A 57,671-nucleotide genomic window follows, 5' to 3' on the forward strand; every position below is an offset into this window, starting at 1 on the left:
GGGGCCGGATTTGAACCGACGACCTTCGGGTTATGAGCCCGACGAGCTACCGAGCTGCTCCACCCCGCGTCCGAATTTTTCTCGAAGTGGCCGAGCAGTAGCCAGTTCGATTTATCCTTTTCCACCAACCGGTGACACCGGCTTGACTGGTCAGGATCTCAGATGGTTGCGGGGGCCAGATTTGAACTGACGACCTTCGGGTTATGAGCCCGACGAGCTACCGGGCTGCTCCACCCCGCGTCTGAGGTCGCCAATAATAGGCGCCAGCGCACAGATTGCAAGTAAATATCTCAAAAAAAGTTTATTCGTAGATTAATCGGACAAATAGTGCGGTCATTAGCAGCATCATGCTGTTTTTTCAGGCAATCGAGTCCTTGCCAGGCATCCGGCACTACACTCAATGAGGTGAACACTCCTCATTTTGGGTAGGTAGAATATGCGCATCTCCGCCGGTCACTGCCGTCAGTTGGGGGCCACACCCGACAGTAACGGCGTCAACTTTGCGATCTGGGCACGCCTCGCCAGCCGGGTCGAACTGCTGCTCTTCGCAAGCGCAGACGATGCGACCCCCGAGGTGATCCCCCTCTCCCCGCGCCTTAACCGCACCGCCTACTACTGGCATATCCATGTGGAGGGGATCTCGGTCGGGCAACGTTACGCCTATCGCATTCAGGGCCCGTGGCGCCCATATGGCGGCACCCGCTTCGATGCCGAGAAGGTGTTGCTCGACCCTTACGGCCGCAGCATCGAGCTTGGCGCCAATTACGATCGATGGGCGGCGGCCCGTCCAGGCAGCAATCTGGCTTGTTGCGCCAAGAACAAGGTGGTCGATACTCGCCACTACGACTGGGAAGGAGACAAACTGCCCGCTCACTCCCTCTCCCGCTCGGTGATCTACGAGCTGCATCTGGGGGGCTTTACCAAGTCCCCGAGCTCCGGGGTCGATCCGGCGCTGCGTGGCACCTATCTCGGGCTGATTGAGAAGATCCCCTATCTGCAATCTCTCGGCGTCACCGCCGTCGAGCTGCTGCCAGTGTTCCAGTTCGATCCTCAGGATGCGCCCAAAGGACTCTCCAACTACTGGGGTTACAGCCCCATGTCCTTTTTCGCCCCCCACGCCCAATACGCCCGCGGCGATGATCCATTGACCGAATTTCGCGACATGGTCAAGGCGCTGCACAAGGCCAATATCGAGGTGATCCTGGACGTGGTTTACAACCACACCGCCGAAGGGGGAGATGATGGCCCCACCTTCTCGTTTCGCGGCATCGACAACGAGGCCTACTACATCCTCGACAACAACCAGAAGGACACCAACTATTCGGGCTGCGGCAATACCTTCAACGGCGCCCATCCGGTGGTGCTGCGGATGATCATGGACAGCCTCCACTTCTGGCGTCAGGAGATGCACGTCGATGGCTTCAGGTTTGATCTTGCAGCCATCCTGTCGCGGGACGAATCGGGTCAGCCCCAAGCCAATGCCCCGACCCTGCGTACCATAGATACCGACCCCAAGATTGCCGATATCAAGTTGATCGCCGAAGCCTGGGATGCGGGGGGACTCTATCAGGTGGGGTCACTGGCCGGCGCCCGCTGGCGTGAGTGGAACGGCCAGTTCAGGGACGACGTACGCCGGTTTCTGCGCGGGGATGACAACAGCGTCACCGCCTTTGTCGAGCGGCTCTGCGGCAGTCCCGACATCTACCACTATCACCACGCAGATCCCGAGAAGAGTATCAATTTCGTCACCTGCCACGACGGCTTTACCCTGTGGGACTGGGCCAGCTACAACAACAAGCATAACGAGGCCAACGGTGAGCAGAACCGCGATGGCTGTGATCACAACTTCAGCTGGAACCACGGCCATGAAGGGGTAACGGAAGATCCCCAGATCAACGCCCTGCGCACGCGCCAGGCCAAAAACATGATGGTGGCAACCCTGTTATCGGTGGGATCCCCGATGCTGTTGATGGGGGATGAACTGCTGCGCACCCAGCACGGCAACAACAACGGTTACTGTCAGGACAACCCGACCTGCTGGATGGATTGGCAACCAACTCCCCGCAGCCAGGAGATGTTCCGCTTTATGAAGGAGCTGATCCAATATCGCAAACACCTGTTCCAACGCCCGGAGCAGGAGAGCATGCCGCTGTCGCTCACCGAGATCCTGCGGCACAGCGAGATCTGTTGGCACGGCGTCAATGCCATGCAGCCAGACCTCAGTCCCCACTCCCATGCTATCGCCATGTCGGCCCTGTCGAGCGAAACCAAGCTGGCACTCTATGTACTGTTCAACGCATACTGGGAGCCCCTCACCTTCAACCTGCCCAGCCCCCCCAAGGGAGTCGGCGGCTACTGGCGGCGGATCCTCGATACCGCCCTCCCCTCGCCGCAAGATATCTGCACCTTCGGCATGCCGCTGGAAGGGTTGACCAGAGAGTATCTCGCCCAGCCACGCAGCAGTTGCCTGTTTATCTGCGGGGCCGATGACTTCTATTGATTCTCGGAGTCAGATATGAAAAAGCCCCGGACCTTGGCTCGGGGCTTTCTCTTTTCAGCGCCAGTGTCAGATCAGCTGGTGCAACACGCTGGTAGCGGCGATCTGGGCGATCAGCAGGCCACACAGGGAGGTGGAGACCACCACTGGCGCGGTATCACGCTGCAAGTAGAGCGGGCTGAACCAGAGCAGCAGAGAGGCCACCAGCAACGCAGCCTGTGTCACCACCGCCGGGATCAAAGCATCGAGATTGGCTTCAGCCCCTTGCCAGCCCACCAGCACGGCCAGCCAGACAAGGCTGGCCATGGCGCCCGCCAGCGCAGCCAGCGGCAGCAAGGTATTGAACGCAGTGAGGCGATGACGGGCTCGCAGCAACATCAGGTGGGCAAACGCCGCCCCCAGCATCGCCATCTGCAGCAGACCGCTCACCCAGCCCTGCAGTTGCAGCAGCCCGACGCCATACACAGCGAGGGGCAACGCCGGTAACCAGAGCAGCGTCGAGGGGACTGAACGTTTGCCTTCCAGCCGGGATTGGGCGAGCGAGAGGCCGATCCCCGACACCAGCGCAATACCACCACTCCAGATGAGCCAGCTGGCCGCCTTGGCCTCCACCGCCAGCATCAAAGAGAGAGCGGTAATAACCCAGATGGAGAAGAGCTGCTGACTGATCCGCGAACGCTGGCCGGGGCAGAGATCACCGCGCCACAGCACGATGCCAAGGGCGATCAGCGCGCCGAGCGCCATCAGTCCGGTGAGGGGAAAGAGCCAAAAAGGGAGTTGGACGAACATGATGCCTCCAGCAGCAAGGATTCGAAGTGCGCCAGCGGGGCGCCAGAGAAGAGTGGGCGAGTATACCCAAACCTGCGGCTATCCCCAATCGTGACAAACGATCAGGGGCAAACAATCCGGGGCAATTTCCGCCAGCACAGCCCACCTTGAAGGGCGCCCTGCTGGCAGCCATGCCCATAGTGACGGGATGCGGCGCCGGATTCAGCCCTGACCGCGGGCCAGCGCCACCACCCGGGCAAACATCTGGCGGATCACCGGCGGAATATGGTCGGCACCTAGCCGCTCAGCCTCTTCCACCACCGCCAGCGCCATCCCCGGCTTGCTGCGGTGATGGATCGCCTTGTTGATGATGTGGCTGGCGCTCCACATGGCGCGCCCACCCACCCCGGCCTCGCGCCGGAACACCGCCTCAAAGCCGTTGTGATAGAGGTAGTGCTCGATGTCGGCGGCAGGGAGCTGGGTCAAGCGATCCCGCTCCCGCTCGCCCTTGAGCTGACCGCGGGCCGAGGCGGCATACTTGAGCCCCGCCTCGTCGCCATCGGTGAGCAGGTGCCACTCGATGCCAAAATCCCGCGCCACCTTGATGAGCGGCGACTGGCCGCACTGGGCAAACTCGATGATCCGCACCCCTTCGGCCCGCAAGCTGTAGCCGCAGATCTGGGCCAGCTCGGAGAGCAACCAGATTTCGGTCTCCCCCTCCACCAGCAGCCAGCAACGGGCAAATAGCGACATCGGGCGGTTGATCCGCACATGGAAGGCGATCTTGCGCAGATCGTCGCTGCTGTAGCGCTCGCCCCCCAGCTGGTGACAGAGGATATCCTGCTGCCGACGCACCAGTCGTCGTACCTGATTGAGCGGCAGTGAAGAAAGCAAGTCCCCCGAGTTGGTGGTGAGCAGCTTCTGGCCCGGCAGTTGTTCCAGCAGCCCCCACGCCAGCGCCAGCATGGTGGGGTGCAGGCGGCTCTCGGGATCTTCGAGGATCATGATGGGGCGAGCCCCCTCCTCCAGCTCGCGATTGCCTCGCGCCTGCAGCAGGGTCGCCGCCATCCCGGCCATCGCCAGTTGCAGGGTGCGGTTATCGGCATGGCGCAGCAGGGTGTGCAGGTTGCCAGGATTGCGCAGCGTCATGGGACGATTGATGATGTCACGCTGGCTGCGCGGTTTGTTCTTGATGGGGGCCAGAGCGTTGAAATAGTGATCCATCAGCTGGCGCACTGCCTGCAATGCTTCTTTGAGCTCCGGCTCGCCGATACGCTGGGGCTCATCGATCAGCTTGTCGGCCAGTTCACTGAGTCTGTGCTCCGAGAGGTCTCCCCACTGCAAGGTTTCCACCCCGTTGCGAGCACTGCGAGCATCCCGCAGCCGGAACACCGGGTTCATGGTGATCAGCAGGCTGACCAGCTCGTGAGAATTGGCAATAGGCAGACTCTTTCCAACCCCATCGAGAAAGTCGTGAATGGTGAGTACCGAGCCATCCGCTTGCAGCTCGGCGCTGGCACGATAGTGGATACGATGAAACTTGTCCTTGTGCAGCACCCAGGAAGCGCCCAGGCGAGCCAGGCGACGGGAGTGCTGGCACATTTGTGGCCTGTGTTCACTGAAGGTGAGCACCAGTTGCAGATGACGCGAAGGAGCCAGTTCGGGATCTTCCGGTTGGTGAAAATCATCGGTGGTGAACTGATAGGGCTCGGCATTCTGCCCCAGCAGACACCAGAGGGCGCGCAACAGGCTCGACTTGCCCCAGGTATTCTCGCCGATCAGTACTGTGGTGTGATCCAGCCCGAGCGAAAGACGATTTATACCGCGAAAACCTTTTACTTCAATACGTTCCAGAAACATCCAGCAATGTCCACGTCACTCAGATTGAACAATAGTGGCAAAGTTACCGGAAAAATCCTATCGGCAGCCGGGCTTTTTCAACGTGAACTGTGAGGCACTGCAGGTTCGGGAGGGGTAACAACAGCGGTGCGATCTTGCGGGGCATTCCAGTGGCTAAACCAAAGATGACGGGTACGAATTTGACGTTTGCGATAATTCAATGGGCATTCCTTTCAATGGATGAGTGGTAGAGAGTACACCTCTTTTGCCCAAAGTCTCAGGCTTATCTGTGACGGGAAGATGACAATTGTGCCCGCCACTGCCCCGGCGTCAAACCAAACGCCTCGCGAAAACGATTGCCGAAATGGGCCTGGGAAGAGAAGCCACACTGACTGGCGATGCTGGCCAGCGGCTCGGGGCCAGCCAACAGCTGCTTGGCCCGTTTGAGCCGTAGCCCCAGCAAATAACGGTGGGGCGGGCAGCCGAGACTCTGGCCGAACATGCGGGCGAAGTGGTACTCGCTCAACCCAGCCTGCTGAGCCAGCTCTGCCAGCGTGACCGAGTCGGCCAGATGGGCCTGCAGATACTCCTGCACCCGTTTGATAACCACGGGCGCCAGCCCGCCGCGTAGAGGCGGCAAACCGGGAGCCTCCTTGGTGTGGTGGCGGTAGGCGTGGAGGATCAACATCCAGGCGCCGTGGGAGAGTGCCAGCCGATCGACCCCGTGCTGCCACTGAAGCTGCATCAACTGGCGCTGCACCAGTCTGGCCGCCTGCGGATCGTCGATAAAGGTCTTGTCCACCAGTTGCAGGTGGCGCCCCTCCTTGTCACACGCCTCCTCGGCAATACGGGTGAGGTGAGCCGGGGTGAAGTAGAGATGAAAGAAGCGAAACTCTTCGCGCACCAGCCACTCGGATCTGTGGTGATCCGGCATGATGCACACCTTGCCGGTGCCGCCGTGGCCACCCGGCCCATCGAGTCGCTCGGTCTGCTCGCCTCCTTGCAGATACACGCTCAGGGTGTGGTGGCCCGGCTTGTGATAGCGGGTCTGGTCATAGCAGTTGCGCCAACTGGCGACGCCAAGCCCGGGTTCAAGCCAGCAGGCGTCCTCCAGCCGGGCGCCGGTGCTGACCAGTGCGTCAAATACCCCTGCTGTTTTCATTCGCCCCTGCCAACTGTTCTGGAAATGTGTACGGGTTATCCCGCAGCCATCCATCTTACCGACCACGCCCGCAGATGACAGCGTGTGACGATGAAAAACCGCAAGATGGTGCAATCCAGCCATCAGGACCCGCCCCATAGTGGGTCATACCTCTCACTGACTCACCGGAACTGTGATGAACCTGATGCTCTATCTCGCCACCGTGCTTATCTGGGGCAGCACCTGGATTGCCATCGCCTGGCAACTTGGCCCCATCCCCATCGAGGTGTCGGTGCTCTACCGCTTCCTGCTGGCAGCGGTGGCACTGTTTGCCCTGCTCACCGCCAGCGGCCGCTTTCCACGCCTCCCCTTGCACGGCCAGCGTTACGCCGCGTTGCTCGGAGCCCTGCTCTTTTCCACCAACTTTCTCTGCTTCTACCACGCCACCCGTTACATCCCGAGCGGCATGTCGGCGGTGATCTTCGCCAGTGCCAGCATCTTCAACGGTCTCAACCTCTGGCTGTTCGAGCGCAAGCGCCCCACCCTGCGCTGGCTGCAAGGCTCCTTGCTGGGGCTCTTTGGCACCCTGTTACTGTTCTGGCCGGTGCTGGCAAATGCGCAACTGGGTACAAACGGCTGGAAGGGGCTGCTGCTCGCCTGTTGCGGCACCCTCTGCTTTTCGCTGGGCAATCTGGTCTCGGCCCGGGGCCAGCGCCACGGCTACCACGTACTGCAACTGGTGCCCTGGGGCATGGTTTACGGCGTGGTGCTGTTGCTGGGCTGGGTCACATTGCTCGGGCAGCAACTGATGGTGCCAACCGATGGCCACTATCTGGCGGCCATGGTCTACCTCGCCCTGTTTGGCTCGGTGATCGCCTTTACCGCCTATCTGACGCTGGTGGGGCGCATCGGTGCCAGCAAGGCCTCCTACGCCACCGTGCTCTTTCCGCTGGTGGCGCTTACCCTCTCCACCTTCTATGAAGGCTTTGTCTGGCAGCCGGTCTCGGTGGCTGGAGTAGTGATCAGCCTCATCGGCAATCTGGTGATCTTCGCGCCGCCCTTGAGCGAGTGGCGCATTCGACCGGCCAAGGCAGCAAACGACCCTTGCTCCTGAGCCAGTCAGCCCCTAAGGTAGCGCTGATCAATCTGTGACGATCCTGATGGCGATAAACAAGGGGGCGAGATGTTACTGGAAGGGCTGGAGACGCTGAGCCTGCTGGCGAGTGAAGGGACCATGGCCAAGGTGGCCAGTCGCCTCTATATCAGCCAGTCGGCGGTGAGCAAGCGGATTGCCCAGCTGGAGCTGCGCCTTGGCAAGAAGCTGATCGAGCCGGAGGGGCGCCAGATCCGCCTCACCCCGCAGGCAAAGGAGCTGCTGGAACGAGTGGCCCCGAGTCTGGCCGAGATGAAAGGAGTGCTGGCCGATAGCCAGGATCTGGCGGATCAGAGCCCCCTCCCCATCGCCTGCTCCGAAACCCTGCTGGCAGGCTACCTCGCCCACTTTATGCGCGACTATCTGGAGCGCGATCCCCACCTTGCCCTCTCCACCCACCATACGCCGGTCATTCTGGCGCGGGTGCGCAGCGGTGATGCCCTGCTCGGCATCTGCGCCGGTCGGCTCCCTCCCGGCCATGGCCTCGGCGCCGATCTGCTGCTTGAGGAGCCCTTCTATCTGGTTGGCGAGGAGCAGCAGAGCCTGCCGCCAGCCAGCGCAGAAAGCAGGTGCAAGATCCTCACTATGGATCTGGAGAACCCCTCCAACCGCTACCTGCGCGAACCGCTGGCTGATTTGGGGCTGGAACCCGCCATGGAGCTCGACTCCTATCTGGCGCTCATCGAACTCGCCAAGGCAGGTATTGGCCCTGTGCTGCTCCCCGCTGGCCTGCTGGGACTGGTGGGAAAACAGGGGGAGATGGCACGCCAACTGCTCGGGCTGGGCCGTCCCCTGCATCTGGTCTACCGGCCAAACAGCCTAAAGCGCGAGCGGATCGCCAGGCTGGTTAGCGCCCTGCACCAACACTTTCGCCACCGCAGCGACTTACCACGTTAGCTCTGTAAAACACCAGATATGACAACGGGGCCCGAGGGCCCCGTAAACATCTGATTTGTCACACAGTCGCCACAACTCAGATCCAGGCAAACAGCTCGGGATACTGGCTCCACACCAGCTTGGCGGACATCAGCAGGGAGACGGTCACCAGCAGCGGCTTGATCAGCTTCACACCTTTTTTCAGCACCATTTTGGAGCCGAAGCGGGCGCCGATAAACTGCCCCAGCGCCATGCAGAAGCCGACACTCCACACCACCTTGCCACCGAGCGCAAAGAACAGCAGGGAGGCGATATTCGAGGTGAAGTTGAGCAGCTTGGTATGGGCGGTGGCGCGCGCCATGCCAAAGCCCGCCAGCGCCACGAAACCAATGGCAAAAAACGAACCTGTGCCGGGCCCGAAGAAGCCGTCATAAAAGCCGACACCGCCCCCTACCAGCAGCGCAAACAGCATGGGGGTGAGACGACGGGAGCTCTCGGCATCGCTTACCCGCGGCGAGAAGTAGAAGTAGCAGGCAAAGGCCATCAGCAGGAAAGGGAGCAGACGCTCGAGAATGGCAGCGTCTATGGTCTGCACCGCCAGCGTGCCGATAGCCGCACCGATAAAGGTGCAGATCACCGCAGGCCAGATCATGGCCCACTCCAGCAACCCCTTGCGGGCATAGAACCAGGTGGCGGAGAAGGAGCCAAAACTGCTCTGCAGCTTGTTGGTGCCGAGCACCAGCGCGGGGGGCATGCCGGTGGCCAGCAGAGCAGGCACCGTCAGCAGACCACCGCCACCGGCGATGGCATCGATAAAGCCGGCAACAAGCGCCACACCGAACAGGGCAAACAGGGTAACCAGTTCCAATTCCATCCATAGACCTCTCGAGAGTGGGTTGCCCGAAGGATCGAGCAACCGGAGCTAACCAAAGCGACGTTGTGCGGGGGGCTGCACAGGCTGTTCGCTATCCTAGCGGGCCACTGACCATGAATCTAACGAAACAGTGGCAGACAATTGATTCCTGATTTTCATTAATTAGAACGGGCACGCCCCTGGCCCAACCCTCAAAGTGTCCGTTAGCAAGCCGGTGAAGCGACGTTCGCTTCCTTGATGGCCGACAGCGCTTCACAGAGATGATCCTCATCGGCACCGGGGAAACGGCTGACCCGACCGGCCATGTAGCGGCTGCTGAACAAGTTGAACCAGTGCTGCAAGGCCTGCCCCGCCTTGAGCTCTCCCGCCACTTCCAGCACACAGGCCGCCACTTCGGCGGTGCAGAGGTGCTCGTCGCAGTTGGCGACCCGCATGCCGTAGGTGGAGAGCGCATCGGGTTTGATGGCGAGCACCGGAAAACCGTCCAGATAGGGGCTCTTGTTGAACATCTTGCGCGCCTCCGGCCAGGTGCCGTCGAGCAGGATAAAGAGCGGCTTTTTGCCGGGTGCCAGCGTCACCTCGCCGGTCAGGCGGGCAGGCTCCTTCTCGCAAGCGGGAAAGACTACATAGGGCTGCCAGACAGGATCGGCCAGCAGTGCCAGCAGCTCGGAATGGGGCTGGGTACGTGACCAGAGAAACGCCCAGGTAGTGTCCGGCAACACATCGGCAATGAGGCGACCGGTGTTGGAGGGTTTCATCGGCTCACTGTCATACATCAGCAGGCAGAAACCTGCCTCTGCTTTGAGTTCGGGGCGCCACTCGCAGGCACACCAATCCTCGCGCAGCTGACAGGCCGGACAGCGGGCCAGAGTGCCGCCACGGGCAAGAAACGGTCGGGTAGAGATACTCTTGCGCCAGGCCCGCAGGCGGTTGACGGCGTGATCAGGAACAGGCTTCATCTAGGTTCACAACTGGAGTCAAAACAGGAACGGCAGCGGTGCCAACATGTCACGGCGCCACAGGGCGCGATAACAGGGGGACTGCCGGAAAAGCGCAAGATTGTACCGAGTTACGCGCTGGCGGAACAGCAATCCCTGCCCTTTTCGCCAGACACTGCGCCAACTCCTCTTGTCTTACGACTCCTGACAGCTGCGCAGCAGCTCCAGCAACAGGCTGCCATCGCGCAGCGCCTTGTGCACCTGCACCGAGGTGGGCTTGGTGGGATCTTCGTAGAAGTGGGTGGATTCAATCTGCAGCCGAACCAGATATTCGGCGGGCAACTGGCTCGCCAGCGACTGGTGCAGCATGGGGAACAGCAGCCGATCGGCACGGGTGATCTCGCCCCCCAGCAGCAGCTTGCCCGGATTGAGCAGGCAGATGAGGTTGGATAGCACCTTGGAGAGGCGGCCCGCCGCCTGATGGAGAATATCCTGACAGAGGCTGTTGCCCGCCAGCGCCAGCTCGCACAGCTCGCGGATGGTAACGCTCTCGGGCAAGTCGTGCTCCTGCATCCGCTCGCGCAGATCCCGGTATTGCGCCTCCAGCGCCTGATTGGTCACCAGGGTACAGGCGCAGCCAAAGCCGCCGCAGTAGCAGCGCTGGCCATAGGGCTCGAGCTGCAGGTGGCTAAGATCACCGAGCAGCGCATTCTCGCTCTCGATAAGCTGGCCATTGACCACCATGCCAACCCCGATGTCGTTGTGGACAAACACCAGCACCGCATCGGCGCAATTTTTGGCGGCCCCCCACTCCCGCTCTGCCTGGATCCAGGTGCGCACATCACCACTTACCAGCACAGGTACCGAGAACACCTCCTGCAAGGTCGGCCCCAACGGCCAGTTGCGCAGATCATAGAAGGGGAAATGTTTGACCATACCGGAGTGACGCTCTACCTGTCCGGGTAGACAGAGAGCGATACAGGCCAGATTGAGAGACTTTTTCGGCAAGAACCCCTGGATCGCATGTACTAAGCTGCCCAGCAGGTCGTTACGCTCAAGCTCGGTAAAGAGGTGGCGATGGCGAGCCAGCGAGCGACCGGAGAAGTCAAACAGCGCCATATCCACGTAGCCACGGCCAAGACGCATGGAGAGAAACTGGAAGCGGCGCTCGTTAATACGCAGCAGGGTCTGACGACGGCCGCGCCCCACCGAACTTTCACCACAGGTGACCACCAGACCCCCATCGAGCAGTTCCCTGGTGATCTTGGTGATACTGGCTGGCGAGAGGCCGGTCAGGCGGGAGAGATCGGTGCGCGACAGCTCCTTGTGCTCCTCCAGACTGGCATAGACCAGGCCATAGTTGAGCTGACGGATCAAATCGATACTGCCTTTCACGATCTCATTCATAGGGTATGGATTAAGGGCTGAAACTGGGGCCACCGATTTTCACACATTATTGCTCGATCCCCAAATAAAGCGCGGTCTGAACCGGGGTTCAGACCGCATTGTTGAGTGAATATCACCGAGATGGTCGGGCTCAATAACGGAACTGGGAGACCAGTTTGCGCAATTTGTCACCGGTATTGGCCAGATCGCGGGTGGTGCTATTGGACTCCATGGCTGCATCGGTCAGCTCGCTGACTATTTGCTGAATGGCTACCAGGTTCTTGTTGATCTCCTCCGACACCGCGTGCTGCTCTTCGGCAGCGGTAGCGATCTGAATATTCATGTCGTTGATGGTACTGACCGCCATCACCATGCTGTCGAGGGAGCTGGCAATATGGCTCGCCTCCTGCACTGTCTCCTGACTGCGATCCTCGCTCGCCTGCATCACATCCACCGCCTGCTTCACCCCCCCTTGCAAGCGCTGGAGCATCTCATTGATCTCCTTGGTGCTCTGCTGGGTACGACCGGCCAGCGAACGCACCTCGTCCGCCACCACCGCAAAACCGCGGCCCTGCTCACCGGCGCGGGCAGCCTCGATCGCCGCATTCAGCGCCAACAGGTTGGTCTGTTCGGCAATGCCGCGAATAACCTCGACCACAGAACCAATCTTGGCGGTCTCTTGGGCCAACTGTGCGATGACGCCAGCCGCGGTATGCACCTCCCCCACCAGTCGGTTGATGCTGTTGATAGCCGTGCTGACCACACCACGAGCGGCGTCCGATTCACGGGCTGCATCACTGGTTGCCGTCGCCGCGTTGGAGGCACTGGCAGCCACCTCTTGGGCGGTGGAGCTCATCTCGGTCACCGCAGTCACCACCTGATCGGTCTCCCGGCTATGACCATGCATCTGCTTGTCGTAGTGCTCACTCAGATGGTGCAGCTTGTCAACGGCGGTGAAGAGATGGTTACTGGTCTCGCCAACCTGACTCACTACCGACTGGATCCGCTCGACAAAGCGGTTGAAGGCGCTAGCCAGTTGCCCGATCTCATCGTCACTCTGCACCTTGAGCCGCTGGGTCAGATCCCCGTCTCCATTGGCAATATCGTTCAATGCCAACACGGCATCTGCCAGCGGCTTGGTGACTCGATTTCCCACGATCACAGTCGCCGCCAGTGTAATACCGAGGATCAGCAAGATCACCAGCACACTGCTCTGCAGCGACGCGTGCATATTGCTCTCGCGCTCTGCCCGCAGGGCGGCCAGATCGTTGTCGATATCATCGATATAGAAACCGGTACCGATGACCCACTGATACTTGTCCAGCACCATGTTGAAGGCCAGCTTGGGGGCATCGCGACCGATAGAGGGTTTGGCCGTCCAGTACTCGGAGAAGCCATCCCCCTGACGGGCCACCTTGATGATGTCCTGGATCAGCAACTTGCCCTTGGCATCCTTGTCGTTCCAGCGGTTTTTCCCTTCCAGCTCGGCACGCACCGGAAGCAATACAGTGTTCCCCTCAAAGTCATAGACAAAGAAGTAGCCATCGCTGCTGTAACGCAGTGGCCTGAGCAACTCTTTGACCTTCTGCCGATTCTCCGGTGAATCCGGCAGTGCATAAACGGCATCAATGGCGGTTTTGGCCATCATGATGTAACTGCTGAGCAGCGCCTTGCGCTCCTTGATGGCATCTTCCCTCGCCACCACCAGCTCAGACTCCAGAGCGCTTTTGGAGACCATGTAGTTACTTAGGTTGACCACCAGGGCCATCAGCAGTACGGGGACTGCACCCAGTAACAGGATTTTCTGTTTTAGCGTCATCTTTCACATCCTTGCAGCTGTTTTTATTGGAATTCCTAGCCTACTCATCAGTATAGGTGCTGGTAGGGCTAGCCCAGCTTTCGTTACAATTCCCTTAAACAAATCGGCCAGAACATGAAAATCATGAATCTTTGTCCTTGCGGCTCAACCCTTTCTCTCGAACTGTGCTGCGGTTCACTTCACCGCGGCGCGCCCGCCCAAACTCCCGTGCAGCTGATGCGCTCGCGCTACAGCGCTTTTGTGCTCGGTCTGGGGGAGTATCTGGTCCATAGCTGGCACCCGGCCCACCTTGGCGGCCTCACCGGCGAAGAGCTCTCTCGCATCGACACCCGCTGGGACGGTCTCGAGATCATCGCCAGCCAGGGCGACCCGGAGGATGAATCCGGAATGGTGGAGTTCAAAGCCTGGTTTCTGGAGGGGAATGAGCGCCACTGCCTCCATGAGCGCTCCCGCTTCGTGCGTTATCAGGGGCGCTGGGTCTACACCGAAGGGGAGATCGATCCCCTTCCGCCCAAAACCGGCCGCAACGATCCCTGCCCCTGTGGCAGCGGCAAAAAGCACAAGAAGTGCTGCGGCTGACCCATAACACACCCACCAGACTCGTCAAACAGTGACAAGGGGCATCCGATGCCCCTTTTTTGTGCCTGTTATTCGCCAGCTGCCCATAAACCGATGCGATAACAAGCGTGACAAATGTCACACAATGCTCATTAACGCGCGGGGAAATGAGCGCTTGCGAACGCAAATTTGGCCCATATCAAACATTTCCACTCAGAAGTAGGCCACACTGGCCTCATCTGGAAGAGATGAGACGGGCAACAATGAAAAGAATAACTACACAAGTCGTCATCATAGGCGGCGGTGCCACAGGGGCCGGCATCATGCGCGATTGCGCACTGCGCGGTATCGACTGCATCCTGCTCGAGCGCGATGATATCGCCGCCGGCACCACCGGCCGCAACCACGGCCTGCTCCACTCCGGTGCCCGCTACGCGGTGACGGATCAGGAGTCAGCTCGCGAATGCATCCAGGAAAACCGCATCCTCAAGCGGATTGCCAGCCACTGTGTCGAAGACACCGGCGGCCTCTTCCTCACCCTGCCGGAAGATGACATCAATTTCCAAACCACCTTTATGGATGCCTGCGCCCTGGCCGGGATCGAAACCCGTCAGCTCGATCCCCGCGAAGCCTTGTGTATGGAGCCCAACGCCAACCCGGCAATGATCGGCGCCATCCACGTCCCGGATGGCACGGTCGATCCATTCCGCCTCGCCGCGGCCAACGTGCTGGACGCCAAAGAGCACGGCGCGCGCATCTTTACCCACTGCAAGGTGCTGGGGCTGTTGCGCACGCAAGATCGGGTGCACGGGGTCAAGGCGATCAATACCCGCACCGGCGAAGCGTTCGAGGTGGAGTGTCAGGAGGTGATCAACGCCGCCGGCATCTGGGGCCAGCAAATTTGCGAATACGCCGATCTCGGCATCCGCATGTTCCCGGCCAAGGGCTCCCTGCTCATCATGGATTACCGCATCAACCAGCTGGTGCTCAACCGTGCTCGCAAACCGGCGGATGCGGACATTCTGGTGCCGGGCGACACCATCTCCCTCATCGGCACCACCTCGAGTCGCATCGATTACAACAAGATTGACCAGCTCACCGTCGAACCCGAAGAGGTCGAAGTGTTGCTGCGCGAAGGTATCAAGCTTGCTCCCATCATGGCCCGCACCCGTCTGCTGCGCGCCTACGCCGGGGTACGCCCGCTGGTGGCGGTGGACGGTGACGACACCGGCCGCAACATCAGCCGCGGTATCGTGCTGCTGGATCACGCCGAGCGTGACGGCCTCAAGGGCTTCAACACCATCACCGGCGGCAAGCTGATGACCTATCGCCTGATGGCCGAATGGGCCACCGATCTGCTGGCCAAGAAGCTCGGTAACAGCAAACCCTGCCAGACCGCCGAGCTGAGCCTGCCCGGCTCGCGGGATCCGGAAAAGGTCTCCGCTCCCGGTCTCTCGGTGCCGGTCGAAGGCTCCGCCCAGTACCGCCACGGCGAGCGGGTCATCGCCTTCTTCCGTGACAATCCCAAGGCCAACGCCCTGATCTGCGAGTGCGAAATGGTCACCGCGGGCGAAATCGAATACGCCCTGCGCGAGCTGGATGTGGACAACCTCATCGATCTGCGCCGCCGCACCCGTCTGGGGATGGGGCCCTGTCAGGGCGAGCTCTGTGCCTATCGCGCCGCCGGCCTGATGCAGGAGTATGGCAAGGCGGACGGTCGTCAGGCCTGCGTCATGCTGCGCCAGTTCCTCGAGGAGCGTTACAAGGGAACCCGCCCCGTCCTGTGGGGTGATGCCCTGCGCGAGGCCGAGTTCACCTACTGGATCTACGAAGGGCTGTTTGGCCTGGGGGAATGGACGGCGCCACAGCTGGTCGCCGATACCCCACGCGACCCAACCAGCGAGACCACTCACAAGGAGAGCCGTCATGAAGTTTGACAATATCGTTATCGGCGGTGGCATGGCGGGACTCTCAGCTGCCCTGCGGCTGGTGGAGGCAGGACAGAAGACCCTGCTGATGGCCTCAGGCCAGAGTGCCCTGCACTTCTCCTCTGGCTCGGTCGACCTGCTGGAGAGCGAGGGGGATCCCCGCGCCGCCCTGCCCGCCTTTATGGCGGCCCATCCGGATCACCCCTACTGCAAAGTCGGAATGCAGAATATCGAAGCGAGCCTGGCCGATCTGCAGCGCCACTGCGCCGAGCAGGGATTGCCGCTGGTTCGCCACGACACCAATCACCAGCGCCTGACCCCCATCGGTACCCTCAAACGTACCTGGCTCTCCCCCGATACTTGTGCCTGTGTCACCGATGCGCCGATCCCGGACATGCTGCTGCTGGCCACCCTCGAGGGCTTTCGCGACTTTCATCCGGCACTGGCGGCCGCCAATCTGGCGACCCATCCCCGCTTTGCCCACTGCCGCATTCTGACCGGCGAAATCCGCCTGCCCCAGCTGGCGGAATTCAGCCGCAATCCCCACGAGTTTCGCTCCGCCGATATCGCGCGCCTCTGTGACAAACACCATCTGGTAGCGGACCTGGCCCGCGAGATCAGCCGCATGGTGCAGGAGAGTGGCGAACCGGGCTGCAGCCATATCGTGCTGCCCGCCTGCCTGTCGCTGGGGCTGGTTGGCCCGCGTCTGGCGGAGCTGGAGCAGCGTACCGGCTGCACCATCAAGGAGGTGGCGACCATGCCGCCATCACTGATCGGGATGCGGATGCAGGAAGCCCTCAAGCGCCGCTTTATGGCCCTTGGCGGCACCTTCCTCACCAGCGAGCGGGTGCTGGGCGCCCGTTACGAGGGTGATCGGGTGGTCGGCGTACATACCCAGAATGGCGATGATCAACTGTTCGAGGCGGACAACTTCGTGCTCGCCTCCGGCAGCTTCTTTAGTCGCGGGCTGGAGTCCCGTCTGCGTGGCATTCGCGAGCCCATCTTCGATGCCGATGTGCTGAGTCTGGAGGAGCGCGATGCCTGGGCCGGTCGTCGCCTGTTTGACCATCACCCCTTTATGGGATTCGGGGTCAAGACCGACGACCAGCTCAGAGTGCTGCGCGGCGGCAAGCCGCTCACCAACCTCTATGGCGCGGGCAGTGTCTTGGCCCATTACGACCCCATTAAAGAGGGCTCAGGCTCTGGCGTTGCCGTTGCTACCGGCTGGCAGGCTGCCGGCCATATTCTGGGCGCGGCCCAATGATTACTTTGTCCCATATCCCGTGCCTTCACACCCTACGGGAGGAGAACTGACATGCTACTGGATCACGCCAACCAAACTTTCGATCAGTGCATCAAATGCACCGTCTGTACCGCCTACTGCCCGGTGGCCAAGGCCAACCCCGCCTACCCCGGCCCGAAACAGGCGGGCCCGGATGGCGAGCGCCTGCGGATCAAGAGCCCGGAGCTGTTTGACAGCGCTCTCAAGCACTGCACCAACTGCAAGCGCTGCGAAGTAGCCTGCCCGAGCGGGGTGCGCATCGGTGACATCATTGCCAAAGCCAAACACCAGTACAGCGGTTTCAAACCGGGGATCCGCGAGTTCGTGCTCTCCCACACCGATCTGATGGGTAGCATGTCTACCCTGATGGCGCCGGTGGTCAACTTCGCCACCGGCCTCAAGCCGATGAAACTGGTGCTGGACAAGGCGCTGGGGGTCTCCTCCCACCGCGATCTGCCCAAATACTCCCAGGGCACCTTCCGCGGCTGGTACAAGAAGCAAAAAGAATCTCAGGCCCGCTTTGCGCGCCAGATAGCCTACTTCCACGGCTGCTACGTCAACTACAACCACCCGCAGCTTGGCAAGGAGCTGGTGCAGGTGCTCAACGCCATGAACATCGGCGTGCAGTTGCTGGAGCGGGAGAAGTGCTGCGGCGTACCGCTCATTGCCAACGGCTTCATGGACAAGGCCAAGCAGCAGGCGGCCTTTAATATCAAGCAGATGGAGAACTCCCTGCTGGGCAATGAGATGCCGCTGCTGGCCACCTCCTCCACCTGTGGCTTCACCCTGCGGGACGAATACCCCCACCTGCTGGAGCAGGACAACCACAAGGTGCGGGATCGCATCTCCCTGGTAACCCGCTTCCTGTGGAACGAGTTCTACAAGGGCAACAAACCGGCGATGAAGCCGCTCAATCTGCACATCGCCTACCACACCCCCTGCCACATGGAGAAGATGGGCGGCGTCATCTATACCCTTGAGCTGCTGCGCGCCATCCCCGGAGTCAAGGTGACCGTGCTGGACTCCCAGTGCTGCGGTATCGCCGGCACCTACGGCTTCAAGTCGGAGAACTACCAGACCAGCCAGACCATCGGCGAAGGGCTGTTTGATCAAATCAACCGCCTGGCCCCCGATCTGGTGATCACCGATTGCGAGACCTGTAAATGGCAGATCGAGATGAGCACAAGCTTCCGCTGTGAACATCCAATCCACCTGCTGGCTCGGGCTCTGGCATAAGATGAGCGTGACCATATCCGCTGGTGTAAACCCCGAAGCCGGGGTGTTCGTTGGTTAAGCCCCATGCCTTGGGGCTGCAACCCAAACAGTATCTGATCACGATAAGAGCTGAGAGGAGCCGGCATTGCCGGCTTCTCTCATTGATGTTGCCGACCATCTCGCCCATCGGCGGAACGCCCGGCCCGTACAGACTGTAACCGACAGTCCTCTCAAAAAGAATATTTATTCACTTATTATTTTTATACCCATAAATAGATAATTGATATGACAGATAACTATGAATGCCTTGCCAGATAACGCAGGCATACCTCAGGTGTCGCTCCGTCCCGCCACAGAGACTCATTGCACTTCCAATATTCTGACTTTCTTAATAATTTAACCGGGATCTCATTTCTATCTGTTGGCGCTCTCGGTAATTGATCTAGCGCAAGCCCCCCTCTGATAAATCATCATTCTTTTTACCCATTTGGTAATATCAAGCTTGAGCAATCGCATAAAAACATGGGTTTTATTCACTAATAACAATGAAGCGGCCTGCCTGCTCCTGCTTGGCGGGGGCGAACCAATGCCCACATCCAGGATGGAACGGTCAGGTCTGGCAATGAGATCGATTAGGGAGTGATGATCGTGAGTTCACGCAACAGACAGATCAAGCTGGGCCTCGCCGCCCTGCTGCTGACCACCTGCCTTGGCACCAGCGGCTGGGTACAGGCGACCGACGAGGCACAACCCAAGGGCAAGATTGAGGCGCGCAGCGAGCTGTTCGCCAAGGATCACGCCGATCAGTTCAGCAGCTGGAAGGCGACCGGCGAGAGCCGCGAGCGCACCGATGCCCTGGCCGAGGACCCCAACATGGTGGTGCTCTGGGCCGGCTACCCCTTCTCCAAGGATTACAACAAGCCGCGCGGCCACTTCTATGCGCTGACCGACGTGCGGGAAACCCTGCGTACCGGCGCCCCCAAGACAGCCGAAGATGGCCCGCTGCCGATGGCCTGCTGGAGCTGCAAAGGCCCGGATGTGGCCCGCGTCATCGACGAGCAGGGTGAGGATGGCTACTTCAAGGGGATGTGGGCCAAGGGCGGGCCGGAAGTAGTCAACACCATCGGCTGCGCCGACTGCCACGACACTGCCTCGAAGGAGTTCAAGGAGGGCAAACCTGCCCTGCACCTCTCCCGTCCCTATGCCGAGCGGGCCATGACCGCCATCGGCAAGCCGTTCAAGGATCAGGGACGCTTTGATCAGCAGTCCCAGGTGTGCGGCCAGTGCCACGTGGAATACTACTTCAGCGGCCCCACCAAGGCGGTCAAATTCCCCTGGGACAAGGGCACCACGGTGGAGCAGATGGAGGCCTATTACGATGAAATCGGCTTTGCCGACTGGACTCATGCCCTCTCCAAAACCCCCATGCTGAAAGCCCAGCACCCCGAGTACGAAACCTGGCGCGCCGGCATTCACGGCCAGAACAACGTCGCCTGTGTCGATTGCCACATGCCCAAGGTGCAGAACGAGCAGGGCAAGGTCTACACGGATCACAAGGTGGGGAACCCCTTCGATCGTTTCGAGCAGACCTGCCGCAACTGCCACACCCAGAGCAAGGAGATGCTGCAAGGGATCGTCAAGCAGCGCAAAGAGGCGGTGATCGAGACCAAGCTGAAGGTCGAGAAGCAGCTGGTACACGCCCACTTTGAAGCCAAGGCGGCCTGGGATGCCGGCGCCACCGAGGCAGAGATGAAGGATATTCTGCAGGACATCCGTCACGCCCAGTGGCGCTGGGACTACGCCATCGCCTCCCACGGGGTGCAGATGCACGCCCCCGAAGTGGCCCTCAAGGTACTTGGCAGCGCGCTGGATAAAGCCGCTGACGCCCGCACCAAGCTGGCTCGCCTGTTGGCCAGCAAGGGGATCAGCCACGAAATCGCCATCCCCGACATCTCCACCAAGGAGAAAGCGCAAGCGGCCCTTGGCATGGATATGAAGCAGTTCAACAGCGACAAGGCCCAGTTCCTCAAGACCACGGTCCCCGCCTGGGATGCCGAGGCCAAAGCGGCCGGACGGCTGGCACAGTAACGGCGCCTGCGGGCCCGGCGCCAAGTCGGACCCGCAGCGGATGGAGGTTTCCTATGGGTGATTTAACGATGGATTTCTTACGACTGATGCTGATGGCAGCCATGCTGCTCACCAGCCTGCAGGGTCAGGCGGCCGAGCCGGCAGCTGCCCCTGTTCCAGCTACACATGAGGTGGAATTTCTACGCAGTGCCGACAAGGCCTGCACCGACTGTCACAAGGAGCAGAGCGAAGGGATGCACGGCAAGCATGGTCAGGCGACTAATCCCAACAACCTTAAACCGGTGACCTGCACCAACTGCCACGGCCAGCCCTCCCCTCAGCACAGGGAAGGGGTCAAAGATGTGATGCGCTTTAGCCACAGCCTGAAGGATAAAGAAAGCATCAAGCTTTATCCCATCAGCGAGCAGAACGGGGTCTGCATGAGCTGCCACGAGCCCAAAGTGCTTCGCGAGGCGCTCTGGGCCCACGACGTGCACGCCACGAAGCTCACCTGCACCAGCTGCCACCAGCTGCATCCGGTCAAGGAGCCCATGGTGGGGCTCCCGGAAAAATCCCGCATCAAGCTCTGCGTCGACTGCCACAGCAAGCAGCATGAGGCCAGCAAGGCCCGGCAGGAGCAGTCCAAATCGGCTACCGGCAAGGAGGCATCATGAGCTGCTCTCGCCGTGACTTTATGGCGGGCATGGGCGCAGGGGCCCTTATCATGATGACGGGGCCGACTCGCTCCCTTGCCACCCCCCTCGCCCACAGCCAGACCATCGACGGGATCCGCTATGGCATGATCCACGATGAGACGGCCTGCATCGGCTGCACCGCTTGCATGGATGCCTGCCGGGAAGTGAACAAAGTGCCGGAAGGGGTCTCGCGCCTCGAGATCATCCGCTCAGGCCCCATCGGGGAATTTCCCGACGCCGAGTACCGCTTCTTTCGCAAGTCCTGCCAGCACTGTGACAACGCTCCCTGCGTACACGTCTGCCCGACCGGTGCCTCCCATATCCGCAAGGAGGATGGCATCGTCGACGTCAACCCGGATCTCTGCGTCGGCTGCATGTACTGTCTGGCCGCCTGCCCCTATCAGGTGCGCTTTATCAACCCTGTGACCAAGGTTGCCGATAAGTGCGACTTTTGCCGCAAGACCAACCTGGCGGCGGGCAAGGAGCCGGCGTGCGTGGAATCCTGCCCCACCAAGGCGCTGGTGTTCGGCAATCTGGATGACCCGGACAGCCCTATCGCCAAACGGCTGGTGAAGGAGACCACCTATCGCTACAAGCAGGCACTCGGCACCTCGCCCAAGATGTACCGTGTGCCCAAAGGGGAGATAAAGTCATGACCATGCAAGAGGCGTTTCACTTCCCCTCCCTTGTCTGGGGATTTGTCCGATCGCCATCTACCGCAGTAACAGAAGGAGGAATGGATCATGTTGCATGACGCATTTCACTTCTCCTCGCTGGTGTGGGACTGGCCAATCGCTATCTATCTCTTTCTGCTCGGCATCTCCGCCGGAGCCACCACCCTCTCGGTGCTGCTGCGCCGCAAGGGGGCAGGCAGCGAGAGCGGCATCATCAAGGCGACCGCCATTCTGGCGCCAGCGAGCGTGATATTGGGGCTGCTGATCCTTATCTTCCATCTGGCACGCCCCTGGACCTTCTGGAAGCTGATGTTCCACTACCAGTTCGACTCAGTGATGTCGATGGGGGTCATGCTGTTTCAGCTCTATATGGCGGTGCTGTTCGCCTGGCTGGCGGTGGTGTTTCGCGCCGAGATCGAAACCCTGCGCCACCGGTTGCTGAAAGAGAAGTTCGCTTTTGTGGATGGGCTGATTGGCTGGCTTGCCCGCATCGAGCGGCTGCTGGCCCCGCTGTTGCTGCTGCTCGCCGTGCTGCTGGGGGCCTACACCGGCTTTCTGCTCTCGGCGCTCAAGACCTATCCGCTCTTGAACAACCCGGTGCTGCCAGTGCTGTTTCTGGTCTCGGGCATCAGCTCCGGCATCGCCTCCACCATCTTGCTGGCGGTGACGCTCTTCAAGGAGAACCACCACAGCCAGGGGGTGAGCTTTGTCCATCGCTTCGAGCGACCCGTGCTGGCGGTGGAGGTGCTGCTGCTGGTCTGCTTCTTTACCGGCCTCTACTTCGGTGGCGGCCAGAAAGAGGTGGCGATGTGGGCGGCCATCGGCAGCGGCTTCTGGGCTCAGGTGTTCTGGCTCGGGGTGGTGGGCATCGGCATGTTGCTGCCCCAGTTGCTGGCCCTGTTGGCTCCCGCGCCGCTGCGGGCCAAAAACGGCTATCTGGTGCTGGTCTGCAGCCTGACCCTGGTGGGGATCCTGCTGCTGCGCTACTTCGTGCTCTATGCCGGCCAGATGACAGTAATTTAAAGGCATGACCACCAGCGCCAGCCGCCCTCCGGTGACTGGCGCTGATTTGTTGCTGGCCCAATGAATTTCTGGTGATGCCACACCCGTTGCTTGGCAATGTTTTTCCCCAAAGGAAGACGACGCGGCGTGTGTGGCATGACATGAATGACATCAAAGATTGAAACGGAGGTTGTGTGCTGGCAGAGCTCGGCTATCTCTCACTGTTGCTGGCGACCGGACTCGCCCTGCTGCAAGGGCTGCTGCCCTGGCTGGGCCTGCGGCTCGCCTCACGCCCGCTGCTCGGCTGCGCAGCACCGCTGGCCCTCCTGGTCGCCCTCCTGCTCGGGGCCGCCCTGCTGCTGCTCGCCGGCTGTTTTGGCCTCGATGATTTCACCCTGGTCTATGTGGCCCAGCACGCCAACAGCGCCCTGCCCCTTGGCTTCAAACTGGCGGCTGTGTGGGGCGGTCACGAGGGCTCCATGCTCTTCTTCGTCTTTGCGCTGGGGCTGTGGGGTGCGCTGGTGGCCCTTTGCTCCAGGCGGGTCGATCCGCTGATCACAACCCGGGTACTGGCCATCATGGGGCTGATCGTCGGGTTGTTCGGCGTCTATACCCTGATCTTCTCCAGCCCGTTTGACCGCCAATTTCCGGGGCCGCTGGAGGGGCGCGATCTCAACCCAATGCTGCAGGATATCGGCCTCATCATCCACCCGCCCCTGCTCTATCTCGGCTATGTCGGCTTTGCAGTCAACTTCGCCTTCGCCATGGCGGCGCTGCACTCGGATCGGCTTGATGGCGCCGTGGCCCACTGGAGCCGCCCCTGGGCGCTCGGCTCCTGGGTGTTTCTCACCGCCGGTATCGTGCTGGGTTCCTGGTGGGCCTACTACGAGCTCGGCTGGGGCGGCTGGTGGTTCTGGGATCCGGTGGAAAATGCCTCTCTCTTGCCCTGGCTGCTCGGCACCGCCCTGCTGCATGCCCTGGTGGTGTGCGAGAAGCGCGGCGCTTACGGCCACGCCGTGTTGCTGCTCTCCATCTTTACCTTTTCGCTGAGCCTGCTCGGCACCTTCGTGGTGCGCTCGGGGGTGCTCACCTCGGTGCACGCCTTTGCGGTGGACCCCAGCCGCGGCCTCACCCTCTTGTTGCTGCTCGGCTTGCTATTGACCTGCGCCCTCACCCTGTTTGCCCTGCGGGCGGACATTCGCGCCCCCTACGCCCGCTTTGGCTTGCTGTCAAAAGAGGGGCTGCTCGGCGCCGCCATCCTGCTGCTCTGCGTGGCCTGCGCCAGCGTGCTGCTCGGCACCTTCTACCCCATGGTGTTCCAATCGCTCCATCTGGGCTCGCTCTCGGTGGGCGCCCCCTATTTCAATACCATCTTCGTGCCGCTGGCCCTCTGCCTGATGGCGCTGATGACCCAGCTGCCGCGCCTGCGCTGGCAGCATCTGGCGGCCCAGCGCCGCATCAAGGTGCTGCTCCCATGCCTGTTCGGCCTGCTGGGGGGCGCCTTGCTGAGCCTCGCCTATCCAGAGCCGCTGCGGGCAAGCTGGCTGGGGCTCGCGGCCAACGTGCTCAGCCTCTGGCTGATGGCCAGCCTGCTGCTCCCGCTCTTGCAACCGACGTCGCTGCGCGAGATCACCCTCAATCGGTTCGGCAGCCTGCTGGCCCACCTCGGGGTGGCGGTGTGCGCCCTCGGCATCGCGCAGGTGAGTCACCACAGCCAGGAGGGGGGCGCCGTACTCGCCGCCGACAAGCCCTATCGGCTCGGCGCCTTCGAGTTTCGCTATGAGGGGAGCGAGCCGATCATCGGCCCCAACTACACCGCCGAGCGCATCACGCTTAGCGTGCATAAGGACGGTAAAGAGGTGGCCAGGCTCACCCCAGAGCGACGTCACTACAGTGTGCGCACCATGAACATGAACGAACCCGGCATCGCGTGGGGAATGCTTGGCGATCTCTACGTGGTGCTTGGCGAGAAGATGGGACCCGGCGCCTATGCCATGCGGCTGCACTACAAGCCGCTGGTGCGCTGGATCTGGCTCGGTGGCCTGTTGATGATGGCGGGCGGTGCCCTGCGCCTGCTTGCCCGCCGGCCGCTGCTGGCTAACCATCCTGCGCCAGCTGCCGCCCCCTATCCCCAGCTTGAACAGGAGACCTTATGAACGCCCGTCTGCGCCTGTTCGTGCCACTCCTGCTCACCCTGGGGCTCGGTGCCCTGCTCTGGCTCGGCCTTGGCAACAACCCCTACAGCCAGGATGAGGCCGTCGCCGGGCGCACCCTGCCTGCCTGGCAGAGTGACGATCTGTTTGGTGGCGCCCCCATCCACACCGCGGCGCTCAAGGGCGAACCCTTCGTGCTCAACGTCTGGGCCAGCTGGTGCCCCAACTGCCGCGCCGAGCATCCGCTGCTGGGTGAGCTTGCGGGCTCCGTGCCCCTTTACGGCCTCAACTACCGGGACAAGGGGGACCCCGCCCGCGCCTGGCTTATCCAGGCGGGCAACCCCTATCGCGCCGTGCTGGCCGACCCCGACGGCCGACTCGCACTGGAGCTCGGCGTCTACGGCACGCCGGAGACCTATCTCTTCGCCGGCGACGGCACCCTGCTGACCCGCCACACGGGTGAGCTCACCCGGGAGATCTGGCAACGCCAGTTTGCCCCCCTGCTTGCAAAGGCCCGCAGCAACAGCGCCAGCCAGCCCGAAGTGGAAAGAGCAGTGGAGAGAGAAGTAAAGAGACAAGTGCAGGAGAGCAAGCCATGAGCCGCCTCGGCCACGCCCTGATCGCGCCGCTCTTGCTGGCCTTGAGCTTCGGGGCCCTTGCCAGCGGGGTCGATACCTATCAGTTTCGCCACCCCGAGCTACAAAATCGGGCGCAAGAGCTGGCCCGCGCCCTGCGCTGCCCCCAGTGCCAGAACCAGAATCTGGTGGAATCCAACTCCCCCATCGCCCGGGATCTGCGGCTCGAGGTCTACCGCTGGGTGGACGAGGGGCAGTCTGATGAGCAGGTGATCGCCCGCATGACGGAGCGCTTCGGCGATTTCGTCCGCTACGATCCCCCCTTCAAGCGCAACACGGCGCTGCTGTGGGGCGGCCCCGCCCTCTTGCTGTTGCTGGCGCTCCATCGCCTGCGCAGAAGCCTGCATCGCCAGCAACCGGCGCGGGTACCGCTTATTGGCGACAGAGCCGAGGGGATGCTCGCCCACGACCCCAGGGCCGAGCTGAACCGGCTGATCATGGCCGAGCAGCAGGCGGGGCTTGCACCCCACAGTCGCCTCTACCGGGAGCTGGAGCTGGCCCGCCTCGCCAACACCACCCCAACCGCCGAGCAGGCCCTGCGCGAGCGACTGGCCAAGGATCGCACCGCCCGTCCGCTGCCCTGGCTGCGGTCATGGATACTGCTTGGAGCCCTGTTGCTGGCGCTGATGGCGGGCATTTATGCCGGCACCGGCCGCTATCAGGCGTGGCAGGCTTATCAGTCGCGCCCCGATCCGCTGGCGGGATTGAGCCCGCGGGATCTGCAGGACAAGGAGCTTGGCGCCCTGCACCAGCGCCTGCAAACCAACCCCGCCGATCTCGACAGCTGGGCGGCGCTCGGCCAGCTCTATCTCTATCGGGGCGAATATGACAACGCTCTGCTCGCCTACCAGCGCCTTGCTCTGCTGGAGGGGGGCGCCAGCGCGGCGACCCAGGCCGCGCAAGCCACCGTGCTCTACTATCAGGCTGGCCAGCAGCTGACTCCCGAGGCAACCCGCCTGCTGGAGAGCGCCCTCAAGCAGGACGCGGGAGAAGTGAGCGCCCTGATGCTGCTCGCCTCCGATCACTTCCTGCATGGTCGCTACAGTCAGGCCATTGCGCTGTGGCAGCAACTGCTCGATGGCGAGCGCCCTCGCATCAACCGGGCTGCACTGATCGAGGCGATCCAGACGGCAAGCATAATGAGCGGGTAACCCCTTGATTGAAGGAGGGTAATCGTGGTGATATGGCGCCGCGACCACGCAAGTGGCTCAGCACTCTCTTTCAATAGACAAGGATGTCTGGATGCAACTCACCCTGTTAAACGACTCGGGCAAATTCGATGGGCTCGATGACACCATTAGGCACGTTTTTGCCGAGACGGCGCACAAATTGAATGCCTTGTTCGATCTCTCCCAACTGGATGTCACCTTCAGCCCTTTTGCCGAGGGGGATGCTCCCGATTCGGGTATCGGTGGCTGGGCCATCAACATGTATCGGATAGAACTCCAACTAGATCTGGAACGGCCTGATATCAAAGAGGTGATCATCACCGAATTGCCTGCCGTGCTGGCCCACGAAGTCCACCATATCGTGCAAAAGAAGAACAAGGTGGAAGCAGAAACACTGGCCGAAAACCTGATTTTTGAAGGGCTGGCCTGCTACTTTGAGCAGAGGTTCAATGGCGGCACACTCCCCTCGCTGTTCAAGGAGTCTCATCACCATGACTGGCAATCGCTCCTGGCAGAGATGACGCCCCATCTATCCAGCAAGCAGTTCAACTTTTTAGACTTTTTCTACTGCCGTGATAACCGGCCATTTCCCAAATATGCCGGTTACTGGGTGGGGTTCAATCTGGTGGCCAACTATCTGGCCAAAAATGGACTGAATGAAATAGAGGTCATGGGCCTACCCACCGAGGCGTATTTCAATTAACACGCCTTCACACTGTTCATGGCTATCACAGAGCCCAAATCCGGAGAGAAGATCATGATCCCCATTCGCTGCAAGGCCGTCTCTGGCGTTGCCCTCACCACTGTCGATGGCGAAACAAAATTGCTGGTGATGAAGCGGGTCAAGGGAGGCTTCTGGTGCCATGTGGCGGGCACGGTGGAGGCGGGTGAAACCGGCTGGCAGACCATTATTCGGGAGTTTGGCGAAGAGACGGGGATCCGGGTCACCGAGCTCTACAACGGCCAGTATCTGGAGCAGTTTTACGAGGCGAGCCTGAATACGGTGGAGGTGGTACCGGTCTTTGTGGTCTATTGTCCGCCCAATCAGGCGGTGACCCTCAACGACGAGCACACCGAATATCGCTGGTGTTCCCTGGCCGAAGCCAAGGCGCTGGTGAGTTTCCCGGGTCAGAAGGCGCTCTACGGCCATATCTGGCACCACTTTGTCGACAACGCCCCCTCTCCCCTGATGCGGGTCGCGCTCGGCTGATGCATGCCGGGGCTGCGCGGCATGGTGGATGCTTGCAGTATTACTCGTTGGTCCCAACCAGCAGCGCAGGCATTCCCTGCCACACCCGTTCGGGGTCGGGCTCGGCAATAGCGGCGGCGATCAGCTGCTCGCTCCAGTGGCGGTGCAGCAGCCACATCTGCTGGCCGAGATCCCCATCGCTCCGGGTGCACTGCTTGGTGACATCGGCGGTGCGATAGAAGTAGCGCACCAGCGTCGTGAGCTCCGCCTCCGGCCAGCGGCAGCCAAAGTCACGCAGCAGGGATGACCAGAAGTCAATCTGGCGCCGCTCGTGCTCCTGCTCGACCACGTGCAGTTCGGGGATAAGATCCATGGCGTGCCACAAGGCACCATAGCCGACAAAGCGGCGATCCAGCTCTTCAAGCGCCAGATCCAGCAGTGCCAACGCCTGCGGCCAACTCGTTGCCTCGATACGGAGCTGTTGTTGCGCCTCGCAAACCGCCGCCAGCCACCCCATAGCGAGACGGCAAATGATCGCCTCCTTGTTGGGATAGAGGTGGTAGAGCGATTTGATCCCGACTCCGGCCCGATCAGCAATGGCATTGGTGTTGAGAGCGGCAAAACCTCGCTCCTGCAGCAACATCAGCGTTGCCTGTTCAATACGGCTCGCCACCTCCTGACTGCGCTGCTGCCGTGGCTGACGCCGCATATGCAGGGCGGCAGGCACTCGTTGTTCTGACATCTTCTCTCCTTCGAACCACTGGGGTCCCCTCTTTGCCCGGGTCACGACCGGTAGTGGCTCATTGACATCAATGAGACAAAGTAAACAAAAAGTTAAACAAATGCAGTAATTACTGGATTTTTTCAGAATAGCTGCAATAAACATATCTGCTCAGATCTGCAGTAATTACTGCATTTATCCCAAGGAGAGCAGTGCAATGGATAGCAAACAGACCTCAACCCGATTTGGCATCACCCTCCTGTTGGCCGCAGGCCTGCTCGGTGGCTGCCGAAGTGACACCAATGATACGAATGGGGCAACGACCCTCTATCTCAATGGCAAGATCCACACCCAGGATGGGCAACGTCAGGTGGCCGAGGCCATGATGATCCGCGACGGCCAGTTTATCTATGTGGGCAACCGGGAGGGGGCCGAAGCGCTCAAGCGCCCCACCACCCGAGTGGTGGACCTGCAAGAGCGTATGGTGCTGCCCGGCCTGCACGACAACCATATCCACTTGCTCGGTACGGTAGCACTGGACATGTGCGATCTAGATGGCAAACCCGTCACTCTGGATCAGCTGGCCGCCAAGATCAGCACATGCCTGCCCCGCTATGCGGCCAAGCCGGGGGAGTGGCTGGTGGTCAATCAGTGGTCCCCCTATGAGGGCAATACGGCAACCGCCAGCCATGCCACCCTGCTGGCGGCCCTCGATGCCGCCGCCCCCGACAATCCGGTGGTGCTGGCCGGGGTCGATGGCCATGCCAGTGCCTACAACTCCCGCGCCCTTGCCATGGCGCAAGATAACGATGGCAACACAATCGGCTTCAATGGAACTACGCTGGCCCCCGGCGGGGCCTTCGAGCCCTTTATCCCCTATGTCGACCTGACCAGCGGAGTGGTGCGTGACACGGCCCGCAGCGCCATTCCGGTGCCCGATAGCGGCCTGCTGAGCGCCAGCGATGAGCAGGCAGCCAGCCAATACGACCAGATCCTGCCCGCCATTGCCGAGCTGATGGCCTCTCGCGGTATCACCAGCATTCAGGATGCCTGCGCCACCGACTTTATCCGCCAGCGACTACTCACCATGCAGTCACGGGATCTGCTGCATATGCGTGTCACGGCCGCCACCTGCTTTAGCGATGATGATTATCAGGGCAAACTCGATATAGAGGGGCATCTTGCCAAGGTCAGCCAGGTGAGAGAATCCTTTGCCAACAACCCGCTGATCAAGGCCGATGCGGTCAAGATCTTCCTCGACGGTGTGCTGGAAGGGGATCCCTTCACAACCCCCCCCTTCCTGCCCAATGCCGGCATGCTGGCAAACTACCACACCCCCCATCTGGCCAGAGACCCGGCTACCGATGAAGTGACCATCACAGCCGACAGCGAGGAGTCCGGCAGCAACGGGATCGTCAACTACCGGGAGGCCGACCTCACCCGCTATATAGGGGCGCTGGACAAGGCAGGCTTCAGCATCCATATGCACAGCATCGGTGATCGCACCACCCGCACGGCGCTGGATGCTCTCACCGCCGCCCGCGCCAGCAACGGTGATAGCGGCATTCCCCACACCCTGGCCCACCTGCAGGTGGTCCATCCCGATGATCAAAAACGGCTCGGCGAGCTTGGGCTCTACCTCACCTTTACCTATGCCTGGACCTCCCCCCAACTGGCCTACGACATGCTGGTTGCCTCCTTTATCCAGCCGACCCGGGTGGGCCAATCCCTGAGCGATGCCCTCTACGATCCCCTTGGCTATCTGCACGACGCCCTCTACCCGGTCGAGAGCTCGCGCAAGGCGGGGGCCATACTGGTCGCTGGCAGCGATGCCCCGGTCGACAGCCGGGATCCCCGCCCCTTCGAAAATATGGCGACCGGGATCATCAAGGCTCCCCAAAGCGGCGATGACTATCGCGCCAGCCAGCGCATTACCCTGGACGAAATGCTGGCGGCCTACACCATCAATGGCGCTCGCGCGGTGCGCCAGCAGGCCATCAGCGGCTCCATCGAAGTGGGCAAATCGGCCGACTTTATCGTGCTGGATCGGGATCTCTACCAGCTGGTCGCCGCCGGCAAACCGGAGCAGATCGCCGATACCAAGGTCACCCGCACCGTCTTTCGCGGGCAGACGGTCTTTAGCCAATAGGGTTCATGCGGTAAGACGAGTGTGAGGATCGCGTCAGCGGCGCTCTGAACACATGCAGCCAGACCTGCGCCTCTTAAAAGCAAAATGCCGACCTTTTGGTCGGCATTTTTATGATGCGGCGTGATAGCCGGAGCTGATAGCGAGCAACGCAGTGCAAGGGCCAATCAACGAGAGTTAGCCCGCGTTTGGCTTGGTACTTTGCCACAAATCGGCGGCGCATTGGCAACCAGCCCAGCCAGCTGGCTTTCCCAATCGGTGGCAGGATTGATTCACCAGCGAAACAGCATCAGCCAAGTTGGTTGCAACAGCGTAACAATCTTGGCCTGTTGGATTCTGCCTGTAGGTAAAGGCCGTGGCATACCAATCCCCCGATCGTCCGAATACGCTTCGCTATTCGAACCTACGAACTGGGTCGGCATTGATACAACGGAGTTATTCTCCAACAAGAATCGTAATCTAACGATGTTCACCAAAAAATCGTCGTAGAAAATACTTTTCCCAAAAGGTTAGAATACACATCGTTATTCTCAATTACTGACTTTTATCAAGTTTAAAACATTGATCTGTTACTATAAAATTCATGCAGGTCCTGTGGCATACTATCTTCTTTGAGTGTAACGATGAGCATCTATTTTGACACTTATCAACCGCCTGTTTAAATGATTCGTCAAACACCAACAACATATAGCAGACATCTTACTTCACTCGCTAGGAAAATAAAATGAAAGCTTTTCTAAAGAAAATAAATGAAGCAGCATTGGATAGCGCTTGGGTGTTTGACTTGGCAAGATCAGCAGAGAAAATGTTAGATCCGAATTGCTGTGGAGACGATAATTTGGCGTGGAAAGATGGGCCATATCTATCAGCCCCTGCAAATGAAAAAGAAATTATAAGAACTCACCCCTACTGTTTTAAAACAAGTAATGAAATGTCTGTTCTATCTGCCATTATTCTTGGTGACAAACCAATTAGAAATAAAAACGGTGGCATTAAAGCACCATTCAAAAGTATTCCTAACGGCGTATCTAGGGCTGAGCCTGTAATTGCAAAACTTGCTATCATTGAACTATTTGAGATATTTAAAGATTTCCTTGTATCTTTCAATGGCCCATACAATAAGAAAAAACTAACTGAATGGAACGACAAGATCGATGATGACGACATAGATAAAATAACCAAATTGGTTGATAGACGAAATGAATTAACTCATGATGATGCAGGTACTGCTCTACCAACAATGAAGGAAGCTGTCGATTACTATCGGATGATAAGAGCCTATGGTATTTATCTTTGGATGGTAGCAACTGACTGTGAAAGTGAAGAGGTAGATAGAATAATGGCCGATGTTGCTGAACAAAGATTTTAATACTCAGATGAGCTAAAATTTTTGAGACAATTAGACATGAATAAAAAAGCCGCCCATCGGGCGGCTTTTTATTAGAGATAACGGGCGATAAGGAATTACCAGCCGGTCACTTCGCGCAGGGCCTTGCCGATATCGGCCAGGGAGCGGACGGTTTTCACGCCAGCATCTTCCAGCGCGGCAAACTTCTCGGCGGCGGTACCCTTGCCACCGGAGATGATGGCACCAGCGTGGCCCATCCGCTTGCCGGGAGGCGCGGTAACACCGGCGATATAGGAGACCACCGGCTTGGTGACGTGGGCCTTGATATAGGCGGCCGCGTCTTCTTCGGCGTTGCCGCCGATCTCGCCGATCATCACGATCGCTTCGGTCTGCGGGTCGTTCTGGAACATCTCCAGAATGTCGATAAAGTTGGAGCCCGGGATAGGGTCGCCACCGATACCGACGCAGGTGGACTGGCCAAAGCCCTCGTCAGTGGTCTGCTTGACCGCTTCGTAGGTCAGGGTGCCGGAGCGGGAGACGATGCCCACCTTGCCCGGCTTGTGAATGTGGCCCGGCATGATGCCGATCTTGCACTCACCCGGAGTGATCACGCCCGGGCAGTTGGGGCCGATCATCCGCACGCCGGTCTCTTGCAGCTTCACTTTGACGTCCAGCATATCCAGCGTCGGGATGCCTTCGGTGATGGTGACGATGAGCTTGATGCCCGCATCGATCGCTTCCAGGATCGCGTCCTTGCAGAACGGTGCCGGCACATAGATGACGGTGGCGGTGGCGCCGGTCGCTTCGACTGCGTCACGGACGGTGTTGAACACCGGCAGGCCCAGATGGGTGGTGCCACCCTTGCCCGGGGAGACGCCGCCGACCAGCTGGGTGCCGTAGGAGAGCGCCTGCTCGGAGTGGAAAGTACCCTGACCGCCAGTAAAGCCCTGGCAGATGACTCGGGTGTCCTTGTTGATCAGTACGCTCATCAGTTGGCCTCCGCTGCTTTGACGACTTGCTGCGCGGCATCGGTCAGACTCTTGGCCGCAATGATGTTGAGGCCGCTCTCGGCCAGCTTGATACCACCCAGCTCGGCGTTGTTGCCTTCCAGACGGACCACGACGGGCACCTTGACCCCCACTTCCTTGACCGCACCGATAATGCCTTCCGCGATCATGTCGCAGCGCACGATGCCGCCAAAGATGTTGACCAGCACCGCTTTGACGTTGCTGTCGGAGAGGATGATCTTGAACGCCTCGGTCACGCGCTCCTTGGTGGCGCCGCCGCCGACGTCAAGGAAGTTGGCCGGCTTGCCGCCGTGCAGGTTGACGATATCCATGGTGCCCATGGCCAGACCCGCGCCGTTGACCATGCAGCCGATGTTGCCATCGAGGGCGACATAGTTGAGCTCCCACTGGGCAGCGTGCGCTTCGCGGGGGTCATCCTGTGACGGGTCGTGCATTTCGCGCAGCTTGGGCTGGCGATAGAGGGCGTTGGCGTCGATGTTGATCTTGCCATCCAGGCAGTGCAGATTGCCCTGGGCGGTGATCACCAGCGGGTTGATCTCCAGCAGCGCGAAGTCACAATCCAGGAACATCTGGCCCAGACCCATGAAGATCTTGGTGAACTGTTTGATCTGATCGCCGACCAGACCCAACTTGAAGGCCAGTTCGCGGGCCTGATAAGCCTGCGGACCCACCAGCGGATCGATGGCCGCCTTGTGGATCAGATGGGGGGTTTCGTGGGCGATCTTCTCGATATCCACGCCACCTTCGGTTGAGGCCATGAAGACCACGCGGCGCGAACCACGGTCAACTACGGCGCCCAGGTAGAGCTCTTTGGCGATGTCGGTGCAAGATTCAACCAGGATCTTGGTGACCGGCTGGCCGTTGGCGTCAGTCTGGTAGGTCACCAGATTCTTGCCCAGCCAGTTCTGGGCGAAGGCACGGATCTCATCCTTGCTCTTGGCCACTTTCACACCGCCCGCTTTACCGCGGCCACCGGCGTGTACCTGGCATTTGACGACCCAGGTATTGCCGCCAATCTTGTCGGCCGCTTCGGCCGCTTCCTGCGGGGTAGCACAGGCATAACCTTCGGAGACCGGCAGGCCATACTCGGCAAACAGCTGTTTTGCCTGATATTCATGCAGATTCATAGATGCTCTATCCGTGTTGTAGGTATTTCCGTCCGGGGCTCGTGTTTCTCAATCCCCTGTGAGTGGGGGCCTCGGGGGCCCCTCGTTATCTTTCAGTTGGTTGCTCAGACGTCCAGCAGCAGGCGGGTCGGATCTTCCAGCAGCTCCTTGACGGAGACCAGGAAGCCTACCGATTCACGCCCGTCGATGAGACGGTGATCGTAGGAGAGGGCCAGGTACATCATCGGCAGGATCTCGACCTTGCCGTCAACGGCCATCGGGCGATCCTGGATCTTGTGCATGCCCAGAATGGCGCTCTGGGGCGGGTTGATGATCGGGGTGGACATCAGGGAGCCGAACACACCACCGTTGGTGATGGTGAAGTTGCCGCCAGTCAGCTCATCCACGGTCAGTTTGCCGTCACGGCCCTTGCCAGCCAGATCCTTGATGGCCTTCTCGATGTCCGCCAGGCTCATGTTGTCACAGTCGCGCAGCACCGGAGTCACCAGACCACGCGGAGTGGAGACGGCGATGCTGACGTCGAAGTAGTTGTGGTAAACCACATCATCACCATCGAGCGCCGCGTTCACTTCCGGATAGCGCTTGAGGGACTCCACCACCGCCTTCACGTAGAAGGACATAAAGCCGAGCTTGATGCCGTGCTTCTTCTCGAAGATCTCGCCGTACTGCTTGCGCAGATCCATGATGGGCTTCATGTTGACCTCGTTGAAGGTGGTCAGCATGGCGGTGGTGTTTTTCGCTTCCAGCAGACGCTCGGCAATGCGCTTGCGCAGACGGGTCATCGGCACCCGCTTCTCGCTGCGACCGGCCAGTGCGGCAACCGGTGCGGCCTGAGCGGCAGCAACCGGAGCAACAGCGGCAGGCTTGCTCAGCGCCTTGATGTAGGCTTCCACATCATCCTTGGTGATGCGACCGCCCTTGCCGGTACCGGTCAGCTTGGCAACGTCGATGTCATGCTCGCCAATCAGGCGACGCACGGAGGGGCTCAGGCCATCGGCGCCATCATCGGCAACCGCTTCGGCCGGCTTCTCTTTGGTCTCTTCACCGGCTACGGCAGCCGCCTTGATGGTGGCGATCAGCTGGCGGGAGAGGACGGTTGCCCCCTCTGCCTGCAGGATGTCGCCCAGCACGCCAGCTTGCGGTGCCGGCACTTCCAGCACGACCTTGTCGGTTTCGATGTCGACCAGCACTTCATCACGGGCAACCAGATCACCCGGCTTCTTGTGCCAGGTGGCAATGGTGGCATCCGCCACTGATTCCGGCAGGTCCGGTACCTTGATCTCGATAGTCATCTAATCAGTTCCTTGTTACTTCTTGTTCAGGGCTTAGGCCAGAGTAAGGGCATCTTCCACCAAGGCTTTCTGCTGCTTGGCGTGGACGGACATGTAACCAACCGCCGGTGAGGCGGACGCCGGACGACCGGCATAACGCAGGGTGGCTCCGGTCGGCAGCACCTCATCGTAGTTGTGACGGGTGCAGTACCAGGCGCCCTGGTTTTGCGGCTCTTCCTGACACCAGACAAAATCGGTGACGTGGCTGTAATCGGCCAGAATGGCGCGCACTTCCTCTTCCGGGAAGGGGTAGAGCTGTTCGATCCGCACGATCGCCACATCCTTCTGCTCTGCCTTGCGACGGGCTTCGAGCAGGTCGTAATAGACCTTGCCGGAGCAGAATACCACCCGCTTGACCGCTTTCGGATCCAGCGCGTCGATCTCGCCAATGGCGTTCTGGAAGGTGCCTTCCGCCAGATCTTCAAGCTTGCTCACCGCCAGCGGGTGGCGCAGCAGAGATTTGGGCGTCATCACGATAAGCGGACGGCGCATCGGGCGCACGACCTGACGGCGCAGCATGTGGAATACCTGAGCCGGGGTAGAGGGGACGCACACCTGCATGTTGTGCTGGGCGCACATCTGCAGATAACGCTCCAGACGGGCGGAGGAGTGCTCCGGCCCCTGCCCCTCGTAACCGTGCGGCAGCAGCATGGTCAGGCCACACATCCGGCCCCACTTCTGCTCGCCGGAGGAGAGGAACTGATCCACCACCACCTGGGCACAGTTGGCGAAGTCACCGAACTGGGCTTCCCAGATGGTGAGGCCGGCCGGCTCGGCGCTGGCGTAGCCATATTCAAAGGCCAGTACCGCGTTCTCGGTCAGTACCGAGTCGTAAATCTCGAACGGCCCCTGTTCGTCGTGCAGGTTGCACAGCGGGGTGTAGGTGCTGGCATCGGTCTGGTTGTGCAGCACGGCGTGGCGGTGGAAGAAAGTGCCACGGCCGGAGTCTTCACCGGTAAAGCGGATGCGGGAACCCTTGTCCACCAGAGTGGCATAGGCCAGAGTCTCGGCAAAGCCCCAATCCACCAGCTTCTCGCCGGCAGCCATCAGACGGCGGTCTTCGTAAATCTTCTCGACCTGACGCTGCAGCACATGGGTCGCCGGATACTGGCTCACCCGCTCGCCGAGGGCTTTGAGGTGATCCATCGGCACTGTGCTGTCATAGGCCATGTTCCAGTCGTGGCCCAGATAAGGGGTCCAGTCGACGGAGTGCAGCTCCATCGGCCGCCACTCCTTGCTCACCCGCTCGCCGCGATCCAGCGCTTCGCGATACTCGTTGACCAGGGTGGTCGCCTGCTCCTGGGCAATACTCCCCTCGGCCACCAGCTGATCGGCGTAGATCTTGCGCGGGGTCGGGTGCTGCTTGATCTTCTGGTACATCAAAGGCTGGGTCGCGTTCGGCTCGTCGGCCTCGTTGTGGCCATGACGACGGTAGCAAACCAGCTCGATCACCACGTCGCGCTTGAAGGTGTTGCGGTAATCCAGTGCAATCTGGGTCACCAGCACCACGGCTTCCGGGTCATCCCCGTTGACGTGCAGCACCGGCGCCTGCACCGCCTTGGCGATGTCGGTGCAATATTCGGTGGAACGCAGGTCACGGATATAGGAGGTGGTGAAACCAACCTGGTTGTTGATGACGATGCGCACCGTCCCGCCGACACCATAGGCACGGGTCTGGGACATGTTGAAGGTCTCGGCCACCACGCCCTGACCGGCCATGGCCGAGTCACCGTGAATGGTGATGGGCAACACGCTGGAGCCATCCTTGTCACCGCGACGATCCATGCGGGCACGGACCGAGCCGATGACCACGGGGTTGACGATCTCGAGGTGGGAGGGGTTGAAGGCGAGCGCCAGATGGACGTTGCCACCCGGGGTGGCGAAGTCGGAGGAGAAGCCCATGTGGTACTTCACATCACCGGTACCCCAGGATTCGCCATGCTTGCCTGCAAACTCGTCGAACAGATCCTGAGTGCGCTTGCCCAGCACGTTGATCAGCACGTTGAGGCGACCGCGGTGGGCCATACCGATAACGGCCTCTTTGCAGCCCTGCTCACCGGCGCGACGGATCAGCTCCTTGAGCATGGGGATCATGGCGTCGCCCCCTTCCAGCGAGAAGCGCTTGGCTCCCGGGAACTTGGCACCCAGATATTTCTCCAGCCCTTCGGCGGCGGTCAGGCTCTCGAGGAAACGGGTCTTCTCTTCGAGGGTGTAGCTCCCCTTCCCTTCAATGGATTCGAGACGCTGTTGCAGCCAGCGCTTCTCTTCCGTGGAGGTGAGGTGCATGTAGTCGGCGCCGATGGAGCCGCAATAGGTCTTCTTCAGCGAGGCGTAGAGGTCGGAGAGCACCATGGTCTCGCGACCGATGGCGTAGGAGCCCACATTGAAGGTGGCCTCCATATCTGCGCCCTGCAGGTTGTGGAACGCGGGATCCAGTTCGGCAACGGTTTCACGCTGCCACAGGCCCAGCGGGTCCAGATTGGCATTCTGGTGACCACGGAAACGGAAGGCGTTGATCAGCTGCAATACCCGCACCTGCTTGGCATCCACTTGCGGATCGGAGACGGGGGCACTGTAGCGAGAGGGATCCTTGGCCAGACGACGGAAATAATCGCGGACCTGGGAGTGGGGTTGTTCAACCGCATGGCCATTGACCTGGGGCAGCTCGCTAAACAGGCTGCGCCACTCGTCGGACACGGAGTCAGGATTTTCCAGGAAGGATTCGTACAAATCCTCAATATAGCTTGCATTCGCACCAGCCAGGTGAGATGACTCCAACCAGGCCTTCATCACGCCGTTATGCATTTCTATCCCTTGTACTTCTTGTTACTGCTGCGCAGCTTGTAGGGGTCAAATAGCCATCCTGCCACGGGTGGGATGGCTATCCAGAGGTCGGGCCAGCACCTGGCCGGCCCTGATACTAAACAGCCCGATTGAGCAACATCGACTTGATCTGGCCAATCGCCTTGGTCGGGTTCAAGCCTTTCGGACAGACGTTCACGCAGTTCATGATGCCATGGCAGCGGAACACGCTGAAGGCGTCGTCCAGATTCCCCAGTCGTTCGGTGGTCGCGGTGTCGCGGCTGTCAGCCAGCCAGCGGTAGGCGGCGAGCAGCCCGGCCGGACCGATGAACTTGTCGGGATTCCACCAGAAGGAGGGGCACGAAGTGGAGCAGCAGGCACAGAGAATGCACTCGTACAGGCCGTCAAGCTTGGCGCGCTCTTCGGGGGATTGCAGGTGCTCACGCACCGGCGGCAACTTGTCATCATTGATGAGGAAGGGTTTGACCTTCTCCCACTGGGTGTAGAACTGGGTCATGTCGATCACCAGATCACGGATCACCGGCAGGCCGGGCAAGGGGCGGATAACGACGTTATTGCCCTTCTTCAGCAGGTCGGAGAGCGGGGTGATACAGGCAAGACCGTTCTTGCCATTCATGTTGAGACCGTCTGATCCACAGACCCCTTCGCGGCAAGAGCGGCGGAAGGCGAGTGTGGGATCCAGCTCTTTCAACTGGATCAGTGCATCGAGCACCATCATGTCGGAACCTTCAGGAATATCAAGGTGATAATCCTTCATATGGGGGACGTTATCAACATCCGGATTATATCTGTAGACAGAGAAAGTAACGTTCATAGGGCTGGCTCCGCAATCAGTAAGTCCGGACCTTGGGCGGGAACGCCTCACGGGTCTTGGGTGACATGTTGACAGCGCGACGGGTCATGGACTCGGTGTCCGGGTGATAGAGGCTGTGGCACAGCCAGTTCTCATCGTCGCGATCCGGGAAGTCGAAGCGGCAGTGAGCACCGCGACTCTCGGTACGGAAGTTGGCGGCAACAGCCGTGGCAAACGCCGTCTCCATCAGGTTGTCCAGCTCCAGACACTCGATGCGCTGGGTGTTGAACTCCTTGGAGGTGTCGTCCAGACGGGCTGACTTGAGGCGCTCGCGGATAACCTTGAGCTCGGCCAACCCTTCTGCCATCGCCGCACCTTCGCGGAATACGGAGAAGTTGTTCTGCATGCAGCGCTGCAGGTCTTTGCGGATCTGCACCGGGTCTTCCCCGTCACGGCAATTTTCCCAGCGGTTGAAGCGAGCCAATGCGGCATCCAGATCCGATTCGGAAGCATCGCGGCCGTGATCCATCTCGCCCAGGGTGTTGACCAGATGCATGCCGGCAGCGCGACCGAAGACCACCAGATCCAGCAGGGAGTTGCCACCCAGACGGTTGGCACCGTGTACGGAGACGCAGGCAATCTCGCCCACCGCAAACAGACCGACTACCGGCACATCGTTGCCGTTCTTGTCCTGGGTCAGGCACTGGCCATTCACGTTGGTCGGCACGCCGCCCATCATGTAGTGGCAGGTCGGGATGATCGGAATCGGCTCTTTGACCGGATCCACGTGGGCGAAGGTGCGAGAGAGCTCGCAGATGCCCGGCAGACGGGATTCCAGCACCTCTTTGCCGAGGTGATCCAGCTTGAGCTTGATGTGTGGACCCCAGGGGCCGTCGCAGCCACGGCCTTCACGGATCTCGATCATGATGGAGCGGGCCACCACGTCGCGACCGGCCAAGTCCTTGGCGTTCGGGGCGTAACGCTCCATGAAGCGCTCGCCATCTTTATTGAGCAGATAGCCGCCTTCACCACGGCAGCCTTCAGTTACCAGCACCCCGGCCCCGGCGATGCCGGTCGGGTGGAACTGCCACATCTCCATGTCCTGCACGCCGACGCCGGCACGCAGCGCCATGCCGACGCCGTCACCTGTGTTGATGTGGGCGTTGGTGGTGGACTGGTAGATACGACCGGCGCCGCCAGTGGCCAGCACGGTGGCCTTGGCCTTGAAGTAGATCACTTCACCGCTCTCCATATCGATGGCAGTACAACCCACCACATGGCCATCCTGGTTTTTCACCAGATCCAGCGCATACCACTCGGAGAAGACGGTGGTCTTGTTCTTGACGTTCTGTTGGTAAAGGGTGTGCAGCAGGGCGTGACCGGTACGGTCGGCGGCCGCTGCGGTACGAGCAGCCTGCTCGCCACCGAAATTCTTGGACTGACCACCAAACGGACGCTGGTAGACAGACCCGTTATCGAAACGGGAGAAGGGCAAGCCCATGTTCTCCAGCTCATAGATAGCCTCGGGGCCGGTTTTGCACATGTACTCGATGGCCTCCTGATCACCGATGTAATCGGAGCCTTTTACGGTGTCATACATGTGCCACTGCCAGTTGTCATCGTGGGCATTGCCCAGCGCAACCGTGATACCGCCCTGAGCGGAAACAGTGTGAGAACGGGTTGGAAAAACCTTGGACAACAGAGCGCAGCTCTTGCCGGACTGGGCAATCTGCAACGCGGCGCGCATACCGGCACCACCGGCACCAATCACCACAGCATCAAATTCACGAGTTGGAATAGTCACCTTACACACCCCACAGCACGACGAAACCCGTCATCAGATAGACAAACAGCACCACGACCAGGGCAAATTGCAGCGCCCCGCGTAGCCATACCGGCTTGATATAGTCGGTCAACACCTGCCACAGACCGATCCAGGCATGGATCAGTACGCACAGCAGGGCCAACAGGGTGAATACCTTGGTGAAGGTGTTGGCGAAGAAACCTGTCCACACCTCAAAGGTGAGGTCGTTGAACGCGACAAAACTCACCAGATAGAGGACATAGCAGGTCATGATGAGGGCGGTGGCGCGGATCAGGATGTAATCATGAACGCCGCTGCGCCCGAAAGTTGCAGAATTGGTTACCATACAAGCACTCCCGCCAATACGGCCAGGATCGCGGTGATCACGAAGGCCACACGGGCACTCTGATTACCGGATTCCAGCTCTTCCCAATAGCCCATGTCCATGACCAGATGACGCAAACCGCCCACAATGTGGTAAGCCAGCGCAGTCAGGATCCCCCACAGCACGAATTTGACCAGGAAGTTGTCCATGATGGACACCACTGTCTCAAATCCTTCGGGAGAGGCGAGTGAAGTGCCAAGCATCCACAGCAAGATGCCCAGTGCCACAAAGGTAATGACCCCTGAAACACGGTGCAGGATGGAGGCGATGGCAGTGACAGGAAAGCTGATCGTTTGTAGGTCGAGGTTGACCGGTCTCTGTTTGTTTTTCACGCTTGCCCACTCAGCTCTATTGAGCACGTTAGTTATTGTTTTAACTCACACTTGAGGGCACGGGATGGTGATTGTTGGCTATTTGTTACCAAAACACTCTGAAAAAGCCAAAACGCGAATTTTTGGTTTCACATCAGGCTTTGCCAAAGCGTTTCAAACACCAGCAGCCATGACCCACGTGGCGCAGTATATCCACGCCCTTAAACGAAGACAATCAAACAGCTACAAAGAAAACACAAAACCGCAAACTTGATCGCATATTTAATTTAACATTCCATTAATGCCGTTAATGCCGCCCCAGCAAAATTGACATTGATAGGGAACTCTGTTTCAAATAGGGCGCTCCAGCCACCTCGGTATGGGTAACAACCTTTGCCAGCGTCATAAAAGTCGTAATAGAGTAGGACTGGAACCAAATTATAAAGAGCAAAGGAGACGTGCTATGGCTGATAAGATAGCCACCCTACACCTGCCCGGGAAAGATCCGGTTGAACTGCCGATCCTCTCTGGAACCGTTGGACCTGATGTTGTCGATGTTAGAAAGCTGGGTGGGCAAGGGTATTTCACCTTTGACCCGGGCTTTATGGCGACCGGTTCTTGCAAATCTGCCATCACCTACATTGACGGGGATCAGGGTGTCTTGCTGCACCGTGGTTACCCCATCGCCCAGTTGGCCAAAGAGTCCAACTATCTCGAAGTCTGCTATATCCTGCTCTACGGCGAGGCGCCGACCAAGGCACAGTTTGCCGATTTCCAGCGTACCGTGACCCGCCATACCATGGTGCACGAGCAGATTGCCTTCTTCTTCCGTGGTTTCCGTCGTGACTCCCACCCCATGGCCATCATGTGTGGTGTGGTGGGCGCACTCTCTGCCTTCTATCACGACGCCCTCGACATCAACAACGAACAGCACCGCGAGATCTGCGCCTTCCGCCTCATCTCCAAGATGCCGACCCTGGCGGCCATGTGCTACAAGTACTCTATCGGCCAGCCGTTCATGCATCCGCGCAACGCCCTCTCCTATGCAGGCAACTTCCTGCATATGATGTTTGCGGTACCGACCGAGGAGTACAAGGTCAATCCGGTGGTCGAGCGCGCCATGGACCGCATCTTCACCCTGCACGCTGATCACGAGCAGAACGCCTCCACCTCCACAGTCCGTCTGGCTGGCTCCTCCGGTGCCAACCCGTTTGCCTGTATCGCCGCAGGTATCGCCTCCCTGTGGGGTCCGGCCCATGGTGGTGCCAACGAAGCCTGCCTGCGCATGCTGGAGGAGGTAGGCTCGGTGGATCGCATCCCCGAGTACATCGCCAAGGCCAAGGACAAGAACGATCCGTTCCGTCTGATGGGCTTCGGCCACCGTGTCTACAAGAACCATGACCCCCGTGCCACTGTGATGCGTGAAACCTGTCACGAGGTATTAACCGAGCTGCAGATCAAGGATCCGCTGCTGGACGTGGCCATGGAGCTGGAGCGCATCGCGCTCTCCGACCCCTACTTCATCGAGAAGAAACTCTACCCGAACGTGGACTTCTACTCCGGTATCATCATGAAGGCGATCGGTATCCCGATGAACATGTTCACCGTGATCTTCGCCATCTCCCGCACTATCGGCTGGATTGCTCACTGGAACGAGTTCCACTCCGACCCGGATAGCAAGATTGGCCGCCCGCGCCAGCTCTACGTGGGCCACCCGCAACGGGATTTCACGCCGCTTGATCAGCGTTAATGAACTGAATCAACATGGTTTGTTACAAAGGCGGTCATTGACCGCCTTTTTATTTATCGCTCTAATGCCCCTTTCAATTCGAAGGAGTCCCCCATGAAACCTCTGCTTGCCAGCGCCGCCCTGCTGCTCACCGCCTGTCAGGGCACCGCGGCCCCACAGGGTGAGACCCTCTACATCAACAGCCAGCTGGTCGATTGTGTCGGGGTCGGGCCGATGCAGTGCATGCAGGTGCGCAGCGACGAGCAGCAGCCCTGGACGCTTTTCTATCAGCAGATCGAGGGTTTCCAGTTCGAGCCGGGCTACCAGTATCAGCTCACCGTGAGCAAGGAGCAGCTTACCAATGTGCCGGCCGATGCCTCCTCCCTGCGCTACCAGCTGATCAAGGTGGTCAGCAAGATCGCCAGCAAGTAACGGCAGGATCAAAAACGGGGGATGGCGCAGGCCATCCCCCGTTCATTATCACACTTGAACGACTATCGCGGCAGCAACGCCATATGGAGCAAAGGATAGGGCTTGCCCTGGCCATCCAGCGGCGAGCGGCCCGTCACGACGAACTCCATCTTGTGGTAGAAACCCACCGCCTGCTCATTCTGCTCGTTGACGTCAACCAGCGTCGCGCCACACTGGCTGATGGCATGTTCCACCAACCGGCGACCCACGCCACTGCCGCGCACCGCCGGCGCCACAAACAGCATCTCTATCTTGCCATCACATAGCCCGCAAAAACCGGCAATGCGCCCCTCCTCCATTCGGGCACAGTGCAGTGTCACTGCATCGAAGTAGTGCTCCAGAATAAGCGGTTTGAGCGCGAGGATCTCGGCCTCGGGCAGGAAGTGGTGGGTCGCCCGCACCGAGGCCTCCCACAGCGCGATCAGGGCCGGATAATCGGCCCGCGTTACAGTATCAATCTTCATCAATGACTCTTTGTTGCAGCCCGCAGGATGGCAATTGCCGCCCCGCGGGCCAATCTGATTAGCGCGCCTGCACCGCCTGCAGCAGCACCGACACATCGGCACCAAAACTGCGGGTACGGATCGCCTCGCGAATATCCGCTTCGCTGTAGCGGCTGCCCGGATAGACCACCACACAGGAGGTGTCGCCAGGCTTGAGGAAGTGGGTCTCGCCAAACGGGGTATAACGGGTGGCACCGATGCTGATGAGCGCGTGGGGAGGGTGTCCCGCCTGCGCCAGCAGTCCCTGAATGTGCTCCGCCGGCCCCTCATCCTGCTGATGGTTGAACTTGTCGATGGCCCAGTCGAGCAGCTTGCAATGGAAGTAGCTGTAGTCGATGGCGGCGCTGTCTACCCCGTAGGCGTGCAGCTCACCGTCTCGCTCCAGATAGCAGGCGATGCGATAGTCATCGAGCTCGCAGCCGGCGGCAAAACCGGATAGCGGCAGCAGGTTGGCCGCCAGCCCCTTGCTCTCTTCGCCCCAGTTCTTCTTCTCGCTGATCTTCTTGGCGTTGGGACGACGGATAGAGCAGTCGTTATAGGCGCCAAAGGCGCGGGGATGGATCGCCACCACCTGCTTGCCCGCATACTCCAGCTCGCACCAGAGGGCCACTTCCGGCTCGATCTGCACCTTCTCGTCACCACTGACCGCCGCCTCCGGCAGGAAGATAGCCTTGTCGCTCAACGGGAATACCCCGAGCTGACCCGGATGACCGGGCACGAAGAAGGGGAACAACGCCTTGGGCGCCGTGGTGTCGCGCACCACAACCGCCACGAAATCCGACGCTTCACCCGCCTGCTCCAGATGACCGGCGAAATTGCCCGCTACCCCGAGTCCGATAAACTTGCTCTCTGCTGCTATCTGCATCTTGCTCACCTGCATCTTGCCCACGCAAGGTAGCAGGCCCGTCGCCCACTACCGCTAAAGTGGCAAGATTAAACCACAAGGGCCCCGCCTTCGCCCAGTCCGGCCCTGTCGTGGTGTGCGCCAGTCTACTTTTTTAGGGACGAGAAGGCTGTAGTGAAACAGCCATTGTGCACTCTTTCAGCTACGCGGTCACCGCGCTGGAAACAGTACGTTTCCGGCCTCTCCCCTCTTTCTTCTTGGGACTCAACCTCATCTTTGCTAGGCTGCCTGCATGCAAAACAGCGGTGCGCTTGAGTGCGCCCGGCTCATCACGGCAACCCCATTGGAGAGAAAACGGATGATCGACAAACTCGCCTGGCTCACCTTTAAAGATCAGCAACTGCTCTGCGCCCGCTCCCACGGCAAGGCGATCTACTACATCCCCGGCGGCAAGCGGGAACCGGGCGAAAGCGACGAAGCGGCGCTGATCCGCGAGATTGAAGAGGAGCTGGCCGTCACCCTGCTGCACGACACCCTGCGCTTTGCCTGCGAGTTCAGCGCCCAGGCAGATGGCAAACCGGCAGGGGTCGAAGTGCGACTGCGCTGCTACACCGGCGATGCGAGCGGCGCCCCGGTCGCCTCGGCCGAGATCGCCGAGCTGCGCTGGCTAGACAGCACTCACCTCGATGAGCTCTCCCCCGTCTCCCGTCTGCTGTTTGCCTGGCTGGTTGAACAGGGGTTGATCCGCTGACCCCATAACCGGGAGCGATACAAACAAAAGAGGTGAGCCAATGGCTCACCTCTTTTGCTTCAGACATGGCAGCAATCAGGGCAGTATCACCGCTCGCACCTCCACCTTCGGCGAATCAAACGCATCTTGCGCGGCGATGAGTTGCAGTTCGTAAGCCTGCTGGCGCCAGGTCTCCTGCAGCACCGCATCCACCGAGGCGTTGGTGCGCTCGAACGCGCTGACCGCATCGTGACCGGCCAGCAAATTGGCCAGCATCAGGGCGCTGATAAGATCGCCAACCCCCACCGGCTGGCGGGCAAAGTCATAGAGCGGACGGGCAATCAGGTAATCCCCTTGCGGAGTTGCCAGCAGCATCTCGAAGCGGCTGGAGTCCTGCGCCGCACGACCGAGATGTTTGACCAGCACCAGCTTGACGCCGCGGGCCAGCAGCTGATGGGCAGCCGCGCGGGTCTGATCCAGATCTGCCAGATGGGTATCACAGAGGGTCTCCAGCTCCAGCAGGTTGGGGGCCATCATGTCGGCCACCGGCAACGCCTGCTCGGTCAGGAAACGGGTAACGCCAGGAGCGACGATACACCCCTTCTCCGGGTGACCCATCACAGGGTCGCAGAAGTAGATGGCATCGGGGTTGGCCGCCTTGACAGCGTTGACCACGGTCAGGATCTCGTCCCCCTGCTCGGCGGAGCCAAGGTAGCCACTCAGCACGGCGTCACACTGGCTCAACACCTCGATATTGCCCAATCCTTTCACCAGCGCACTGATATGACCCGCCGGCATCGCCATCCCCTGCCACCCCTGGGCATATTGGGTGTGGTTGGAAAACTGCACCGTGTTGATGGGCCATACATCCATACCAAGGCGGCGCATGGGGAAGACGGCCGCGCTGTTGCCGGCACAACCAAAGACCACGTGGGACTGAATAGAGAGAACGGATTTCATCGGGAATACCACAGCAAAGGATCAGCAAGGTGGGCAATATATCGGATGAAGATAACGATGCGCCACCTTGGCGCGGGATGAACAGGCAATTTCCTGACTAAAGACAGGTTTTTTACGCCATTTGGCCCGCGTCGACAGGGTGAGCGGCGCCATGATCCGCCGCATCACCGTCCATCACATGCCGTTGTACTCAACGCCATGACGGGCAAAGTGATAGACCCATCCCTCATCACACGGCATGTCACTGGGTGGCGAAATCAGCTCAGGCAACACAGTCACCTTGCCGCCAGCGGCATATTGCAGCGCCATCAGGGCGCAGAGCGCCGCATCGTAGCGATCGGTGCCGACCAGCACATCCGCAGGCAGCAGCAGCGCCGCCAGCTCGTGCCGTGCCGGGGAGGCCTTGCCGCCCACTTTGGCCAATGCCGGATAGACCTCCAGCACGGCGCGACTGGCCTTCGGGGCAACGGTCGGCACCAGTTGCAGATCCGAGAGCCGCGGCAGCATGGAGAGCGCCAGGGTGGCGTTGTTGCCAAGCCGGTCGAAGGTGGCCGACAGCGGCTTCTTGCCGTACTGCTGATACAACCAGCGCTCGCAGTCGCGATAGGCGTAGGGGTTGTCTATCTCCCGCTCGGGAGCGGCGCAGCTATGTGGCTGGCCATTTAGCAGATCCCGCAAGGCACGGGGAAAGGCGAGCGGCGCATCGATACCGAGCGCCAGTTGCGGGCAGGCTTCTACCTGCATCAGGGTCAGCTCGTTTTGCAGGGCGGGACGCAGCAGAGCGGCCAGATCCGGCGCCACCCGCGAGCTAAGACGAAACAGCGGCGACACCCCGAGCCAGTGCAGGCGGTTGGAGTCGGCCTGCCAGCCCACCACGGCCACCGCCTGGGCACTGCCCTGCCAGCCACGCACATCCCAGCCGATCCCGATTGCACTCATTTGCCCTGCCGTCATCAATTACCTCTGTTCGCCTGTCACAAGTTGCAAGAGACACAGGGTAATCAGCAGAGGCCCTTAACGCAAAGCGAACCGCCCACTCAGAACGATTTCTGGAAGTTCACCAGCGGCAGAATGGGGAACACGCCGTTGGCGGCATAGTTGGCCAGCCCGATCTGCAAGCCATCAAGGTGCTTGGTGGCATTGATAAAGCCAATCTGGAAGGTGGTACGCTCGGCATAGTTGACCAGGCCGACGTTGGCCAGCGCATTGCCCTTGGCGATATTGACCGCCCCCCAGTTGAGCCCCTGTACATTGTTGGTCAGGTTGACCAGCCCCAGATTGACGCCGGTATCCTGCCCTTCGTGCCAGTTGATGGCGTTGATGGCGACCCCGCCAAACTGGTGGCGCACCCGACCAGCACCGAGGAAAATCCCGAGCTGCAGGCCGCTGAACTGATCCACATCGGAGAGGGCGAAGATCGGCAGATCAATACCCTTCACCTGACCGGTCCGACCGTAGAGCAGCGAGGCGCGCGCTCCTTCCACCTGATGGGATGCGGGCAGGTTGACGCCGGGCAGCGAAACCTGCACCGGAGTACTGGCCTGCGCGATACCACACAGAGTCAGGGCGCTGCACGCCAGCAGCAGTCGGGAGAGAATCATTGGAGGCTCCTTGCACCATTTACCAAACAAAGAAGGCCATCCTAACAGCCGTAGCAAGCAGAAAGCAGTGCGGCGAACATCTCTTGCGTCATCACTCGTCCCAGCTACTCCACAAATGGGATCAATGGCACAGTTCAGTACAACCCGACATAAAAAGCTGGCGCGAGGAGACCATTTTCACTGCCGTGGTCCAGCTTCCCTTTTCTTGCCGGAATGAACTGCCTAGAATAACCGCCCTGCCAGATCCGGCATTTATCCATATAGAGGATTTCCCATGGAGACGTTTCTGCTCGAAGGTCACCCCTTCGTTGCCTTGTGTGACCTTATCAAGCATCAGGGGTGGGCCGATTGTGGCGGCGCAGCCAAAGCCCTCATTGCCGAAGGGCTGGTCGAGGTGGACGGTCAGGTCGAGACCCGCAAGCGCTGCAAGATCGTGGCCGAACAGGTGGTCAACTTCAACGGCATGAAGGTTGTGGTCAAAGAGGGCGTCAGCCCGGATATTGGCTAAACCCCTGTCGGGGTGCCACGCTCTGGCAACCCGCTAGCTGGCCTTGATCGACAGGGTCAGCACAAAACGCGCCATCGCCTCATCCCCGTTCAATGACGGACAGGTGGCCACCACCCGGATGGGGCGATTGATGCGCTGACCGCTTGCCAGCGATTCGTCGATCATGGCGTCAATCTCCTCCCCCGCTGCGCAGTCGAACTGCACATCCCCCTCCGGTCGTTTCAAAAACTCCCCCTGCACATCCTTGAAGGCGAAGTGCACCTTCTTGCGCCGCTGCCGCCCCTTCTCCATCACCAGCAGACCACCCACCAGATCGGCGCCGGTCGCCAGCGCACCAAAATACATGCTGCCCAAGTGGTTACGGGTACGCCAGCCAAGGGGAATGCGAATACGCAGCGCCTTGGCGTTCATCTCTTCGATGATCGGGGCACAAAAACCGATGACGGGAATGTAGCGCCAGGCAAACAGCCGGAGCGCCAGATTGGCTTTGAAGCGTTGCAAATCCATATGCGAACTGATCCGATGAGTTAATATAAACAACATGTTGCCTGCATCTGTGGCATTCGACAAGCACAGGGATCACGGTTACGACCTTTTGCCCGGCGCAAAAAAGAGGGAACCACACCGGTTCCCTCTTCTCGTTCATCTCACTGTTAACAGCAAATCTGCCGCTCAGGCGCGCTTCTCTTCCAGCCAGGCCCCCTGACTCTGCATCTCGAACAGTTGGGCATAGTGACCGCCGAGGGCCATCAGCTCGCTGTGACTGCCCCGCTCGCTCACCTGACCGCGGGAGAGCAGCAGGATCTCGTCCGCATCGACGATGGTCGAGAGGCGGTGGGCGATGGCGATGGTGGTGCGACCACGACGCGCGGCAGAGATCGCCTGCGACAGTGCCAGCTCGGTCTGGGAGTCCACGCTCGCCGTCGCCTCATCCAGAATGAGGATGCGCGGATCCCCCACCAGCGCACGGGCAAAGGAGAGCAGTTGCCGCTGGCCGGCGGAGAGGTTCTTGCCCCCCTCTTCCATCAGGGTGTTGATCCCCTGTGGCAAGCTGTGCACAAACTCGGCCAGTTGCACCTCGCTCAGCGCCTGCCAGAGGCGCGCTTCGTCTATTCCGGCGCGGCCGAGACGCAGGTTCTCCGCCAAAGTGCCGACGAAGATAAAGGGATCTTGCTGCACAAGCCCGATGCTGCGGCGCACAGCCGCCAGCGACAGGGTATCCAGTGCGTGCTCATCGAAGCGGATCTGCCCCTGATCCAGCGGATAGAAGCCCATCAGCAAGCTGATGATGGTGGACTTGCCGCTGCCGGTATGGCCCACCAGCGCCAGCATCTGGCCCGGTTTTGCGGCAAAGCTGACCTCCCGCAGCACCTGTTGCTCACCATCGTAGGAGAAGCTCACCCGCTCGAAACTGACCCGCCCTTCCAGCGGGATCATCTCGCCATCGGTGCTCTCGCGGGTTTCATCGAGCAGGGCAAAGACCCGCTCCCCCGCCACCATCGCCTGCTGCAGCTGGTTAAGCTGGTTGGTCATCTCGATGAGCGGCTCGATCATCCGGCCCAGATAGCTGATAAATGCGTAGAGCACCCCCACCTGAATGGCACCGGCGTGGCTCCCCCCCTCGTGGGCGAACAGCCCCAACAGACCGATCAGCACCATCATGTAGAAGAGATCGATGAGCGGGCGCAGCAAAATGCCGTTGATCTTGAGGCTCTTGATCCGTGCCGACCAGTGTTGCTGGTTCACCTCGGCAAAGGCGTTGGCAAAGTGGCGCTCCTGCACCATCGCCTGAATAACCGGCATCCCCTGCAGCGACTCGTTGAGGCGGCTGTTGATGTCGGAGAGCAGGCTGCGGGTCGCTCGCACCACCGGCACGCTCAGTTTCTGGTAGAGCCACATCACCCCGCCCACAGCGGGCAGCAACAGGGAGCAGACCAGCATCAGCCGCAGATCTAGCAGCGCCATGGAGATGAGGATGCCGCACAACAGCACCACCTTTTGCACCAGCAAGCCGATCACCTGCACATAGAGGTTCATGATCGCTTCGGTGTCGTTGGTGATGCGGGAAATCAGCGAGCCGGATCGATGCTTGTCAAAGTAGCGGGCCGGCAAACGGATGGCGGTAGCAAATACCTGCTCGCGCAAAGTTTGCACCACCGCCTGAGCGATGCGGTTAAAGCGCAGGGATTGCAAATAGAAGCCCGCCGCCGACAGCACCTGCAAGCCCAGATAGCCCGCCGCAATCAGGGCTATGGTGGGCAGCACGATATTGCGAGGCGCCAGATAGTCATCGATAAAGAGCTTGATCAGCAGCGGCCCGGCCACTTCGGCGCCGGTGGCAAGCAGCAAACAGATCCCCGCCTGGATCAGCCAGCGAGGATACTGGGCGCAGTAGGCGAGCAGTCGTTTAATGGTCGGATTCACAGGCTCTCCTCCACCGCTTCTTCGAGACGCTGGTAACGCACCATATCTGCATACCAGCCATTGTGCGCCATCAGGGCACCGTGATGACCCCGTTCGCTAACGGCCCCCTGCTCCAGCACCAGGATCTCGTAGGCCTGCTCCACCGCCGTCATGCGATGGCTGACCAGGATCAGGGTGCGACGATGGGCTTTGAGGGCATGCAGAATTTGCTGCTCGGTGTGGGCATCCACCGCCGAGAGCGCATCATCGAGCACCAGAATGGGCGCATCCAGCAGCAGGGCGCGGGCAATGGCCAGCCGCTGTTTCTGACCGCCGGAGAGGGTCACCCCTTTCTCCCCCACCTCGGTCTCATAGCCCTTGGGGAAACGCACAATATCATCGTGGACACAGGCAATGCGCGCCACCCGTTCGACCTCCTCGCGGCTCGCATCGGGTTTGCCGAGGGCGATATTGGCGGCGATAGTGGTGGAAAACAGGAATGGCTCCTGCGGCACATAGGCAAACTGGCTGCGCAGTGTGGCGAGCGGCAGCTGGTCAATCGGAACGCCACCCATGACAATCGAACCGTGAGTCGGATTGGCAAGGCGCATCAACAGCTTGAGCAGGGAGCTCTTGCCTGCCCCGGTGCGCCCCACCACTCCGAGCATTCCCCCTTGCTTGAGGGTAACGTCGATATCCGCAAGCAGGGTGCGCTGCTCGAGTTGATAGCTCACCCCTTTGATCTGCAAAGGAAAGGCAGAGGTAAACACCGCCGGCTGGGCGGGCTCTTCGATATCGCTGCGCTCCCCAAGCAGGCTTTCGATACGGGAGTAGGCGGCGCTACCCCGCTCGATGATGTTGAACAGCCAGGCGATGGCAAACATCGGCCAGATCAGCTGGCCGAGGTACATGGTGAAGCTGGTGAGCTCACCCAGGGTCAGCTCATCGCGCAGCACCAGCACACTGCCCCCCGCCACCGCGAGGAAGTAGGAGCAACCGATACAGAGATAGATGACCGGATCGAATTTGGCATCGATGCGGGCCACCGCCATATTGCGCTCCCCCGCCTGTTTGGTCAGCTCGGCAAAGCCTTCATCTTCCAGCGATTCAACCGCATAGGATTTCAACACCCGCACGCCGGAAAGAGCCTCCTGGGTCTTGTTGTTGAGCCTGGAGAAGGCCCCTTGCGCAGCCTTGAACTGGGTGTAGATCTGGGTGCCGAAGCGGTTCATGAAATAGGCCATCACCGGCAGCGGCAGCAAGGAGACCAGCGTCAACTGCCAGGAGTACTGGCTGCACATGATGGAGAGCACCAATACCCCGACCATGATGGAGTCCACCAGAGTCAGCACCCCTTCGCCAGCGGTCATCTCCACAGCCTGAATGTCATTGGTGGCATGGGCCATCAAATCGCCAGTACGGTGGCGCTGATAAAAATCGGGGCTCATCTGGGTGAAATGGCTGAAAAGGCGATTGCGCAACACATAGGCCAGACGGTAAGAGGCACCAAACAGCATCACCCGCCAGACGTAGCGCAGCAGATAAATCAGCACACCCAGACCAAACAGCCCCGCCAGATAGCGCATCAGGGTACCATTGTCGAGACCACCCTTGGTGATGCCATCCACCACCCAGCCCACCACTTTGGGCGGAATAACGGTCAACAGGGCCACCATCAGCAGCAAGGAGATGGCGGCCAGATAACGGGGCCACTGCTCCTTGAAAAACCAGCTCAATCGTAAAAATACGCTCACACCACCAACCTTTAGCGCTCTCTGCCCGTGACCGCTCCAAGGAACGGCCATCAGAGAAGCCACGCAGAAATAGAAGAATGAAAACAATCGCCTCCGGCTGGAGGCGATTCGAACGAAAGCTCATCATATCCCGAACCGGGATGGTTGAGAATAATTACTATTTAATTCACTGTGACATGCGATCATCCCCTGATGAATAGGGATTATACGAATTTTCATGCTGCTCACCGGTCAACAGGAAGTGTGACACCTCTTCCCGGGTCTGGCTAAAGACCTGTTGCAACTGCTCCAGATCCGTCTCGCTTAGCACCTCGTTTTGCCGCAGGCGCCACTCCAGCTCGCCAGCCACCAATTGCAGACGGGCCGCCGAGATATTGGCCGACACCCCCTTGAGGGTGTGCAGCAGCTTGCTGGCCACCTCGGGCTGCTGACGGCGCAGAGCGGAGCGGATCTCCCACAGATCGTCCTTGTGCTCCGACATGAACAGCTTGAACAGAATCTGCAATGCCTCCTTGTCCTGCTCCAGCCGCTTGAGTGCATCCTGCAGATCGAGGATCCCGATCATATCCGGCGGTTTCACCTCCATGATCCCCGCCTGCTCCACCCCTTGCGGCTTTACCCACTGCAGCAGGTTGTTGTAGAGATCCAGCTTGCTCACCGGCTTGGTGACATAGCCATTCATCCCCACCCCCAGGCAACGCTCCTTGTCACCGGGCATGGCGCTGGCGGTGAGGGCAATGATGGGCACATCGTGTTTGTCGACCATCTTGCGGATCTGGCGGGTAGCATCGAGCCCGTCCAGCACCGGCATCTGCAAATCCATCAGGATCACGTCAAAAGGCTGCTCGGCGACCCGCTCCACCGCCTCCCGACCATTGCTGACCACGCACACCGCCGCATCGACCCGCCGCAGATACTCGATGATGAGCTGCTGATTGACCCGGTTGTCTTCGGCCAACAGCACTCGGGTACCCTGCAACAGGGATTTGAAGTGCTGCTGATCCCCTTGCACTTCGGCCTTGCGCAGGTTGAGCTCGTAGGAGCTGCCGTTGAGCAGCTCGTCCACCTTGGCCAGCAGGGCATTCTCGGTCATCGGTTTGGGCAGAAAATGGACCAGTCCCATGCTGTCCATCCGGGCGTGTAGCCCCTCCCTGGCCCAGGCACTGATCATCAGGATGGGGATCCGCCGCCACTGGCTGTGTTGATACATCTCCAGCGCCAGATCGAGTCCATCCTCCTGACCCATGCGCCAGTCGAGAATGGCCAGCCGCAGATTGGGCCCCTCTTCACGGAGCAGCTGACGGGCACGGGAAAGGGAGTTGACCGGCAGCACTCGCACGCCTGCGCGAGTGAGAATATCCTTGGCCAGATCCAGCACCAGTTCGTTGTCGTCCATTACCATCACCAGCGGTTGGTTCTCGAAGAAGACTTTTCGTCCAGCCACCCCATAGACCGCTTGCGCCATCGGTATATCGAACTTGAACAAAGAGCCGACACCGGGCTTGCTCTGTACGGTGATCCGCCCTCCCATCAGTTCAACCAGCCGCTGGGAGATATTGAGCCCCAGACCCGAGCCACCATATTTACGGGTATTTCCCGCCTCCAGCTGGGTAAAGGCCTGAAATAGTTGAGTCTGCTTCTCTTCAGCAATGCCAATACCGGTGTCGCGCACGCTGAAGCGGATCCGCATGGGATGAGTGTTGGCCAGCTCGATGCAGACTTCGACCTCGCCACGTTCGGTGAATTTGATGGCATTATTCACCAGATTGACCAGCACCTGCCCCAACCGCAGGGGATCACCACGCAAAAAGACCGGCACCTCGGGTGACTTGCGAATGATCACTTCCACATGTTTGCGCTCCGCCAAATCGGCAAACATGCCTGCCAGCGAATCGAGCTGCTCGCTAAGATCGAAGTCGATCTCCTCGAGCGTCAGTTTGCCGGACTCCACCTTGGTCAAATCCAGGATGTCATTGATCAGCAGAAGCAAGGTATCGGATGAGGATTTGATCTTGCCCAGATAGTCCCGCTGTTGCTGATCAAGCTCAGTCTGCAGTGCCAGCGAGCTGAAGCCGATGATGGCGTTCATGGGGGTGCGGATCTCGTGACTCATGTTGGCCAAAAAATCACTTTTGGCCTGGGCCAGCAAAGTTGTCTGACGGGACAACTCGCTCAATTTCTGATTACGACGCCACAGGGTATAGGCCACCAGCACAAAACTGATCAAGGCACCGCCAAGCACCATTAAATAGAAGCGGTTCAGCAATGATGAAGCCCGCTCCAGTTTATCCATCTTCCAGCGCACCAGGTTATCGCTCACCTGCATATCGATTAGACGATGGCGCAGGGTATGATAAGCCATCACCTGACGACTCAAATCCTTGCTCAGGTTAACCAAGGTGATCACCTCGGGTTGCGAGCCATAATGGGAAGCGAGATCGCGCTGCAACAAGCTCAACTGTTGTTGATACTGGTTATCGGCGCTGTGTTGCAAAAAATGGCTGAGTTGGGCCAACTCATTCAGGTCACGATGCAAAAGGCTCTCTGCCGGCGTGATAGTGCGAACCTTCTCAAGCTGATGCTGAAAGGGTTGCGCGATATATTCTACCGCCTTTTCCATGCTGTACAGTCTGGCCAGCTCCATCTGGTAGAGATCCAAATCCTGCAGCAACCTCCGGGAAAGAGGAGTTTGCTCAACCTCGGCATCACTGCGGATTTTGTGAACAAAGCTATCCAGAATACCGGATAACTGGACGAGCCGTTGCTGGACGTTGCTATCATTGGCACTCTCTCGACCAAGCAGGTAAACACTGTCAGTGTTGATTCTGTTCAGCACAGCCTCCGCAGCCTGATTCAGGCTGTATGCGCGCTGCTGCTGGCTAAGCAACTGCCAGCACATAACCGAGAAGCCAAGCAACAAGGCAGCAACCAGCAGCAGTACCACAGGGCTCTTCCGTGATCCTTTATTCATCCCGTTTTGACTCTCTACTTATAAGGGCCGCTGAATTATCCGGCTTGGGCAGAACCCGGAGTGGAAGTATCCACCCCAGCCGAGCACTGTGTTAACGTTGTTTGACTATTTAACTCTGGCACTATTCTCGTCACAGCCACCAGAGCCGCTCTTCAAGGAGGCTATTATGTCATTTATCACTACTTATTGTAGCCACTGCTTTACCAGAAACCGCCTGCCCTCCACCCACGTAAACCAGTCCGCCAAATGTGGGCACTGCAAGGCGTCTCTGTTCAGCCAGACCCCTTGCCTCGGGAAGGCTGATAACTTCGATACCCTTATCAGCTCCGATATTCCGGTCGTGGTCGATTTTTGGGCCAGCTGGTGCGGACCTTGCCAACAATTCTCTCCCGTCTTTCATGACGTGGCAAACGAACTCGAACCTCGAATGCGCTTTGTAAAGGTCGATACCGAGCAGCAAAGCGCAATTGCAACACGTTATGCCATTCGCAGCATCCCCACTCTGATGGTCTTCAAGCAGGGCAAGCTGGTGGATCAGATAAATGGCTCCTTGCCTAAAACCATGTTCAAGCAGTGGCTGGCACAGCTCATCAATGTTTAACTTATGTTTCAATATTGTTTTATTTGCGTGTGGCAATCCCCTTTTTTATCAATGAGTGTGTGAGTAGAGGCTGATTTTCAATATGTGAGTCTGTTTCAAACAAGTGAATGGATGTAATCTCGGCAACACAAAAACAACCATAAATTAACCGAGAGAACGATATGCACACATCGGCTGTACCCGCAACTCCATCTCGTTGGCTGGATATCAAAACCGGGATCGTTATCCTGGATCTGCTCCTGCTATGCGCCATGCTCGCCTGGCTCCCTTTTGACCCCATGGTCAACAAGGGGCTGGGCATTCTGATCTTTATCGCCATTCTCTGGCTAACCGAAGCGGTGAATATCACTATCACCGCGATCTCCATCCCGGTGCTTGCCACCCTGCTCGGGGTGTTTGATATGAGCAAGTCGTTGACCGACTTCGCTAACCCGGTACTATTCCTCTTCTTTGGCGGATTTGCCTTGGCGGCTGCACTTTCCAAACAGGGACTAGACACCCAGATTGCCGGTAAGGTGATGCAGCTTGCCAAGGGACACCTCGGCTGGGCTGCTATCGTACTCTTCAGTATTACTGCGGCACTCTCCATGTGGATCAGCAATACCGCCACCGCCGCCATGATGATGCCGCTGGCTCTTGGCATGCTCAAAGGCCTCGACATTCACAAGGAGCGGCGTACTCTGGTCTTCGTCTTGCTTGGTGTTGCCTACAGCGCCAGTATTGGCGGTATCGGCACCCTGGTCGGCAGCCCGCCCAACGCCATCGCAGCAGCCCAAATGGGACTTGGTTTTACTGACTGGCTGAAATTTGGTATCCCTGTAGTCCTCATCTTCATGCCCGTGGGGATCGGTCTGCTCTATCTCGTGACCCGCCCCAACCTCTCGCACCAGGTCAGCACCGAGCAGGTGACCATAGAGTGGA

The 57,671-nt window shown here is 59.8% G+C and carries 50 protein-coding genes and 1 tRNA gene (1 of these 51 running past the window's edge); 25 read left to right on the forward strand and 26 right to left on the reverse strand.

Annotated elements, in window-relative coordinates; genetic code table 11:
• Nucleotides 1–163: 163 nt before the first annotated feature.
• Nucleotides 164–240 (reverse strand) — tRNA-Met (locus G5171_RS06760).
• Nucleotides 241–436: 196 nt separating this feature from the next.
• Between G5171_RS06760 and glgX the strand changes: the two genes are divergently transcribed.
• Entirely contained in the window at nucleotides 437–2,500 is a 2,064-nt protein-coding gene (gene glgX / locus G5171_RS06765; RefSeq protein ID WP_421244992.1) for a glycogen debranching protein GlgX, read from the forward strand.
• A gap of 66 nt (nucleotides 2,501–2,566) precedes the next feature.
• Here the strand turns inward: glgX and G5171_RS06770 are convergent, their stop codons facing one another.
• The 3 genes from G5171_RS06770 to G5171_RS06780 all read right to left on the reverse strand — a co-directional run bounded on the left by G5171_RS06770 (nucleotide 2,567) and on the right by G5171_RS06780 (nucleotide 6,266).
• Nucleotides 2,567–3,286 (reverse strand): hypothetical protein, encoded by a 720-nt coding sequence (locus G5171_RS06770; RefSeq protein WP_421244991.1) that lies wholly within the window; start codon nucleotides 3,284–3,286, stop codon nucleotides 2,567–2,569.
• Between the two features lie 201 nt (nucleotides 3,287–3,487).
• Nucleotides 3,488–5,125, reverse strand: a complete 1,638-nt coding sequence (locus G5171_RS06775) for an ATP-dependent endonuclease (RefSeq protein ID WP_421244990.1) — start codon at nucleotides 5,123–5,125, stop codon at nucleotides 3,488–3,490.
• A 262-nt stretch (nucleotides 5,126–5,387) separates the two neighbouring features.
• Nucleotides 5,388–6,266 (reverse strand): helix-turn-helix domain-containing protein, encoded by an 879-nt coding sequence (locus G5171_RS06780; protein WP_421259981.1) that lies wholly within the window; start codon nucleotides 6,264–6,266, stop codon nucleotides 5,388–5,390.
• 175 nt (nucleotides 6,267–6,441) lie between these two features.
• Here G5171_RS06780 and G5171_RS06785 point away from each other — a divergent pair, with 175 nt between their 5' ends.
• Nucleotides 6,442–7,359 (forward strand): DMT family transporter, encoded by a 918-nt coding sequence (locus tag G5171_RS06785; RefSeq protein WP_421244988.1) that lies wholly within the window; start codon nucleotides 6,442–6,444, stop codon nucleotides 7,357–7,359.
• A gap of 69 nt (nucleotides 7,360–7,428) precedes the next feature.
• A complete protein-coding gene (locus G5171_RS06790; protein ID WP_421244987.1) occupies nucleotides 7,429–8,295 on the forward strand; it encodes a LysR family transcriptional regulator in 867 nt (288 codons plus the stop codon).
• A gap of 76 nt (nucleotides 8,296–8,371) precedes the next feature.
• On the opposite strand, the gene G5171_RS06795 is transcribed toward G5171_RS06790, so the two are convergent.
• The 4 genes from G5171_RS06795 to G5171_RS06810 all read right to left on the reverse strand — a co-directional run bounded on the left by G5171_RS06795 (nucleotide 8,372) and on the right by G5171_RS06810 (nucleotide 13,291).
• A complete protein-coding gene (locus G5171_RS06795; RefSeq protein WP_005333472.1) occupies nucleotides 8,372–9,148 on the reverse strand; it encodes a TSUP family transporter in 777 nt (258 codons plus the stop codon).
• A 203-nt stretch (nucleotides 9,149–9,351) separates the two neighbouring features.
• Nucleotides 9,352–10,107 carry a tRNA-uridine aminocarboxypropyltransferase gene (locus G5171_RS06800; RefSeq protein WP_005346055.1) on the reverse strand — a complete coding sequence of 252 codons (756 nt, stop codon included), beginning with the start codon at nucleotides 10,105–10,107 and terminating at the stop codon, nucleotides 9,352–9,354.
• A gap of 174 nt (nucleotides 10,108–10,281) precedes the next feature.
• Entirely contained in the window at nucleotides 10,282–11,493 is a 1,212-nt protein-coding gene (locus G5171_RS06805) for an ROK family transcriptional regulator (protein WP_005346056.1), read from the reverse strand.
• Between the two features lie 130 nt (nucleotides 11,494–11,623).
• The gene (locus G5171_RS06810; RefSeq protein ID WP_005346058.1) at nucleotides 11,624–13,291 is read right to left on the reverse strand and encodes a methyl-accepting chemotaxis protein; all 1,668 of its coding nucleotides are present in this window, start codon (nucleotides 13,289–13,291) and stop codon (nucleotides 11,624–11,626) included.
• Between the two features lie 123 nt (nucleotides 13,292–13,414).
• On the opposite strand from G5171_RS06810, the gene G5171_RS06815 reads away from it, so the two are divergent.
• The 13 genes from G5171_RS06815 (at nucleotide 13,415) to G5171_RS06875 (ending at nucleotide 27,879) form a co-directional block, all read left to right on the forward strand.
• The gene (locus tag G5171_RS06815; RefSeq protein ID WP_421259982.1) at nucleotides 13,415–13,870 is read left to right on the forward strand and encodes a YchJ family protein; all 456 of its coding nucleotides are present in this window, start codon (nucleotides 13,415–13,417) and stop codon (nucleotides 13,868–13,870) included.
• A gap of 242 nt (nucleotides 13,871–14,112) precedes the next feature.
• Nucleotides 14,113–15,786, forward strand: a complete 1,674-nt coding sequence (glpA, locus tag G5171_RS06820; RefSeq protein WP_421244984.1) for an anaerobic glycerol-3-phosphate dehydrogenase subunit A — start codon at nucleotides 14,113–14,115, stop codon at nucleotides 15,784–15,786.
• Nucleotides 15,776–17,041, forward strand: coding sequence for a glycerol-3-phosphate dehydrogenase subunit GlpB (gene glpB, locus G5171_RS06825; RefSeq protein WP_421244983.1), 1,266 nt, complete (start codon nucleotides 15,776–15,778; stop codon nucleotides 17,039–17,041). The genes glpA and glpB overlap by 11 nt, the downstream gene beginning before the upstream one ends.
• 51 nt (nucleotides 17,042–17,092) lie before the next feature.
• Nucleotides 17,093–18,295 carry an anaerobic glycerol-3-phosphate dehydrogenase subunit GlpC gene (glpC, locus tag G5171_RS06830; protein ID WP_421244982.1) on the forward strand — a complete coding sequence of 401 codons (1,203 nt, stop codon included), beginning with the start codon at nucleotides 17,093–17,095 and terminating at the stop codon, nucleotides 18,293–18,295.
• 621 nt (nucleotides 18,296–18,916) lie between these two features.
• A complete protein-coding gene (gene nrfA / locus G5171_RS06835; RefSeq protein WP_421259983.1) occupies nucleotides 18,917–20,362 on the forward strand; it encodes an ammonia-forming nitrite reductase cytochrome c552 subunit in 1,446 nt (481 codons plus the stop codon).
• Nucleotides 20,363–20,415: 53 nt separating this feature from the next.
• Nucleotides 20,416–21,015, forward strand: coding sequence for a cytochrome c nitrite reductase pentaheme subunit (gene nrfB, locus G5171_RS06840; RefSeq protein WP_421259984.1), 600 nt, complete (start codon nucleotides 20,416–20,418; stop codon nucleotides 21,013–21,015).
• A complete protein-coding gene (gene nrfC / locus G5171_RS06845) occupies nucleotides 21,012–21,692 on the forward strand; it encodes a cytochrome c nitrite reductase Fe-S protein (RefSeq protein WP_421259985.1) in 681 nt (226 codons plus the stop codon). Before nrfB ends, nrfC begins: the two co-directional genes overlap by 4 nt.
• 87 nt (nucleotides 21,693–21,779) lie before the next feature.
• On the forward strand, nucleotides 21,780–22,733 hold the full coding sequence (nrfD, locus tag G5171_RS06850) for a cytochrome c nitrite reductase subunit NrfD (protein WP_421259986.1): 954 nt from the start codon (nucleotides 21,780–21,782) through the stop codon (nucleotides 22,731–22,733).
• Nucleotides 22,734–22,906: 173 nt separating this feature from the next.
• Entirely contained in the window at nucleotides 22,907–24,868 is a 1,962-nt protein-coding gene (gene nrfE, locus G5171_RS06855) for a heme lyase NrfEFG subunit NrfE (RefSeq protein WP_421259987.1), read from the forward strand.
• Entirely contained in the window at nucleotides 24,865–25,464 is a 600-nt protein-coding gene (locus G5171_RS06860) for a DsbE family thiol:disulfide interchange protein (protein WP_421244977.1), read from the forward strand. Before nrfE ends, G5171_RS06860 begins: the two co-directional genes overlap by 4 nt.
• Complete coding sequence (nrfF, locus tag G5171_RS06865) at nucleotides 25,461–26,651, forward strand: heme lyase NrfEFG subunit NrfF (RefSeq protein WP_421244976.1); 1,191 nt, start codon at nucleotides 25,461–25,463, stop codon at nucleotides 26,649–26,651. Before G5171_RS06860 ends, nrfF begins: the two co-directional genes overlap by 4 nt.
• Nucleotides 26,652–26,742: 91 nt before the next feature.
• Entirely contained in the window at nucleotides 26,743–27,372 is a 630-nt protein-coding gene (locus G5171_RS06870) for a DUF2268 domain-containing putative Zn-dependent protease (RefSeq protein ID WP_317113389.1), read from the forward strand.
• 54 nt (nucleotides 27,373–27,426) lie between these two features.
• Nucleotides 27,427–27,879, forward strand: a complete 453-nt coding sequence (locus G5171_RS06875; protein ID WP_421244975.1) for an NUDIX hydrolase — start codon at nucleotides 27,427–27,429, stop codon at nucleotides 27,877–27,879.
• Between the two features lie 40 nt (nucleotides 27,880–27,919).
• Here G5171_RS06875 and G5171_RS06880 read toward each other — a convergent pair whose 3' ends face one another.
• Nucleotides 27,920–28,600 carry a TetR/AcrR family transcriptional regulator gene (locus tag G5171_RS06880; protein WP_421259988.1) on the reverse strand — a complete coding sequence of 227 codons (681 nt, stop codon included), beginning with the start codon at nucleotides 28,598–28,600 and terminating at the stop codon, nucleotides 27,920–27,922.
• Between the two features lie 196 nt (nucleotides 28,601–28,796).
• On the opposite strand from G5171_RS06880, the gene G5171_RS06885 reads away from it, so the two are divergent.
• Together G5171_RS06885 and G5171_RS06890 are read left to right on the forward strand one after the other, a co-directional pair.
• Nucleotides 28,797–30,728, forward strand: a complete 1,932-nt coding sequence (locus G5171_RS06885) for an amidohydrolase (RefSeq protein ID WP_421259989.1) — start codon at nucleotides 28,797–28,799, stop codon at nucleotides 30,726–30,728.
• A 721-nt stretch (nucleotides 30,729–31,449) separates the two neighbouring features.
• Nucleotides 31,450–32,094: a hypothetical protein gene (locus G5171_RS06890; protein WP_421259990.1), complete on the forward strand. Its 645-nt coding sequence runs from the start codon at nucleotides 31,450–31,452 to the stop codon at nucleotides 32,092–32,094.
• Nucleotides 32,095–32,189: 95 nt separating this feature from the next.
• Here G5171_RS06890 and sucD read toward each other — a convergent pair whose 3' ends face one another.
• The 8 genes from sucD to sdhC form a co-directional block, all read right to left on the reverse strand.
• Complete coding sequence (gene sucD, locus G5171_RS06895) at nucleotides 32,190–33,062, reverse strand: succinate--CoA ligase subunit alpha (RefSeq protein ID WP_005346088.1); 873 nt, start codon at nucleotides 33,060–33,062, stop codon at nucleotides 32,190–32,192.
• On the reverse strand, nucleotides 33,062–34,228 hold the full coding sequence (gene sucC, locus G5171_RS06900) for an ADP-forming succinate--CoA ligase subunit beta (RefSeq protein WP_005361097.1): 1,167 nt from the start codon (nucleotides 34,226–34,228) through the stop codon (nucleotides 33,062–33,064). The genes sucD and sucC overlap by 1 nt, the downstream gene beginning before the upstream one ends.
• 104 nt (nucleotides 34,229–34,332) lie before the next feature.
• Complete coding sequence (gene odhB / locus G5171_RS06905; protein WP_245097638.1) at nucleotides 34,333–35,520, reverse strand: 2-oxoglutarate dehydrogenase complex dihydrolipoyllysine-residue succinyltransferase; 1,188 nt, start codon at nucleotides 35,518–35,520, stop codon at nucleotides 34,333–34,335.
• Nucleotides 35,521–35,553: 33 nt separating this feature from the next.
• On the reverse strand, nucleotides 35,554–38,364 hold the full coding sequence (gene sucA / locus G5171_RS06910) for a 2-oxoglutarate dehydrogenase E1 component (RefSeq protein ID WP_421259991.1): 2,811 nt from the start codon (nucleotides 38,362–38,364) through the stop codon (nucleotides 35,554–35,556).
• A gap of 115 nt (nucleotides 38,365–38,479) precedes the next feature.
• Complete coding sequence (locus G5171_RS06915; RefSeq protein WP_335844470.1) at nucleotides 38,480–39,196, reverse strand: succinate dehydrogenase iron-sulfur subunit; 717 nt, start codon at nucleotides 39,194–39,196, stop codon at nucleotides 38,480–38,482.
• 16 nt (nucleotides 39,197–39,212) lie between these two features.
• Nucleotides 39,213–40,979 carry a succinate dehydrogenase flavoprotein subunit gene (gene sdhA / locus G5171_RS06920; protein WP_421259992.1) on the reverse strand — a complete coding sequence of 589 codons (1,767 nt, stop codon included), beginning with the start codon at nucleotides 40,977–40,979 and terminating at the stop codon, nucleotides 39,213–39,215.
• Nucleotide 40,980: 1 nt separating this feature from the next.
• Nucleotides 40,981–41,325 carry a succinate dehydrogenase, hydrophobic membrane anchor protein gene (gene sdhD, locus G5171_RS06925; protein WP_421259993.1) on the reverse strand — a complete coding sequence of 115 codons (345 nt, stop codon included), beginning with the start codon at nucleotides 41,323–41,325 and terminating at the stop codon, nucleotides 40,981–40,983.
• Complete coding sequence (sdhC, locus tag G5171_RS06930; RefSeq protein WP_005346101.1) at nucleotides 41,319–41,696, reverse strand: succinate dehydrogenase cytochrome b556 subunit; 378 nt, start codon at nucleotides 41,694–41,696, stop codon at nucleotides 41,319–41,321. The genes sdhD and sdhC overlap by 7 nt, the downstream gene beginning before the upstream one ends.
• Before the next feature lie 64 nt (nucleotides 41,697–41,760).
• Here sdhC and G5171_RS06935 point away from each other — a divergent pair, with 64 nt between their 5' ends.
• The 3 genes from G5171_RS06935 to G5171_RS06945 all read left to right on the forward strand — a co-directional run bounded on the left by G5171_RS06935 (nucleotide 41,761) and on the right by G5171_RS06945 (nucleotide 43,836).
• Complete coding sequence (locus tag G5171_RS06935) at nucleotides 41,761–41,949, forward strand: hypothetical protein (protein ID WP_005346115.1); 189 nt, start codon at nucleotides 41,761–41,763, stop codon at nucleotides 41,947–41,949.
• A gap of 189 nt (nucleotides 41,950–42,138) precedes the next feature.
• Complete coding sequence (locus tag G5171_RS06940) at nucleotides 42,139–43,425, forward strand: citrate synthase (RefSeq protein WP_005346116.1); 1,287 nt, start codon at nucleotides 42,139–42,141, stop codon at nucleotides 43,423–43,425.
• 93 nt (nucleotides 43,426–43,518) lie between these two features.
• Nucleotides 43,519–43,836, forward strand: a complete 318-nt coding sequence (locus tag G5171_RS06945; RefSeq protein WP_337072881.1) for a DUF4377 domain-containing protein — start codon at nucleotides 43,519–43,521, stop codon at nucleotides 43,834–43,836.
• A gap of 62 nt (nucleotides 43,837–43,898) precedes the next feature.
• Here the strand turns inward: G5171_RS06945 and G5171_RS06950 are convergent, their stop codons facing one another.
• Nucleotides 43,899–44,339, reverse strand: a complete 441-nt coding sequence (locus G5171_RS06950) for an acetyltransferase (RefSeq protein ID WP_421259994.1) — start codon at nucleotides 44,337–44,339, stop codon at nucleotides 43,899–43,901.
• Between the two features lie 58 nt (nucleotides 44,340–44,397).
• Nucleotides 44,398–45,243, reverse strand: coding sequence for a DUF5718 family protein (locus tag G5171_RS06955; RefSeq protein ID WP_421259995.1), 846 nt, complete (start codon nucleotides 45,241–45,243; stop codon nucleotides 44,398–44,400).
• A 337-nt stretch (nucleotides 45,244–45,580) separates the two neighbouring features.
• Here G5171_RS06955 and G5171_RS06960 point away from each other — a divergent pair, with 337 nt between their 5' ends.
• Nucleotides 45,581–45,973: an NUDIX hydrolase gene (locus G5171_RS06960; RefSeq protein WP_421259996.1), complete on the forward strand. Its 393-nt coding sequence runs from the start codon at nucleotides 45,581–45,583 to the stop codon at nucleotides 45,971–45,973.
• Between the two features lie 75 nt (nucleotides 45,974–46,048).
• Here the strand turns inward: G5171_RS06960 and pdxY are convergent, their stop codons facing one another.
• From pdxY to G5171_RS06975, 3 genes are all read right to left on the reverse strand, one after another.
• Nucleotides 46,049–46,912: a pyridoxal kinase PdxY gene (gene pdxY / locus G5171_RS06965; RefSeq protein WP_216953460.1), complete on the reverse strand. Its 864-nt coding sequence runs from the start codon at nucleotides 46,910–46,912 to the stop codon at nucleotides 46,049–46,051.
• Nucleotides 46,913–47,086: 174 nt separating this feature from the next.
• Nucleotides 47,087–47,866: a DUF429 domain-containing protein gene (locus G5171_RS06970; protein ID WP_421259997.1), complete on the reverse strand. Its 780-nt coding sequence runs from the start codon at nucleotides 47,864–47,866 to the stop codon at nucleotides 47,087–47,089.
• Between the two features lie 83 nt (nucleotides 47,867–47,949).
• Nucleotides 47,950–48,513, reverse strand: coding sequence for a VC2662 family protein (locus G5171_RS06975; RefSeq protein WP_421259998.1), 564 nt, complete (start codon nucleotides 48,511–48,513; stop codon nucleotides 47,950–47,952).
• Nucleotides 48,514–48,787: 274 nt separating this feature from the next.
• Between G5171_RS06975 and ybcJ the strand changes: the two genes are divergently transcribed.
• Complete coding sequence (gene ybcJ / locus G5171_RS06980; protein WP_421259999.1) at nucleotides 48,788–49,021, forward strand: ribosome-associated protein YbcJ; 234 nt, start codon at nucleotides 48,788–48,790, stop codon at nucleotides 49,019–49,021.
• A gap of 33 nt (nucleotides 49,022–49,054) precedes the next feature.
• Here the strand turns inward: ybcJ and G5171_RS06985 are convergent, their stop codons facing one another.
• The 4 genes from G5171_RS06985 to G5171_RS07000 form a co-directional block, all read right to left on the reverse strand.
• On the reverse strand, nucleotides 49,055–49,528 hold the full coding sequence (locus G5171_RS06985) for a DUF4442 domain-containing protein (RefSeq protein WP_005352552.1): 474 nt from the start codon (nucleotides 49,526–49,528) through the stop codon (nucleotides 49,055–49,057).
• Nucleotides 49,529–49,693: 165 nt separating this feature from the next.
• A complete protein-coding gene (locus G5171_RS06990; RefSeq protein ID WP_421260000.1) occupies nucleotides 49,694–51,445 on the reverse strand; it encodes an ABC transporter transmembrane domain-containing protein in 1,752 nt (583 codons plus the stop codon).
• A complete protein-coding gene (locus G5171_RS06995; RefSeq protein ID WP_421260001.1) occupies nucleotides 51,442–53,178 on the reverse strand; it encodes an ABC transporter transmembrane domain-containing protein in 1,737 nt (578 codons plus the stop codon). Before G5171_RS06995 ends, G5171_RS06990 begins: the two co-directional genes overlap by 4 nt.
• 166 nt (nucleotides 53,179–53,344) lie before the next feature.
• Nucleotides 53,345–56,149 carry a response regulator gene (locus G5171_RS07000; protein WP_421251267.1) on the reverse strand — a complete coding sequence of 935 codons (2,805 nt, stop codon included), beginning with the start codon at nucleotides 56,147–56,149 and terminating at the stop codon, nucleotides 53,345–53,347.
• Between the two features lie 166 nt (nucleotides 56,150–56,315).
• On the opposite strand from G5171_RS07000, the gene trxC reads away from it, so the two are divergent.
• Together trxC and G5171_RS07010 are read left to right on the forward strand one after the other, a co-directional pair.
• The gene (gene trxC / locus G5171_RS07005) at nucleotides 56,316–56,750 is read left to right on the forward strand and encodes a thioredoxin TrxC (RefSeq protein WP_005346144.1); all 435 of its coding nucleotides are present in this window, start codon (nucleotides 56,316–56,318) and stop codon (nucleotides 56,748–56,750) included.
• A 161-nt stretch (nucleotides 56,751–56,911) separates the two neighbouring features.
• Nucleotides 56,912–57,671 carry the 5' portion of a DASS family sodium-coupled anion symporter gene (locus G5171_RS07010; protein WP_337072889.1) on the forward strand. Its footprint extends 626 nt past the window's final position, so 760 of the gene's 1,386 nt are visible here — the first part of the coding sequence; the start codon lies at nucleotides 56,912–56,914; its stop codon lies beyond the right edge, outside the window.

Source organism: Aeromonas sp. 600774, assembly GCF_049175075.1.
Lineage (GTDB): Bacteria > Pseudomonadota > Gammaproteobacteria > Enterobacterales > Aeromonadaceae > Aeromonas > Aeromonas veronii_A.

Excerpts from the sequence above, each read along its gene's own strand:
- G5171_RS06940 (WP_005346116.1), top strand. The coding sequence starts at position 42,139 with ATGGCTGATAAGATAGCCACCCTACACCTGCCCGGGAAAGATCCGGTT.
- G5171_RS06985 (WP_005352552.1), bottom strand. The coding sequence starts at position 49,528 with ATGGATTTGCAACGCTTCAAAGCCAATCTGGCGCTCCGGCTGTTTGCC.
- sucA (WP_421259991.1), bottom strand. The coding sequence starts at position 38,364 with ATGCATAACGGCGTGATGAAGGCCTGGTTGGAGTCATCTCACCTGGCT.
- G5171_RS06790 (WP_421244987.1), top strand. The coding sequence starts at position 7,429 with ATGTTACTGGAAGGGCTGGAGACGCTGAGCCTGCTGGCGAGTGAAGGG.
- G5171_RS06970 (WP_421259997.1), bottom strand. The coding sequence starts at position 47,866 with ATGACGGCAGGGCAAATGAGTGCAATCGGGATCGGCTGGGATGTGCGT.
- sucD (WP_005346088.1), bottom strand. The coding sequence starts at position 33,062 with ATGAGCGTACTGATCAACAAGGACACCCGAGTCATCTGCCAGGGCTTT.
- G5171_RS06885 (WP_421259989.1), top strand. The coding sequence starts at position 28,797 with ATGGATAGCAAACAGACCTCAACCCGATTTGGCATCACCCTCCTGTTG.
- G5171_RS06860 (WP_421244977.1), top strand. The coding sequence starts at position 24,865 with ATGAACGCCCGTCTGCGCCTGTTCGTGCCACTCCTGCTCACCCTGGGG.
- G5171_RS06805 (WP_005346056.1), bottom strand. The coding sequence starts at position 11,493 with ATGAATGAGATCGTGAAAGGCAGTATCGATTTGATCCGTCAGCTCAAC.
- pdxY (WP_216953460.1), bottom strand. The coding sequence starts at position 46,912 with ATGAAATCCGTTCTCTCTATTCAGTCCCACGTGGTCTTTGGTTGTGCC.
- G5171_RS06955 (WP_421259995.1), bottom strand. The coding sequence starts at position 45,243 with ATGCAGATAGCAGCAGAGAGCAAGTTTATCGGACTCGGGGTAGCGGGC.
- G5171_RS06875 (WP_421244975.1), top strand. The coding sequence starts at position 27,427 with ATGATCCCCATTCGCTGCAAGGCCGTCTCTGGCGTTGCCCTCACCACT.
- glpC (WP_421244982.1), top strand. The coding sequence starts at position 17,093 with ATGCTACTGGATCACGCCAACCAAACTTTCGATCAGTGCATCAAATGC.
- G5171_RS06815 (WP_421259982.1), top strand. The coding sequence starts at position 13,415 with ATGAATCTTTGTCCTTGCGGCTCAACCCTTTCTCTCGAACTGTGCTGC.
- glgX (WP_421244992.1), top strand. The coding sequence starts at position 437 with ATGCGCATCTCCGCCGGTCACTGCCGTCAGTTGGGGGCCACACCCGAC.
- G5171_RS07000 (WP_421251267.1), bottom strand. The coding sequence starts at position 56,149 with ATGAATAAAGGATCACGGAAGAGCCCTGTGGTACTGCTGCTGGTTGCT.
- G5171_RS06950 (WP_421259994.1), bottom strand. The coding sequence starts at position 44,339 with ATGAAGATTGATACTGTAACGCGGGCCGATTATCCGGCCCTGATCGCG.
- G5171_RS06785 (WP_421244988.1), top strand. The coding sequence starts at position 6,442 with ATGAACCTGATGCTCTATCTCGCCACCGTGCTTATCTGGGGCAGCACC.
- nrfA (WP_421259983.1), top strand. The coding sequence starts at position 18,917 with ATGATCGTGAGTTCACGCAACAGACAGATCAAGCTGGGCCTCGCCGCC.
- glpB (WP_421244983.1), top strand. The coding sequence starts at position 15,776 with ATGAAGTTTGACAATATCGTTATCGGCGGTGGCATGGCGGGACTCTCA.
- G5171_RS06975 (WP_421259998.1), bottom strand. The coding sequence starts at position 48,513 with ATGATTCTCTCCCGACTGCTGCTGGCGTGCAGCGCCCTGACTCTGTGT.
- G5171_RS06780 (WP_421259981.1), bottom strand. The coding sequence starts at position 6,266 with ATGAAAACAGCAGGGGTATTTGACGCACTGGTCAGCACCGGCGCCCGG.
- sucC (WP_005361097.1), bottom strand. The coding sequence starts at position 34,228 with ATGAATCTGCATGAATATCAGGCAAAACAGCTGTTTGCCGAGTATGGC.
- sdhD (WP_421259993.1), bottom strand. The coding sequence starts at position 41,325 with ATGGTAACCAATTCTGCAACTTTCGGGCGCAGCGGCGTTCATGATTAC.
- G5171_RS06795 (WP_005333472.1), bottom strand. The coding sequence starts at position 9,148 with ATGGAATTGGAACTGGTTACCCTGTTTGCCCTGTTCGGTGTGGCGCTT.
- G5171_RS06775 (WP_421244990.1), bottom strand. The coding sequence starts at position 5,125 with ATGTTTCTGGAACGTATTGAAGTAAAAGGTTTTCGCGGTATAAATCGT.
- trxC (WP_005346144.1), top strand. The coding sequence starts at position 56,316 with ATGTCATTTATCACTACTTATTGTAGCCACTGCTTTACCAGAAACCGC.
- glpA (WP_421244984.1), top strand. The coding sequence starts at position 14,113 with ATGAAAAGAATAACTACACAAGTCGTCATCATAGGCGGCGGTGCCACA.
- nrfC (WP_421259985.1), top strand. The coding sequence starts at position 21,012 with ATGAGCTGCTCTCGCCGTGACTTTATGGCGGGCATGGGCGCAGGGGCC.
- nrfD (WP_421259986.1), top strand. The coding sequence starts at position 21,780 with ATGTTGCATGACGCATTTCACTTCTCCTCGCTGGTGTGGGACTGGCCA.
- G5171_RS06810 (WP_005346058.1), bottom strand. The coding sequence starts at position 13,291 with ATGACGCTAAAACAGAAAATCCTGTTACTGGGTGCAGTCCCCGTACTG.
- odhB (WP_245097638.1), bottom strand. The coding sequence starts at position 35,520 with ATGACTATCGAGATCAAGGTACCGGACCTGCCGGAATCAGTGGCGGAT.
- ybcJ (WP_421259999.1), top strand. The coding sequence starts at position 48,788 with ATGGAGACGTTTCTGCTCGAAGGTCACCCCTTCGTTGCCTTGTGTGAC.
- G5171_RS06935 (WP_005346115.1), top strand. The coding sequence starts at position 41,761 with ATGGTGATTGTTGGCTATTTGTTACCAAAACACTCTGAAAAAGCCAAA.
- nrfB (WP_421259984.1), top strand. The coding sequence starts at position 20,416 with ATGGGTGATTTAACGATGGATTTCTTACGACTGATGCTGATGGCAGCC.
- G5171_RS06880 (WP_421259988.1), bottom strand. The coding sequence starts at position 28,600 with ATGTCAGAACAACGAGTGCCTGCCGCCCTGCATATGCGGCGTCAGCCA.
- G5171_RS06800 (WP_005346055.1), bottom strand. The coding sequence starts at position 10,107 with ATGAAGCCTGTTCCTGATCACGCCGTCAACCGCCTGCGGGCCTGGCGC.
- G5171_RS06915 (WP_335844470.1), bottom strand. The coding sequence starts at position 39,196 with ATGAACGTTACTTTCTCTGTCTACAGATATAATCCGGATGTTGATAAC.
- G5171_RS06960 (WP_421259996.1), top strand. The coding sequence starts at position 45,581 with ATGATCGACAAACTCGCCTGGCTCACCTTTAAAGATCAGCAACTGCTC.
- G5171_RS06770 (WP_421244991.1), bottom strand. The coding sequence starts at position 3,286 with ATGTTCGTCCAACTCCCTTTTTGGCTCTTTCCCCTCACCGGACTGATG.
- G5171_RS06945 (WP_337072881.1), top strand. The coding sequence starts at position 43,519 with ATGAAACCTCTGCTTGCCAGCGCCGCCCTGCTGCTCACCGCCTGTCAG.
- G5171_RS06870 (WP_317113389.1), top strand. The coding sequence starts at position 26,743 with ATGCAACTCACCCTGTTAAACGACTCGGGCAAATTCGATGGGCTCGAT.
- G5171_RS06890 (WP_421259990.1), top strand. The coding sequence starts at position 31,450 with ATGAAAGCTTTTCTAAAGAAAATAAATGAAGCAGCATTGGATAGCGCT.
- nrfF (WP_421244976.1), top strand. The coding sequence starts at position 25,461 with ATGAGCCGCCTCGGCCACGCCCTGATCGCGCCGCTCTTGCTGGCCTTG.